We start from the raw sequence: 56,721 nt of genomic DNA, 5'->3' as shown, positions 1-56,721 counted from the left end.
TCGAGCGCGAGCTGGGCGGCGACGACGGCCTGGTACGACGGTGGGGCACCGACCCGGCCGGCTTCGTGCTCTGCTCGTTCTGGCTGGTCGAGTGCCTGCTCTTGGCGGGCGAGGAGGGCCGGGCCCGGCGGCTGTTCGAGCAGGTGCTCGGGCACGCCAACGACCTCGGGCTCTTCGCCGAGCAGGTCGACCTGCGGACCGGCGCGCAGCTCGGCAACACGCCGCAGGCGCTGTCGCACATCGGGCTGATCAACGCGGCCTGGCGGTTCGCTGATCTGAGCTCCGGCTGAGCGCCGCGACGAGATCCTGCAACACTCCTGCAATCGCCAGGCATTGTCAGCGGCGGGCGCCGGTCCACGTCCGGCGCCGGCCGCGTCCCGCGGCTCGGCCGCCCCGACCGGATCAGGCCGCCACCACGGGTACGCCGGAGACGTCCACCGTTTCCGGATACTTCAACCCCGCCCCGGTGTTCAGCACCACCACCCGCTCGCCGGCCCGGATCCAGCCGCCGGCGCGCAGGTGCCGGGCGGCGGTCAGGCAGGCCGCCCCCTCCGGGCAGAGCAGCAGCCCCTCCCGACGGGCGAAGTCCCGCAGGTCGGCCAGGATCTCCGCGTCGTCGACGGCGAGCGCGGTGCCGCTGCTCTCCCGCAGTGCGGCCAGGATCAGCTCGTCGCCCAGCGGGGCGGGGACGGTGATGCCGAAGGCGACGGTGTGCGCGTCCGCCCAGGGCTCCGCCCGGTCCTGCCCGGCGGCGAACGCCCGCACCACCGGGGCGCACCCGGTGGACTGCACCGCGACCAGCCGGGGCAGCTTGTCCTCCACCCAGCCCAGCTCGCGCAGCTCGTGCATGGCCTTGTGGATGCCGATCAACCCGACCCCGCCGCCGGTCGGATAGATGATCACGTCGGGCACCTGCCAGCCGAGCTGCTCGACGATCTCGTACCCCATGGTCTTCTTGCCCTCCAGCCGGTACGGCTCGCGCAGCGTGCCCGCGTCGAAGACCGTCCCGCCCGAGTCGGCGACCAGCTTCGCCACCCACCGGCCGGCGTCGCTGATCAGCCCGTCCACCAGGCGCAGGTCCGCGCCGGCGGCCAGGCACTCCCGCCGGCAGATGGTCGGCGCGTCGAGCGGCATGGCGATGGTCGCGCCCATGCCGGCCCGGGCCGCGTACGTGGCCCAGGCCGCCCCCGCGTTGCCGTTGGTCGGCATGGCGATCCGCTCGACGCCCAGCTCCCGGGCCCGGCTCACCCCCACCGCCGCGCCGCGCGCCTTGAACGACCCGGTCGGCATCAGCCCCTCGTCCTTGACGATCAGGTCCGGAATGCCGATCTCCGCCCCGTACGCCGGCGCGCGCAACAGCGGCGTCCAGCCCTCGCCCAACGTGGTGACGTGCCGCTCGTCGGCCACCGGCAGCACCTCGCGATAGCGCCACAGGTCGGCCGGACGCAGGCCGAACCGCTCCGGTGTCACCGCCTCGGCCACCGCCGCGAGGTCGTAGCGGGCCAGCAGCGGCGAACCGCACCCACACAGGTTGGCCGGTCGGTCGGCGTCGTGCTCCCGTCCGCAGCGCGGGCACTCCAGGTGGGTCAGGTACACGATGCTCCTCGCCGTCAGCCTGCCTCGATGCTCAGCCAGCGGCGGCTGCGTCGGCCCGGCTCGTAGACCGAGTCCAGCCGTTTGGCCACCACCCCGGGCAGCCCCTGCCCGCGGGCCGTGTCCAGCGCCTCGGCGCCGGTGCCGGGGAACCACGGCGGAGTCTGCCAGTGCGGCCCGGCCAGCGCCAGACCGTCGAGCAGCTCCCGGCGCTGCGCGTACGGCACATCGAGGCTGGCCACGCCCTCCAGCCAGAGCAGATCGAAGAGCAGGAACTGCGCATCGGGGCCGGCCCGACCCGTCCGCGCCGGACGGACCCGGCCGGCGGAATCGATCCGGACCAGGACGCCGTCCAGCACGGCCTCCGTCGGGGCCAGCGCCTCGGCCATGTCCCGCAACCAGGGGTACGTCCCGGTGACGTCCTCGTCGGTCTCCGACAGCAGCCGCAGCCGGCCGCCGGAGACGTACGCCATCGCCCGCACCCCGTCCCAGCGCAGCTCGTAACCCCACTCCGCGCTGTCGCCGGGCAACCGGCCCGACGGGGTGGGGTGCATCGGGCGGACCAGCTCCGGCATGCTCGTCCAGCCGGGCGGGGGCGGGTCGGTACGGCGGACCATCCAGTCCCGCCCGTCGCGGCCGCCGGTGGCGAAGAGGACGTACCGGCCGCTGGTGCGGGCGCCGTGCAGCACCACGATCACCTCGTCGTCGCGCCACTTCTCGCACTGGTAGGTGCCCCGGTCGTGCACGGTCATCGTCCCGCCGCCGTACTCGCCGGCCGGGATCTCCCCGTGGAAGTCGAGGTACTCCATCGGGTGGTCCTCGGTGTGCACGGCCAGGTGGTTGCGGCTGGTGTCCCGGGGCAGGCCGCGCGGCACCGCCCAGGAGGCGAGCACTCCGTCGTGCTCCAGCCGTAGGTCCCAGTGCAGCGCGCGGGCGTGGTGCTGCTGGATCACGAACCGGGCCTCGCCGGCCTTCCGCCGCCGGCGCGGCCGCTCCGGCGGCACCGGTTCCGGGGTACGCGCCGCGTCCCGCTTGCGCCGATACTCCTCCAGACGGTCCGCCACACCGGCATTCTCCGGCAAACCGCCCGGCTCCGCCGGTTGCCGGGTTCCGGGGCATGTCACCGGCGATCACGGGTAGAACGGTCGGTATGGACCAGCACCTCAACCAGCCCACCGCGCTGCTCCCCGGCGACGTTCGGATGCCACTGCTCGGTTTCGGCACCTGGCAGGCCAGCGGCCAGGCTGGTTACGACGCCGTGCTGGCGGCCCTCGACGCCGGCTACCGGCACATCGACACCGCCACGATGTACGGCAACGAGGAGGAGGTCGGCCGGGCGATCAAGGAGAGCGGGCTGCGCCGGGAGGACATCTTCGTCACCACCAAGCTGCCGCCGGACCGGGTGGGGCGGGAGCGGGAGACCATCGAGGCGAGCCTGCGCGCGCTCGACACCGATCACGTCGACCTCTGGCTGATCCACTGGCCGCCGTCCTCGCCGGCCGACAGCATCCCGGTGTGGCGGGAGCTGCTGGCGGCCCGGGACGAGAACCTGACCCGGGCGGTCGGGGTGAGCAACTACAGCACCGCGCAGATGGACGAGCTGATCCAGGCCACCGAGGAGAACCCGGCGGTCAACCAGATCCGCTGGAGCCCGTCGCTGTACGACCGGCAGCGCCACGTCGGGCACCGCGACCGGGGCGTCGTGCTGGAGGGCTACAGCCCCTTCAAGACCAGCGACCTCTCCGATCCGGTACTGACCCGCATCGCCGCCGCGCACGACGTGTCGCCTGCCCAGGTGGTGCTGCGCTGGCACATCGACCACGAGATCGTGGTCATCCCCAAGTCGGTCACCCCGGAGCGGATCAGGGCCAACGCCGATATCTTCGATTTCTCGCTGACCGCCGAGGAGATGCGCGACATCGACGCGCTCGGCGGCTGACCAGTGGACGCTTCAGCGGGTGGGAAGGGGCGTGACTGATTGGTCACGCCCCTTCGTTGTTGTCGTCAGACGCGCGAGCAGGCCACCCCGTTGAGCGAGAAACTCGTCGGCGACGAGTACGCCCCGCTCAACGTCCCCTGATACCCGAAGTTCGCGGTTCCTCCCGGCGCGATCGACCCGTTGAAACTGACATTGCGAGCGCTCACCGCCGACCCGCTCTGCGTGACGGTCGCGTTCCACGCGTTGGTCACCTGCTGCCCCGACGGCAGGTTGTAGGTCAGGTTCCATCCGTTGATCGTGTTGGACCCGCGGTTGGTGATCGTCACATCAGCGGTGAAGCCGTTGTTCCACGAGTTCGGCGTGTACTTCACCGCGCACCCACTGCCCGTCGGCGGAGGAGTGGTCGGCGGGGTGGTGGAGCCGCCCCCGTTGACGCTGGCCGAGAAGGAGGTCACCCCGAGCCCGGCGCCGCCCTGCCACGGCTCGAAGCCGGCCTGGATGCTGGTCAGGTACCAGCTGTTGGTGATCGCGCCGCGGTTCTTCACGTCGTTGATGAAGTCGAGGACGCTGAAGTTCATGCTCGTGATCGGCGACGGCGCGACGTACGAGATGACGTTGTTGGAGCCGTTGCTGCCCCGCCAGACCTCCCAGGTCCGGCCGACCAGGGTGGTCGTCCCGACCGGCGAGCCGATCGGTTGGATCGAGCCCTGGCGGTTGAGCCAGATCATGATTTCCATCTGGTTCACCCCGTCCTTCTTCGGCGTGGGGTCGAGCCAGATGTCGTACGAGGCGTTGTAGATCGCCCCGCTGACGTACTTGTAGGTGATGCTGCTGGTGGCGCTGCTGATCTGGCTGACCTGGATCGGCAGGTTGGTGCCGGGGGAGCAGTTGGTGTAGTGGCAGCCGAAGAAGACCGACGGGTACGCGGTGGGGGCGCCGTTGGTGGGGTTGCTGCCGTTCTGGGTGGTGATCTCGAAGCCGGTGCTGGTGACGTTGATGCACTGCTGGGCGGTGGTGCCCCAGCGGTTGTTCTGCACGACGTACCGGTTCTGGATCACGGTGGAGCCGAACTGCTCGCAGATCTGGGTGTCGGCTGAGGCCGTGCCGCCGAGCGCGACGGCGACCAGCGATCCGGCGGCCAGCAGGCCGGCGGCGGCGATGGCGCGGAGTGGACGTTTCATCATGCTCCTCGGGGGTGCCGGCGTGGGGGCGCCGGACGGGACGGGGTGCGGGAGCGCTCCCAAAGTTATTCGACACATTTACATGTCTGCAACAGGAGTGCAACCGGACCGGCTTTCCGGACCCGACCCGGACGGCGGAGGGCGATGCGGTGGAACGTCCACACCGCTTCCGCGGTCGCACCGGCGGAAGCGGGGCGAAGCGGCAGCTCAGCCAGGGAGTCGAAGGCGTCGGCGTACCGGGGGATGGCGGATCGGCCAGGCGGGGACATGAATCCCTTACACGAATGGGAGCGTGGGTCCGAGGAGCGGGACCGCCAGGGCCGATCAGGCCTACCGTGTGTCAATCGCGGGGAGTAGTGTCTTGCCTCCAACGCGTGCCGATCCCCCTCCGGAGGCGTACACCACCATGGGTGGCTCCCCCCTGCGCATCCTTGTCGTCGGCGCGGGCATCGCCGGTCTGGCCGTCGCCCGGGCGCTGCGGATGGCGGGTTTCCGGCCGGACGTCACCGAGAAGCTGCCCCCGAACGAGCTGGTCGAGACCGGCCTCTACCTCCCCGGCAACGCCGACCGTGCGCTGCGCCGGCTCGACCTGGACGGGCCGGTCCGCCGGCTCGGCCAGGTGATCCACCGCCAGCGCTTCCTGGACGCGGCGGGCGAGCCGCTCTGTGAGGTTGATCTCGATGCGCTCTGGTCCGGCGTCGGCGAGTGCCGGGCGCTGCTCCGGCGCGACCTCTACCAGGTGCTGCTCAGCGGCGCCGGCGGCGCGGTGCGGCACGGCGCCGAGGTCAGCGCCGTCGAGCTGCTGCCGGCCGGCGTCGGGGTCACCTTCACCGACGGCACCGGCGGCGAGTACGACCTGGTCATCGGCGCCGACGGGCCCCGGTCGGCGGTGCGCTCCCTGGCCGCGCTCGGCGGGCCGCCCCGCCCCGCCGGCCAGGTGGTCTACCGGGGCGTGGTGCGCGACGGTCCGGAGCTCACCGACTGGACGGCCCTGCTCGGGCAGCGCGCCGGCTTCCTGGTGGTGCCGATCGGCGCGGGCCGGCTGTACTGCTACGCCGACGAGGCCGGCACGGTCGCCCCGGCCGATCCGGGCGCGCGGCTGCGCGAGCTCTTCGGGGAGTACGGCGGACCAGTGCCCGCGGTGCTGGACGGGCTGCGCGACGTCCAGGTGGGGCTCACCGACGAGGTCGAGCTGGGCCGCTGGTACCGCGGGCGGGTGCTGCTCGTCGGCGACGCCGCTCACGCCACCGCGCCGACCCTGAGCCAGGGCGCGGCGATGGCGCTGGAGGACGCCGTGGTGCTCGCCGAGTCGCTGACCGCGGCCGGCAGCGTCGAGGCGGCGCTGGTGGCGTACGAGAGTCGCCGCCGCCCGCGTACCCGATGGGTGCGGGACCGGACCCGGGACCGCAACCGGACCCGCGACGTGCCGCCGGCGCTGCGCGACCCGCTGCTGCGCGGGCGCGGCGGTCGAATCTTCCGCGAGCACTACCGGCTGCTCGTCGACCCGCTGTAGAACGGCCGTCCATCCTGCCGCACCACCCCGAGCGGCACACCCACCTGCCGGGGACTATCCTCCTTGCGGATGACGGCTCGCAGATGACATGCGCGTGCCGAGCGGGACAACCGAGAACCGGAGGCCATTCGTGACCACCGTCGCACCCAAGCCGGTCGTGACCCGGCCATGGCCGGTCCGAGAGCCGGTCAAGGGGTCGGCCATCGCGCGGCTGCTGCGCACCACGGACGCGAAGCAGATCGGGATCATGTACATGGTCACCGCGTTCGTGTTCTTCATGATCGGCGGCCTGATGGCCCTGATCATGCGTGCCGAGCTGGCGCGGCCGGGCCTGCAGTTCCTGTCGCCCGAGCAGTACAACCAGCTGTTCACGATGCACGGCACGATCATGCTGCTGTTCTTCGCGACGCCGATCGTGTTCGCCTTCGCGAACTACGTCGTGCCGCTGCAGATCGGCGCCCCTGACGTCGCCTTCCCCCGGCTCAACTCCTTCGCCTACTGGCTCTACCTCTTCGGTGGCACCATGGCGACGGCCGGCTTCATCAGCCCGGGTGGCGCCGCCGACTTCGGCTGGACCGCCTACACCCCGCTGAGCACCGTCGAGCACTCGCCGGGCGTCGGCGCCAACATGTGGGTCGTCGGCCTGGCCATCTCCGGTCTGGGCACGATCCTCGGCGCGGTCAACATGATCACCACGATCCTGACCCTGCGGGCCCCGGGCATGACCATGTTCCGGATGCCGATCTTCACGTGGAACATGCTGGTCACCAGCCTGCTGGCGATCCTGGTCTTCCCGCTGCTGGCCGCCGCGCTCTTCGCGCTCGCCGCCGACCGGCTGATGGGCGCCCACGTGTACGACCCGGCCACCGGCGGGCCGATGCTCTGGCAGCACCTGTTCTGGTTCTTCGGCCACCCCGAGGTGTACATCATCGCGCTGCCGTTCTTCGGCATCGTCAGCGAGGTCATCCCGGTCTTCTCCCGTAAGCCGATCTTCGGCTACAAGGGTCTGGTCGCCGCGACCATCGCCATCGCCGCGCTGTCGATGAGCGTCTGGGCCCACCACATGTTCGCCACCGGCCAGGTCCTGCTGCCGTTCTTCAGCTTCCTGAGCTACCTGATCGCCGTGCCCACCGGTATGAAGTTCTTCAACTGGATCGGCACCATGTGGCGGGGCCAGATCACCTTCGAGACGCCGATGCTCTTCTCGATCGGCTTCCTGGTGACCTTCCTCTTCGGTGGTCTCACCGGTGTGCTGCTGGCCAGCCCGCCGCTCGACTTCCACCTGCACGACTCGTACTTCGTGGTGGCGCACTTCCACTACGTGCTCTTCGGCACGATCGTGTTCGCGGTCTTCGCCGGCATTTACTTCTGGTTCCCGAAGATGTTCGGCCGGATGCTCGACGAGCGGCTCGGCAAGATCCACTTCTGGCTGACGATGATCGGCTTCCACACCACGTTCCTGGTGCAGCACTGGCTGGGCAACGAGGGCATGCCGCGTCGGTACGCCGACTACCTGCCCAGCGACGGCTTCACCACGCTGAACACGATCTCCACGATCGGCGCGTTCATCACCGGTATCTCGACCCTGCCGTTCATCTGGAACTGCTGGAAGTCGTACAAGAGCGGCCCGGTGGTCGAGGTCGAGGACCCGTGGGGCCACGGCAACTCGCTGGAGTGGGCGACCACCTCCCCGCCGCCCCTGCGCAACTTCGACCGGATGCCGCGGATCCGCTCCGAGCGGCCGGCCTTCGACCACAAGTTCCCGGAGCTGGCCGCCGGCCACAGCCTGGCCGGTCCGCCGGAGGGCGGCTCCAAGCCGCTCACCAGCGAGTCCGACGGTGGCGCCAGCTACCGCGAGGACACCGCGAGCAACGTCGACCGCTGACGCGCCGCACGCGACACCGACGACGGGCGCCGCACCCCACCAGGGGTACGGCGCCCGTCGCCGTTCCGGCTCGCACCGGCGTCGGTCGTCGCGCTCCGGTCTGGGCGGCGCGCGGTTGCGGTTCCGGGTCGGACCGGCGTCGGTCGTGGCGTTCCGGCCTGGCCGGCGCGCGGTTGCAGTTCCGGGGTCGGACCGGCGTCGGTCGTGGCGTTCCGGTCTGGGCGGCGGGTCGGACCGGCGTCGTCGTGGCTTTCCGGCCTGGCCGGCGCTCGGTTGGCCGGTCCGACCTGGGCGCAGGCGTCCGCCCCGGGTCCGAGCCGGGCTTTCGTGGCGCCGGCCCCCGCATCGCTGACAGTCCGTCCGCTCGACCCCGGCTCGCCGGCGACGGCGATATCTGGGTGGGTCACGGACCGTCACGCCCGCCGGGAGGCGGATGCGCTTGTGAGCGATATACCTGAGAGGCATAAATATGCCTCTCAGGTATATCGCTCATCGGGTATGTGTCCCACCGTTGCGACACGCCGACCCGGGCCACCGCGACACGCCCCACCCCCGACCCCGACGCCCGACCGCCGGGCTGCGAAGCTGCCAGGCTGCGGGGCCGCCATGGCCGGGCTGCGGGGGCTGCCGGCCTGCCCGACCGCCGGACTGCGGCGCTGCCGGCCTGGCCGATCGCCCGGCTGCGGGCCTGCCCGACGCCGGGCCGCCGGCCTGCCCGACCGCCGAGCCGCCGGGCAGGGTGCGAGACCGGAGCTGGTCCCCCGACAGACGGCGGGGTCAGGTGGTGGCGGGGGCCAGGTCGGCAGCGTCGGAGACGGCGGCGGCGTTGGACAGGGCGGCGGTCTCGCGTCGGTGGCGCAGCTCGACGGGGAGCACGGCCAGCGTCACCGCCAGCCCGATCGCGCCGGTGACCGCGAAGCCCCACAGCGGCAGCGAGGCGTCGATCACCGCGCCGGCGAGCGGGGCGCCGAGCGCGATGCCGACGGTGACGGCGGAGCCGTGCAGGCCCATCGCCTCGCCGCGTACGCCCGCCGGGGCGAGCCGGCTGACCGCGTCGGAGGTCGCCGCGATGCTCGGGGCGCAGAGCGCGCCGGCCGGGATGAGGGCCAGGCAGAGCAGCCACCAGTGGCCGCCGCCGAGCCCGACCGGGATGGTGCAGAGGCTCAGCGCGGCGGTGAGCGCCAGCGGCGAGAACGAGCGGCGGACCGCCCCGTACGCGAAGCCACCGACCAGCGAGGCGACCGCCCACATCGTGAGCACGGCGCCGGTCCAGCCGACCTCGCCGCTGGCCCGCAGCACGGCGACCACCGCGACGTCGGTGCCGCCGAGCACCAGGGTCGCCGCGCCGCTGACCGCGAGCACGGCGAGCATCCGGGGGGTGAGCCATTCCCGGCGGGGCGTGCGGGGCTGCGGACCGGCCGGCTCGTCCGCGCTCCGAGTGGGCGGGTTGAGCAGCCAGAACGCGACGCCCGAGCCGACCACGCCGGCGCCGACCGCCCAGAGCGTGGTGCGCGCCGAGACGGTGGTGGCCAGCGCCACGGCGAGCGCGGGCCCGACCATGAACGACAGCTCGACGGACATCGAGTCCAGCGCGTACGCGGGGCGTCGCCGGTTCTCCGGGGCGAGCGCGGCGATGGACTGCCGGATCACCGAGAAGATCGGCAGGGCGAGCAGGCCGGCGAGGAACGCGGCCGGCAGCAGCACCGGCAGCGAGAGCGTCGGCGCGCTCGCCCAGAACACCGCCTCGGCGGCGGTGGTCAGGGCGACCACCGGGCGCAGGCCGCGCCGGTCGACCAGGCGGCCGAGCAGCGGCGAGCCGAGCGCCGCCCCGACGGTCATCGCGGCCCCGACCAGGCCGGCGGCGCCGTAGCCGCGGCCGAGGTCGAGCACCACGAAGAAGGTGAGCGTCACCCCGGTCGCGGTGAGCGGGATGCGGGCCAGCACGGACACCAGCAGCAACGACCGGAGCCCGGGCAGGGCGAGCGCTTGCCGGTAAGGCGTCAAGTTCATGATGGTCCGTACCTCCGGCGGCCATCCTCGACCGGAGATACGACATCGGCAAGCGATTACCGGCTCAAGCGTCCCTGATCACAGGCTCGCCCCGCAGGGTGACGCCGGCGCCGTCCATCGACCGCAGCGCCACGTCGAGGGTGTTCCGCGCGACGGCGGCGGTCAGGTCGAGCAGCACGGTGGTGGCGAAGCCCTCCCGGGCGGCGTCCAGCGCGGTGGCCCGGACGCAGTGGTCGGTGGCGATCCCCACCAGGTCGACCCGGTCCACGTCGTGCCGGCGCAGCCAGTCGGCGAGGCACTCGCCGTCGTCGGCGTGCCCCTCGAAGCCGGAGTACGCCGCGGCGTGCTCGCCCTTGTGGAAGATCATCTCGACCCGGTCGGTCTCCAGGTCGGGGTGGAACTCCGAACCGGCGGTGCCGACCACGCAGTGCCGGGGCCACGAGTCGACGTAGTCCGGCGGATCGCCGAAGTGCGGGCCCGGGTCGACGTGGTAGTCCTTGGTGGCGACCACGTGGTCCCAGCGGTCCGGCTCGGCGGCGAGCAGCCGGGAGACGCCGGCCGCGACCCCCGCGCCACCGGCGACGGCGAGAGACCCGCCCTCGCAGAAGTCGTTCTGCACGTCCACGATGATCAAGGCGTTGGCCATCGGAGTGACTCCTTCGTCAGCTTGCCGGGACGACGGTGACCGGCACCGCCGGGTCACCGCCGGAGAGCTTGAGCCCTTCCCACGGGATGGAGATCAGGCACTGCCGCAGGTGCTCCCGCGACTCGTCGAGCGAGGGCAGCGCGACCGGCTCCCCGTCGACGATGAAGGAGCGCTGCAGCAGCCGGTCGTTGGGCTGCCGGTCCGGCACGCCCTGCGGCACGATGATCTCCTCGGTGGCGGTGCCGGTGGGCTTGTGCCGGCGTACCGCGACCTTCCGGCCGCCGATGGTGGCCTTGTGCTCCGAGCGCTTGACCACCGGCCGCCCGTCCACCTCGACCAGCTTGTAGACCAGCCCGACGGTGGGCGCGCCGGAGCCGGTGACGACGGCGGTGCCGGCGCCGTACATGTCCACCGGCTCGGCGGCGAGGGCGGCGATGGCGTACTCGTCGAGGTCACCGGAGACGATGATCTTCGTTTCGGTGGCGCCGAGCGAGTCGAGCAGTTCGCGGGACTGCTGGGCGATCACCGCCAGGTCGCCCGAGTCGATCCGGATCGCCCGCAGCTCCGGCCCGGCCACCTCGATCGCGTTGCGGATGCCCTGGCTGATGTCGTACGTGTCGACCAGCAGCGTGGTGTCCTTGCCCAGCGTGGCGACCTGCGAGGCGAACGCGGTCTTCTCGTCGTCGTGCAGCAGGGTGAACGCGTGCGCGGCGGTGCCGGCGGTGGGAACGCCGTAGCGCCGGCCGGCGGCGAGGTTGGAGGTGAAGTGGAATCCGGCCAGGTACGCCGCCCGCGCCGCGGCCACCGCCGCCTCCTCGTGGGCCCGCCGGGAGCCCATCTCGATCAGGGTCCGGCCACGGGCGGCGGTGACCATCCGGGCGGCGGCGGCGGCCACCGCGCTGTCGTGGTTGAGCACCGACAGCACCAGCGTCTCCAGCACCACGCACTCGGCGAAGCCGCCGGAGACGGTGAGGATCGGTGAGCCCGGGAAGAAGAGCTCGCCCTCGGCGTACCCGTCGACGTCGCCGGTGAAGCGGTAGCCGGTCAGCCACTCGGCGGCCCGGTCGTCCACCACCCCGGTACGGCGCAGGAAGTCCACCTCGTCGGCGTCGAAGCGGAAGTCGCGGATCAGGTCGACCAGCCGGCCCGTCCCGGCGACCACCCCGTAGCGCCGCCCGGCGGGCAGCCGCCGGCTGAACACCTCGAAGGCGCAGCGGCGTTTGGCGGTGCCGTCCCGGAGGGCGGCGCTGACCATGGTCAGCTCGTAGTGGTCGGTCAGCAGCGCGGGGCGAAGGGAACTCACCGCCCCAGCCTAGAGTTCACGCCGGCTCCGTGCCGTCGTGGCCTGTGATCGACCGCAGCGCCGCCGGCAGCTCTGCCCGCCCGGTGATGCCCAGCTTGCTGTAGACCCGCTGGAGGTGGTTCTCCACCGTGCGGGTGGAAAGGAACAGTCGCTCGGCGATGGCCCGGCTGGTCACCCCGGCGGCGGCCAGCCCGGCGATCTGCCGTTCCCGATCGGACAGTGACGGTTGTAGCGCCTCCAGCGCCGGCGTGCGGATCTGGTCGCAGCCGCCGAGCAGGCCCGCGAGCCGCTGGTGGGCGGCGCCGGCCGAGGCGGCGCGCTCCCGGCGCAGCTCGCGCAGCGCGGTGGCGGTCGCCTCGGCGGCCCAGACCGGCAGGTCGAGCGCGGCGAAGCCGTCGGCCACCGCCAGCAGCTCGACGTCGTCACCGGCGACGGTGGCCCGGGCGTACCGGGCCAGCAGCGGCGGCAGCACCCCGTCGACCTGCTCGGAGAGCTCGCCCAGCCGTTGCGCCACGGTACGCCGGCTGCCGTCGGTGCAGGTCGGTCCGACCGGGGCCGCCGCCTGCCCGAGCCGGACCAGGTCGTGCAGCACCAGCACCTCGTGCCCGGCGAAGCCGTCGGCGCGGAGCCGGTCGGCCAGGTCGCCCAGGTGCTTGGTGGCCCCCGGCAGGTCGCCACCGGCCGCCAGCACCGCCCCGCGGGCCTGCTCCAGCCAGGGATAGAGCACCACCATGCCCGGCGCGTGCGTCCGGTCGGCCTCGGCCATCGCCTCCGCGGCGTGCTCGGCCTCGCCGCGCAGCGCCGCCGCCTGGGCCCGTTCGGCCTGCGCCAGTCCGGCGTAGACCCGGCTGGTGGCCAGCACCGCGCACGCGCCGAGGCTGACCTTGAGCGCCTCGCCGCTGCGGCCGCGCAGCCGGGCCGCGTACGCCTGGAGGATCGCCAGGTAACCGGTGCCGAGCCGGAAGTCGCCGGCCCCGGCCAGGTCGGCGAACTCGTCGGCGACGATCGCGTCGATGCCGGCCAGGTCGCCGGCGAGGGCCAGCCGGGTGCCCCGGGCCAGCTCCATCGCGAGCTGGAGGTAGGGCATGTCGCTGCGCCAGTGCGGCGCCTCCGCCGCCACCCGGGCGATCGCGGTCGCGCTGCTGCGGAACTGCCCCCGCGCCGCGTCCAGGTGGGCGATGGTGCAGCGGGCCAGCTCGCGCGCCGCCACGCTGGCCGCCGGGCGGTCCAGCACCGACCGGGCGAGCCGGAGCGCCGCTGTGCTGTCCAGCCCGTGCAGTCGCATGATCGCCTCGAAGGCGCGGACCCGCGCCTGGTCGCCCGGGTCGGTCAGGGTCGCGCCCGCCTGGGCGATGTCCTCCACGGTGGACTCCCGGCTGAGCCCCCAGTAGCTGACCATGCCGCGCACGGTCAGCCACCGGCTGCGCCGCCGGTCGCAGTCGATCTCGCCGGCCACCGCGTCGAGCACCCGGATCGCCTCGTCGGGCCGGTCGGCGAACATCAGGATGGTGGCGAGCAGCTCCGCGGCGTCGAAGCCGCCGCCGGCGTCGAGCGCCGCGCGGGCCAGCCGGGTCGCCAGGGGTACGTCGTAGCGGGCGAACGCCTGGGCGGCCGCGCCGAGCAGCAGCGTGGCGTCCTGGGCGGTGCCGGAGTCCAGCCGCCACACCGCGACCCGGAGCAGGTCGCCCCGGCGCCGCGCGCCGACCAGCTCCAGCAGCTCCGCCAGGCGGGCCTGCAACCGCCGGGTACGGGTGACCGGGCAGCGGCGGCGCATCATCTCGCCGTAGAGCGGGTGGGCCAGCCGGACGTCGAGCCGCCGGTCGTCCTCGACCATGGTGATCAGACCGCGCTCCTCGGCCAACTCCACGTCGGCCTGGTCGGCGGCCTGGTAGAGCAGGTGCAGGCCGAGGGGTTCGCCGAAGGCGACCAGCTCCACCACGGACCGGACGCCCGGATCGAGTCGCCCGATCCGGGTGTCGATCAGGTCGGTGAGGCTGGGGGCCAGCTCCAGCCGGCCGGTCCACCGCCAGACGCCGTACCGGCGGTCCAGCTCGCCGCCGCCGGCGGCGGCCAGCACCAGCTCGCGCAGGTGCAGCGGGTTGCCGGCGGAGAGCCGGAACAGCCGGTCGGCCGAGCCGGCGTCGACCGGACCGTCCAGGATGGCCGCGAGCAGGTTGGCGGTCTCGGCCGGGCCGAGCGGGGCCAGCTCAAGGTGCTCGACCAGGTCGTCGGTCCACAGTGCCCGGATCGGCAGCGGGACCTGCTCGCCGTTGCGCAGCGTCCCCAGGATGGTGGTGTTCTCCTGGCGGGCGAGCAGGTGGACCAGCGCGGCCGACGGCGGGTCGAGCAGGTGGGCGTCGTCGATGGCGAGCACGATCCGCCGCCCGGCGGCCTGCTCCTGCAACACCTCGACGCCCCAGCGCAGCACGCCGGCGGGGGAGAGGCCCTGCGGCTGCTCGGCGGGAAGCACCTGGGCCAGCCCGCCGAACGGCAGGGCGGCGGTGGCGGTGCTGGCCGCCACGTACCAGATCGCGTAGCGGTCGGCGGGCAGCGCGCTCACCCCCTCGCGCAGCAGTCGGCTCTTGCCGATGCCGGCGCGACCGCTGAGGAAGAGCCCGCGCCCCTCGTCGCCCTCCACGGCCGACTGAAGACGGTCAAGTTCATCCGTTCGGCCGACGAAGCTCCACCGACTCATCGGTGCAGCATATCGACGGAAATCCGTCCGCGCGCACACCGTCACGCTGCGAAGTTGAGTAATCTCGTGGTTACCGGTGAGTATCCGCGGTTTTCGGTGCTGGGGGGTGTCGGAACGTACCCTTCCGGCATCCGGATGCCACCGCACCCGGATGTCCACGCGGGCTGCTCACGGCCGCCCGCCCGCCAGCCACGGGAGCCGCCGATGAAGCCCGGTCCACTCCCCGGGGTCGACGTGCCCGGCGGTTCCGGCGGGCCGGCCGAGCTGCCCCGCTGCGGTCCGCTCCCCGGCCGCCTGGGGGTCACCGAGCCCGGCGCCGACGAGCCGCTCGCGGTGGTCGCCGCCGGTCCGGCCGCCGCGGCCCGCCGCGAGGTGCTCGCCGCCCTGCTCGGCGTCGCCTCCGGCATGCTCGACGTGCCGGCGGGCAGTTGCCTGCTGGTCCGGCACGCCCGGGTCGCCACCCGCGCGGCGTACGTGCCGGGCTACCGGCAGCCCCACTCCTACGGTGCCGACCAGGCGGCCGCCGGCCCGGCGCTGGCCCGCCCGCCGCGCCGGGTCGAGCTGAGCCTGCCCGAGCCGCTGCTGCGCCACTTCGCGGTGCTCGACACGCCGGACACCGACACCCTCGGGGTAGCCGGCGGCCGGGTGCTCCTCGACGCGGTGGGCCGCGGCGGCGCGCTGCTCTACGTCATCGGCGCCGACCAGGCCTTCACCGGCGCGGAGCTGCACCTGCTGGCCGAGGTGGCCCGGGCCCCGGTCGAGGTCTTCTTCGTGGTCACCCCCGGCGCGGGCGGCTGGGCCCCGGCCGAGGCGGCGGGCGGGACGGACGACACGGAGGCGCCCGTCCCGTCGCCCCGCGACGCGTCGTCCGAGGCGCCGGCCCTGCTGGACCCGGCGGAGGTCAGCGTCGAGGCGCACCGGGCGGCCCTGCTCGCCGCCGTGCCCGCCCTCGCCGCCGCCCGCTGGTTTCCGGTGCACCGGGCCGAGCATCCCGGCCTGCGTCGGGCCCTGGTCGGCTGGGCCGCCGACGAGGGGCTGCGCCGGGCCAGCCTCCAACCGCCCGAGCTCCCCGGCGCCCACGGCCGGGTGGCCGTCGTGCCCGAGGCCGACGCGGGGGACTGGTCGGAGCGGCTGGAGCGGCAGACCCGCACCTGCGCCCGCAGCATCCGCCAGCACCTCGCGCTGGAACTGGCCAACATCCACCTGCGCGCGGTCCAGGAGATCGTCTTCGGGGTGGGCTGCGCGGGCCTGCCGCAACTGCTCGACCGGGAGATGGAGGCGCTGTCCCTGCTCGCCACCGCCCAGTGCGACCAGGCCGTGCGCGGGGTCATCGACGACGCCGCCGCGCGGGTCCTCGGCGCGCCGCTGGCCGAGGGGGTCCGGCAGCGGATCGCCGCGGCCGTGCGGTGGGGCCTGGCCGACCACCCGCAGGGCCGGGACCTGGAGCGGGTGTTCCTGGTCACCAGCACCGCCGGGGTGGGCGACCTGGTCGGCACGGGCGCGATCGACGCGCTGGCCGGCCATCCGGGTGCGGACCGCTCCGAGGTGCTGCCGCCGGTCGCGGTGGCGCTCTCCGGCGGGTGCTGGCAGCACTGGCGCACCCCGGGCAACAACGACCCGATGGCCGCCCGATCCTGGGCCCAGCGCGCCCTGCGCGAGGTGGAGCTGGAGCTGTCCCGCGAGGTGTCCCGGCGCTTCGAGGCGGTCCGTCTCTCCCTCGGCGCGGTGCTCTCCGATGCCCTCGACCACGGCATCCTGCTCGCCTGAGCGCGGCCTCGTCGGGTCGCCGCCCCGCCCGGTCCGCGCCGCCCGGGAGGGTGATCCGGGCCGCCCCGGCGTTCCGGTTCATCGGTTCGCCGAATCCGGTGGCACGATGGGGGGCATGGCGGCTCCACAGGTTGCACCGGTCGAGACGCCGGACACCGACGAGGTGCCGGTCTCGGACCGGCCTTGGGTGACGATCGTCTGGGACGACCCGGTCAACCTCATGACGTACGTGACCTGGGTCTTCCAGAAGCTGTTCGGGTACAGCCGGGAGAAGGCCGAGAAGTTGATGCTGGACGTGCACCACAAGGGTCGGGCCGTGGTGTCCAGCGGCGCCCGGGAGCGGATGGAGCACGACGCGTCGCAGCTGCACGCGTACGGGCTGTGGGCGACGGTGGACCGCTCGTGAGCATGTTCCGCCGCCAGGGCGGCCGCTACGTCGCCAGCTTCGCCGTCGACGAGGTGCGGGTGCTGCGCAAGGTCGCCTCCGAGGTGGTCGGGCTGCTCACCGACGGGTTCGACCACTCCGACCCGGTGGTCGGGCGGCTCTTCCCCGACGCGTACCCGGACGACCCGGCGAACACGGCGGAGTTCCGCCGGTACACCGAGGGCGACCTCAAGACCGCCAAGATCGACCAGGCCGGCGCGATCCTGGCCGCGCTGCCGGACGAGGCGGGCGGCGAGGTGCGGCTGGACGCCGAGGCGGCCGAGGCGTGGCTGCGGGCGCTCAACGACGCCCGGCTGGCGATGGGCGTCCGGCTGGAGATCAAGGACGGCACCGACCTGGGCGAGGAGCTCGACGACGCGGTCGCCGAGGACCCGACCTCCTCGCGGGTGTTCCAACTGTCGGTCTACGCCTACCTGGGATATCTCCAGGAGTCCCTGCTCAACGCCCTGATCGATTGAGTGTGACGGTCACCGCCTCGCAGTCGGCGGCCGGTGGGCGCTAGGCTGGGCGGCGTGCTGAGCATCGACCGGTCGATCGTCGAGGCGATCGTGGCGCACGCGCGCCGGGACCACCCGGACGAGGCGTGCGGCGTGGTCGCCGGTCCCGCCGGCGGCGACACCCCCGCCCGGCACATCCCGATGGACAACGCCGCGCGCTCGATGACGTTCTACGAGTTCGACTCGATGGAGCAGTTGCGGGTGTGGCGGGAGATGGACGACCGCGACGAGGAACCGGTCGTCATCTACCACTCGCACACCGCGACGGAGGCGTACCCGTCCCGGACGGACATCTCCTTCGCCGGCGAGCCCGGGGCCCACTACCTGCTGGTCTCCACCCGGGAGCCGGACAGCGAGGAGATCCGCTCCTTCCGGATCGTCGACGGCGTGGTGACCGAGGAGCCGGTGCGGATCGTGGACGCCGCGGTGGACCCGCACGCCGTCCAGTCCTACATGTTCGGGCAGAGCCCGGCGACGGTCGACTACGAGTGTTCCGGCCGCTGACCTTCAGCGCCGTTCACTTCTCGTCCGTCACCGAGGCACACCCGATCAAGGAGCACGACATCATGGCCATCGAGGTTCGCATCCCCACCATCCTGCGCAGCTACACCGGCGGCGCGAAGGTCGTCGAGGGCGCCGGGGACACCCTGGGCGACCTGCTCACCGACCTGGACTCCCGGCACGCCGGCCTGCGGGGCCGGCTGGTCACCGACGCCGGCGCGCTGCACCGCTTCGTCAACGTCTACGTCAACGACGAGGACGTCCGTTTCCTCGGCGCGCTGGACGCCAAGCTCACCGACGGCGACAGCGTGACCATCCTGCCGGCCGTGGCCGGTGGCGCGTTCGGCTTCGCGGCGGCAGCCGCCATCGCGTCGCACGCCGTATCCCGGCGCGCGCCCGTCGCTCGCTGACCGGCGGGCGTCATGGCGCGGTACGACAGCCTGCTCGACGCCTGCGGCGGCACCCCCCTGGTGGGGTTGCCCCGGCTCTCGCCGACGGTGCCCGAGGGGGCACCGCCGGTCCGGCTCTGGGCCAAGCTGGAGGACCGGAACCCGACCGGCAGCATCAAGGACCGGGCTGCCCTGTTCATGGTCCGCGCGGCCGAGGAGTCCGGCCGGCTCCGGCCGGGTGACACCATCCTCGAGCCGACCAGCGGCAACACCGGCATCTCGCTGGCCATGGTGGCCAAGCTCCGCGGCTACCGGCTGGTCTGCGTGATGCCGGAGAACGTCTCCACCGAGCGGGTCCAGCTGCTCCGGATGTACGGCGCGGAGATCATCTGCTCGCCGGCCGCCGGCGGCTCGAACCAGGCCGTCGCCACCGCCAAGCAGATCTCGGCGGAGCACCCCGACTGGGTGATGCTCTACCAGTACGGCAACGAGGCCAACGCCCGGGCGCACTACGAGACGACCGGCCCGGAGCTGCTGCACGACCTGCCCACCGTCACCCACTTCGTGGCGGGCCTGGGCACCACCGGCACCCTGATGGGCACCGGCCGCTACCTGCGGGAGAAGGTCGACGGCATCCAGGTCGTCGCGGCGGAGCCGCGCTACGGCGAGCTGGTCTACGGCCTGCGCAACATCGACGAGGGGTACGTCCCGGAGCTCTACGACGCCACCGTGCTGTCCCGGCGCTTCTCCGTGGGCACCCGGGACGCGGTGCTGCGGACCCGGCAGCTGGTGGAGGTCGAGGGGATCTTCGCCGGCTTCTCCACCGGCGCGATCCTGCACGCCGCCCTCGCGGTCGCCCACGAGGCGGTGCGGGACGGTCGCCGCGCCGACGTCGCCTTCGTGGTCTGTGACGGCGGCTGGAAGTACCTCTCCACCGGCGCCTACGGTGGCACGCTCGCCGACGCCGAGGACGCCCTGGAGGGGCAGCTCTGGGCGTGACGCCCGACCCCGGGCCGGCCGGTCCACGCCGGCCGGCCCGGGGGTGTCACGTTGATGACAACTTCCATTAGATGATTCTTGCCCCGCCGTCGCTGCGCGTAGGCTGCGCAGCGTGGCGTACGCGTCGGTAGAGATCATCGGCGAAGCTCGCACCGGCGTGTCGACTACGGTGGGTAGCGACAGGGCGACCGGATGAGACTGACCGTTCTCGGCTGTGCGGGCAGCTTTCCCGGCCCCGAGTCCCCCTGCTCCGCCTACCTCGTCGAGGCGGACGGCTTCCGGCTCCTGATCGACTTCGGCTCCGGGTCGCTGTCCACCCTCCAGCGCTACGCGGGGCTGCACGCCCCGGACGCCATCCTCCTGACCCACCTGCACTGCGACCACATCCTCGACGCCGCCTCGTACGTGGTGGTCCGCCGGTACGCCCCCGACGGGCCGTACCCGCCCCTGCCGGTGTACGCCCCGTCCGGCGCGCCGGACCGGCTGGCCGCGGTCTACGACCAGGAGGACAGCACGGTCGAGGACGTCTACCAGTTCTACGGCCTGCAGCCCGGCACCTTCCCGATCGGCCCGTTCACGGTCACCGTCGACCGGATGAACCACCCGGTGGAGACGTACGGGGTGCGCCTGGAGCACGGCGGGCGGGTGCTCTGCTACTCCTCGGACACCGCGCCCTGCGACGCGCTGCTGCGGCTGGCCCAGGACGCCGACGTCTTCCTCTGCGAGGCGAGCTACCTCGACGGCATGGAGAACCCGCCGGACCTGCACCTGACCGGCCGGGAGGCCGGCGAGGCGGCGACCAAGGCGGGGGTCGGGCGGCTGCTGTTGACCCATCTCGTGGTGGCCTGGGGCAGCGAGTCGCACACCGTCGAGTCCGCCGCCGGCGCCTACGCCGGGCCGCTGGAAGTGGTCCGGGCCGGCGCCGCGTACGACATCTGAGCGAGTGGCCGTCGGCCCCTGACCGGGGCGGCGCCCACGGCGCCCGCGCACCTATGATCACCGCCGTGACGGACCCCTCCTTCGGCGTGGACGGGCCCGGCCGGCCGCCGGCCCCTGGTCCTGCGTGGCCCCCGGCCACCCCGCCGCCCACCCACAGCCCGGTCCGCAGCCGCCGTGGTCGCCGCCGGTCCACCCGGCCGCCGCCGCGCCGCAGGCACCCGTGCCGCCGTCGGCCGGGTGGCCGCCTGCGGTGCCCGGCGCCGTCCCGCCCGGGTCCGTGCCGCCTGCGCAGGCGCCCGGCGGACCGTACCCGCCGGTCGGGTACCCGGCGCCGGGCACCCTCCCGGCGGCCGGAACCGGCCCGGCGCCGGCGCGCCGGTCCACCGGGCTGCGGGTGTTCCTCGTCGTGCTGGCCGGGTTGCTCGCCGTCGGGCTCTGCGTCGGCGGCGGCCTCGCCGGGTACGTCGGCTGGTTCGTGCCCCTGCAGGAGATGGCCCAGCGGAAGACGACCGCCGACACGTCGTGGACCGGGGCGGGGGCACCCCGCAGTGGCCCGGCCATCGGACCACATAAGGTGCAGGGATGGCGCGACCTGACGGGCGGATGCCCGACCAACTCCGACCGGTGACCCTGACCCGCGGCTGGAGCACCCATCCGGAGGGCTCCGTACTCGTCGAGTTCGGTGGCACGCGGGTGCTCTGCACCGCCAGCGTCACCGAGGGGGTGCCCCGCTGGCGCAAGGGTTCCGGGCTCGGCTGGGTGACCGCCGAGTACGCGATGCTGCCCCGGGCCACCAACACCCGCTCGGACCGGGAGAGCGTCAAGGGCCGGGTCGGTGGCCGTACCCACGAGATCTCCCGGCTGATCGGCCGGAGCCTGCGGGCGGCCATCGACCTCAAGGCGCTGGGCGAGAACTCGATCGTGCTCGACTGCGACGTGCTCCAGGCCGACGGCGGCACCCGGACGGCGGCGATCACCGGCGCGTACGTGGCGCTGCACGACGCGGTGACCTGGCTGGCCGGGCGCAAGGCGCTGGCCGGCAAGCCGGAGAAGGTGATGCACCGGTCGGTGGCGGCGGTCAGCGTCGGCATCATCGCCGGCGAGCCCCGGCTGGACCTCGACTACTCCGAGGACGTCGCCGCCGAGGTCGACATGAACGTGGTCTGCACCGGCGAGGGCGACTTCGTCGAGGTGCAGGGGACCGGCGAGGCCGGCGTCTTCTCCCGCACGCAGCTCGACTCGCTGCTCGACCTGGGGCTGTTGGGCTGCGTGGAACTGGCCGACGCACAGCGGAAGGCACTCGCATCATGAACAAGGTCCTGCTCGCCACCCGTAACCGCAAGAAGCTGATCGAGCTCCAGCGGATCCTCGACGGCGCGCTCGGCGCGCACCGGATCGCCCTGATCGGGCTGGACGACGTCGAGGAATATCCGGAGCTGCCGGAGACCGGCCTGACCTTCGGCGAGAACGCGCTGATCAAGGCCCGGGAGGGCTGCCGGCGCACCGGCCTGCCCACCATCGCCGACGACTCGGGGCTCGCGGTCGACGCCCTCAACGGCATGCCGGGCGTGTTCAGCGCCCGCTGGGCCGGCCGGCACGGCGACGACCGGACCAACCTCCAGCTGGTGCTGGACCAGATCGCCGACCTGCCCGACGAGCACCGCGCCGCCTCGTTCGTCTGCACCGTCGCGATGGTGCTGCCCGGCGGCAAGGAGCACCTGGTCGACGGCCGCCAGGCCGGCCGGCTGCTGCGCGCGCCGCGCGGCGACGGTGGTTTCGGGTACGACCCGATCTTCCTCGGCGACGGCCAGGACCGCACCAACGCCGAACTGACGCCGGACGAAAAGGACGCGATCAGCCACCGCGGCAAGGCCCTGCGCGAACTCGCGAACCTCGCCGCCAAGGTCCTCCCCCCCACCCCCTGACCCCCCACCCCACGAGGGCGTACTTTCACGGAAAGAGTGGCTATTCCACGCGGGATAGCCACTCTTTCCGTGAAAGTACGGGAGGGGAGGGGGAGGGGCGGGTGGTCAGGCGAGGGGGCCGACCTCGCGTTCGATGGCGGCGCGGAGGTCGGGGCCGGCCAGGACGGCGCGGGCGGCCTCCATGACCGGGGCGAGGAAGACGTCCGGGCCGGGCTCGCCGGCGACCGGGGCCAGCGCCTCGACGGCGGCCCGGCCGGCCGGCGACGGGGTGAGCGGCGCGCGCAGCTGGAGCCCGCGTACGGCGGCCAGCAGCTCCACCGCGAGCAGGCTGGTCAGGTTGTCCAGCACCGTGCGCAGCTTCTTGGCCGCCGCCCAGCCCATCGAGACGTGGTCCTCCTGCATCCCGCTGGTGGGCAGCGAGTCCACCGAGGCGGGGGCGGCGAGCCGGCGGTTCTCCGCCACGATCCCGGCGGCCGTGTACTGGGCGATCATCAGGCCGGAGTTGACCCCGGCGTCGGGGGAGAGGAACGCCGGCAGCTCCCGGTTGCGGGCCACGTCGAGCAGCCGGTCGACCCGGCGCTCGGCGATCGCGCCCACCTCGGCGGCGGCGATGGCCAGGTAGTCGGCGGCGAAGCCGAGCGGCGCGCCGTGGAAGTTGCCGGTGGACTCCACCCGGCCGTCGGGCAGCACCACCGGGTTGTCCACCACCGAGAGCAGCTCGCGCGCGGCCACCGTGGTGGCGAAGTCCAGGGTGTCCCGCGCGGCGCCGGCCACCTGCGGGGCGCAGCGCATCGAGTACGCGTCCTGCACCGCGTGCGCCAGGTCGTCGCGGTGCGAGTCCATCACCCGCGAGTCCTGGAGCAGCCGGTGGATGTTCGCCGCCGACGCCGCCTGGCCGGGGTGCGGGCGGATGGCGTGCAGCTCGGGCAGGAACGGCCGCTCCGAGCCGAGCATCGCCTCGATGGCCAGGGCGGCGGTCACGTCGGCCATGGTGAACAGGTGCCGGGCGTCGTGGATCGCCAGCAGCAGCATGCCCAGCATGCCGTCGGTGCCGTTGATCAGCGCCAGCCCCTCCTTGGCGGCCAGCGCGATCGGCTTCAGCCCGGCCCGGCGCAGCGCGTCGACGGCGTCCATCCGCTCGCCGGCCGGGCCCAGCACCCAGCCCTCACCGAGCAGCACCAGCGCGCAGTGCGCCAGCGGCGCCAGGTCGCCGGAGGCGCCGAGCGAGCCGTGCTCCGGCACCCACGGGGTGATCTCGTGGTTGAGCAGGTCGACCAGGGCCTCGGCGACCAGCGGGCGGACCCCGGAGTGGCCCAGCGCCAGCGAGCGGACCCGCAGCAGCATCATCGCCCGGACCACCTCCCGGGGCATGGGCGCGCCGACCCCGGCGGCGTGCGAGCGGATCAGCGCGTGCTGCAGCTCGGCCCGCCGCTCGGGCGCGACGAAGGTGTTCGCCAGCGCGCCGAAGCCGGTGGAGACGCCGTAGACGGGTCGGCCGGCGGCCTCGATGCCGTCCACGATGGACCGGCTGGTGCTCATCGCCTCCACGGTGGCCGGGTCGAGGACGACCTTGGCGGTGCCGCGGGCCACCGCGAGCACGTCGGCGGGGGCGATCCCGGTGGGCAGGATGGTCACGGTCATTGCGGGACTCCGTTGTGCAGAACCTGGCGGATCAGTGGTACACCCGGCCGGTAGGCCAGGTGCAGGTGGGACGGGGCGTCGAGGATCACGAGGTCGGCCCGGGCGCCCGGGGTGAGCGCCCCGACGTCGTCGCGGCGCAGCGCCCGCGCACCCCCGGCGGTCGCGGCCCAGACGGCCTCCGCCGGGGTCATCCGCATCTCGCGTACGGCGAGCGCGACGCAGAACGGCATCGACGAGGTGTACGACGAGCCGGGGTTGCAGTCGGTGGCGAGCGCGACGGTCACGCCCGCGTCGAGCAGCCGGCGGGCGTCCGGGTACGGCGAGCGGGTGGAGAACTCCGCGCCGGGCAGCAGGGTGGCGACGGTCGGCGAGCCGGCCAGCGCGTCGACGTCGGCGTCGCTCAGGTGGGTGCAGTGGTCGACGCTGGCCGCGCCCAGCTCCACCCCGAGCCGGACCCCCGGCCCGGGGCCGAGCTGGTTGGCGTGCACCCGCACGCCCAACCCGGCCGCCTGCCCGCAGGTGAGGATCGCCCGGGTGTGGTCGGCGTCGAAGGCGCCCCGCTCGCAGAAGACGTCCACCCAGCGCGCGTACGGGGCGGCGGCGGCGAGCATCGGCCCGCAGACCAGCCCGACGTAGTCGTCGGGGCGGTCGGCGTACTCGGCGGGGACGACGTGCGCGCCGAGGAAGGTGGTCTCCGTGCTGACCTCGGCGGCGATCCGCAGCGAGCGGGCCTCGTCGGCGACGGTGAGGCCGTACCCGCTCTTGATCTCCATGGTGGTGCTGCCCTGCCGCATGGCCTCCGCGCGCAGCCGGCGCACGGTGGCCCGCAGCTCCTCGTCGGAGGCGGCCCGGGTCGCGCCGACCGTGGTGCGGATGCCGCCGCCGGTGTACGGCTGCCCGGCCATCCGGGCCGCGAACTCGGCGGACCGGTCCCCGGCGAAGACCAGGTGGGCGTGGCTGTCCACGAAGCCCGGCAGCACCGCGGCGCCGCCGGCGTCGATCCGCCGGTCGGCGGCCGGGGCGTCCCGGGACGGGCCGATCCAGGCCACCCGGCCCTCCTCGACCAGCAGCGCCACCCGGCGGCGGATGCCGAGCGGGCCGCCGTCGCCCGCGTCGGCGACGTTGGTGACCAGTTCGCCGATGTCGTCGATCAGCAGGCTGCTCACGGCGTCCCTCCGCGCTCCGGCCCGGTGCCCCGGAACCCGTCGGCCGCCGGCCGGCCCGCGCGGTCACCCACGGGACACCGCCGCGATCGCGTCGCGCAGCTCCGTCGGCACGTCCACGGTCAGGTGCACGCCGTCGCGCACCACCTGCCGGCCGTCGACGACCACCGAGCTGACGTCGGCGGCGGTCGCCGCGAAGAACGCCCCCACCGGCGGCACCCCGGCCGTGCGGGCGGTGTCGAGCCGTACCGTGACCAGGTCGGCGCGGTCACCGACGGCGAGCCGGCCGGCGTCGGCCCAGCCCAGCGCGGTGTGCCCGCCGGTGGTCGCGGCGGCCAGCAGGTCGACCGCGCTGAAGTGCCCCCGCCGGCGGGTGCGCAGCCGCTCGTCCAGCTCGACCGCGCGGGCCTCCTCGAACAGGTCGATCACGGCGTGGCTGTCACTGCCCAGGCTGAGCGGGCTGCCGGCCTCGACCATCCGCCGGGCCGGCCCGATCCCGTCGGCCAGGTCCCGCTCGGTGGTGGGGCAGAGGCAGACCCCGGTGCGGCTCTCCCCGAGCAGCGCCACGTCCGCGCCGGTCGGGTGGGTGGCGTGCACGGCGGTGACGGCCGGCCCGAGCACCCCGTGGTCGGCGAGCAGCCGGGTGGGGGTGCGGCCGTGTACCGCCCGGCAGGCGTCGTTCTCGGCGGGCTGCTCCGACAGGTGCACGTGCAGCGGCGCGCCGCGCCGGTCCGCCCAGCCGGCGACGGTGGCGAGCTGTTCCGCCGGCACCGCGCGGACCGAGTGGATGGCCGCGCCGACCCGGGCGTGACCGGCGTCGGGGGTGAACCCGCTGACCCGGTCCGCCCAGCGCAGCGCGTCGCCGTCGCCGAAGCGCCGCTGCGGCCCGGCCAGCGGGGCGCCGTCCACGGTCGCGGTCAGGTAGCAGGTGTCCAGCAGGGTGATCCGGATGCCGGCCTGCGCGGCCGCCTCGACCAGCGCCGCCGACATCGCGTTCGGGTCGTCGTACGGGGTGCCGTCCGGGCCGTGGTGCAGGTAGTGGAACTCGCCGACGCAGGTCACCCCGGCCAGCGCCATCTCCGCGTACGCGGCCCGGGCCAGGGCCAGGTACGAGACCGGGTCGAGCCGCTGCGCGACCGCGTACATCCCGTCCCGCCAGGTCCAGAAGTTGCCCCGCCCGGCGTGGGTGCGCCCGCGCAACGCGCGGTGGAAGGCGTGCGAGTGGGCGTTGGCCAGGCCGGGCAGCGTCAGCCCGGGCAGCCGGACGGCGTCACCGAGCACCTCCACCCCGGCGGTGGGCCGGCCGGCGGTCAGCGGGGCGACCGTGGTGATCCGCCCGTCGACCGCCTCGATCAGCACGTCCGGGGTGGGCTCGGCGTGGTCGGGCAGCCAGGCGTACTCGGCGAGCCAGCGGGTGGCTGTCATGGTGTCGACTCCCTGTGGAGCTGAATCGTCTGCGACATCACCCGATCATGGCCGCGCCGAATCGTCTGCGACATCAGCCCGACAGCGCCCGACGGGGCCGGTGCCTCCCGGCCCCGGCCCGCCGTCGTCGGCCCGTTCGGCCGGGCCGGGCTCAGCGACATGCCAGCTCCTCAAGCACCCGGGCCAGGGCGGTCACCCCGGCGGCGCAGTCCGCGTCGGTGGCCGACTCGGCGGGGGAGTGCGACACCCCCGTCGGGTTGCGCACGAAGAGCATCGCGGTGGGCAGGTGCGTGGCCAGCACCCCCGCGTCGTGGCCCGCCCCGGTGGGCAGCACCGGCGCGTCGAGCAGCTCGGCCAGCCGGTCGGACAGCCCGCCGTCGAAGGCGACCAGCGGGGTGGCCGACTCCTCCGTGCAGGTCAGCTCCGTGCCGTCCCGCTTCGCCCGCTCGGCCGCCTTGGCATGCACCGCCCCGACCAGCCCGCGCAGCGTCTCCGGTTCGGCCGCCCGGGCGTCCAGCCAGCCGGTCACCCGCGACGGGATCGCGTTGGTGGCGTTCGGCTCCACCGACACCCGACCCACGGTGGCGTGCGCGTCGCGCAGCCGGGCCTCCTTGTTCGCCGCCAGCACCGTGAACGCGTACGTCAGCATCGGGTCGCGGCGGTCGGCCATCCGGGTCGTACCCGCGTGGTTGCCCTCGCCGTGGAAGTCGAAGCGCCAGCGGCCGTGCGGCCAGATCGCGCTGGCGACCGCGACCGGCGCGTCGGCCTCGACCAGCGCGCGGCCCTGCTCGACGTGCAGCTCCACGAAGGCGGCGAAACGGCCGAGCAGCGCCGGGTCGGCGCCCGCGGGCCGGTCGCCGAGCGCCTCGGCGAAGCTCACCCCGGCCGCGTCGCGCAGGCCGGCCGCGCGCTCCACCGCGATCTCCCCGGTGAGCAGCCGCGACCCCAGGCACGGTACGCCGAACCGCGCCCCCTCCTCCTCCACGAACGCCGCCACCGCGATCGGCCGGCCCGGCACCACGCCCGTGCCGCGCAACTCGTCGACGGCGAGGAACGCGCTGACGATGCCGAGCGGCCCGTCGTACGCCCCGCCGTGCGGCACCGAGTCGAAGTGGCTGCCGGTGAGCACCGCGTCGCCGGCCTGCGGGTCACCCCACCAGGCGAAGACGTTGCCGTTGCCGTCGGCGGTGACCGGCATGCCCCGGTGCTCGGCCTGCTCGCGGAACCACTCCCGCAGCCGCAGCTCCGGCTCGGTCAGCGCGTAGCGCAGGTAGCCGCCGCTGCCGGCGTCCCGCCCGACCGGCGCGATCTCGTCCCACAGCGCCCGGAACCGGCCGGCGAGATCCGTCCCGGCATCCCTGTTGTTCGCGACTGCGGGGCTCCGCTGCGCTGCACTCCTCGCGCTCACGCGGAACCCTCGGCCATGGGCACCCGCACCCCGGTCCGCTCGGCGACCTCGCGGGCGGCCTCGTACCCGGCGTCCACGTGCCGGATCACGCCCATCGCCGGGTCGTTGGTGAGCACCCGCTCGATCTTCTGCCCGGCCAGCGCCGTGCCGTCGGCGACGCAGACCTGCCCGGCGTGGATGGACCGCCCGATGCCCACCCCGCCGCCGTGGTGGATGGAGACCCAGGACGCCCCGCTGGCGGTGTTGACCAGCGCGTTGAGCAGCGGCCAGTCGGCGATCGCGTCGGAGCCGTCGGCCATCGCCTCGGTCTCCCGGTAGGGGCTGGCCACGCTGCCGCAGTCCAGGTGGTCCCGGCCGATCACCACCGGCGCGGACAGCTCACCGGAGGCGACCATCTCGTTGAACCGCACCCCGGCCTTGTCCCGCTCGCCGTAGCCGAGCCAGCAGATCCGCGCCGGCAGGCCCTGGAAGGCGACCCGCTCGCCGGCCATCCGCATCCACCGGGCCAGCGACTCGTTCTCCGGGAACAGCTCCAGGATGGCCCGGTCGGTGGCCGCGATGTCCTTCGGGTCGCCGGAGAGCGCCGCCCAGCGGAACGGGCCCTTGCCCTCGCAGAACAGCGGCCGGATGTACGCCGGCACGAAGCCGGGGAAGTCGAACGCCCGCTCGTAGCCGTCGAGCTGGGCCTCACCGCGGATCGAGTTGCCGTAGTCGAAGACCTCCGCGCCCGCGTCGAGGAAGCCCACCATCGCCTCGACGTGCTTCGCCATCGAGGCCCGGGCCCGGTCGGTGAACTCGGCCGGCTTCGCCGCGGCGTAGTCCCGGGCGTCGGCCAGCTCCACCCCCACCGGCAGGTACGACAGCGGGTCGTGCGCGCTGGTCTGGTCGGTCACCACGTCGATCTCGACGCCGCGCACCAGCAGCTCGGGGAAGACGGTGGCGGCGTTGCCGACCACGCCGACGCTCAGCGCCCGGCGGTCCCGCTTCGCGGCGAGCACCCGCTGCACCGCGTCGTCCAGGGAGTCGGCGATCTCGTCGAGGTAGCGGTCGTGCACCCGCCGCTCCAGCCGGCTGCGGTCCACGTCCACGATCAGGCACGCGCCGCCGTTCATGGTCACCGCGAGGGGCTGGGCCCCGCCCATCCCGCCGCAGCCGGCGGTCAGCGTCAAGGTCCCGGCCAGCGTGCCGCCGAAGCGCTTCGCCGCCACCGCCGCGAACGTCTCGTAGGTGCCCTGGAGGATGCCCTGGGTGCCGATGTAGATCCACGAGCCGGCGGTCATCTGCCCGTACATGGTCAGGCCGAGCTGCTCCAGGCGGCGGAACTCCGGCCAGGTGGCCCAGTCGCCGACCAGGTTCGAGTTGGCCAGCAGCACCCGGGGCGCCCACTCGTGGGTGCGCATGACCCCCACCGGGCGGCCGGACTGCACCAGCATCGTCTCGTCGTCGCGCAGCTCGGTCAGCGTACGCACCAACGCGTGGTACGACGGCCAGTCCCGGGCGGCCTTGCCGGTGCCGCCGTAGACGACCAGGTCGTCCGGGCGCTCGGCCACCTCCGGGTCGAGGTTGTTCATCAGCATCCGCAGGGCGGCCTCCTGCGGCCACCCCTGGGCGGTGCGTGCGGTGCCGCGAGCGGCGCGGACGGGCTGGTGCATCTCGGAACTCCTCTCAGCCGAGGAACAACTGGCGACGGGCGGCGGACGACTCGAACGCCTCCAGGCGGGACTGCGTGTCCGCCGGGGAGGCGTCGCAGATCGCCTGGAGAACCACCATGGCCAGGGTCATCGGGGCGGTGTGCAGGTCGAAGACGAGGTCGGTGCCGACCGTGGCGGGCAGCACCAGCTCGGCGTACTCGGTCGCCGGGCTGACCGGCGAGTCGGTGATCGCGACCACGGTCAGCCCGGCGTCGCGGGCCTCCCGCAGCGCCTCGAAGGTCTCTCGGGGGTAGCGGGGCAGGACGAAGGCGAGCAGGGCGCTCGCCCCGGACGCCGCCGCCTGCTCCAGCCGGTCGGTGAGCAGGCTGCCGCCGTCGTCGAGCACCCGGACGTCCGGGTGCACCTTCGCGGCGAAGTAGGCGAAGTACGCGGCCAGCGGCGCCGCCGCCCGCAGCCCGAGCACCGGCAGCGGACGGCTGGCCGCCAGCAGCTGCCCGGCGGCGGCGATCCGGTCCCGGTCGGCGAGCTCGCGGGCGAGCCGCTCCAGGTTCGCCATCTCGGCGCGGACCGCCCGCTGGAGTTCGTTGCCGTCGCCGGCGCCGCCGGTGGCGCCGCCGGAGGTCAGCTCGCGCAGCCGCCGGCGCAGCGCCGGGTAGCCGTCGTGGCCGAGCGCGACGGCGAACCGGGTCACCGACGGCTGGCTGACCCCGGCCAGCTCGGCCAGCTCGGCCGCCGACAGGTACGACGCGGCGGCGGCGTGCTGCACCAGGCAGTGCGCGATGCGGCGCTGGGTCGGCGTGAGGCGGACGCCGTGGAACAGGTCGAGCACCCGGTCGGGGGGTGCGGCGACGGCTCCGTCATTCATGGCGCGACTGTATGCATGAAAACTTTCAGATGCAACCGCCGTCCGTTCGGTCACACCCGCCTGACCGTCGGTGGTCCACACCGGAGGAGCCCCTGGTGGGGCGGGTCCGGCCGGAACTGCCGGCGGCCGCCGCGCTCGCGGCGTTTCTGTACTATCCGCACGGCGGGTGAGCAGAGGAGTGGGGCATGCAGCCGGACGGTCCGTACAGGTTCACCGAGGTGATGGGCGTCTGCCAGGTCGGCAGAGCCTGGTGGGCCGTCGACGGGCAGGACCGGCTGGTGACCGTCGCGGTGCTCGAACCCGTGGTGGCCGAGGATCCGGCCTGGCGTCGGGCCTTCTCCGGCATGGCCGACGCGCTGGCCGCCCCGGGCGGTGGCGGCCGGCCGTACCTGGCCGCCGACTTCACCGCGGCCGCGCCCTGGGTGGCGTACGCGGCCGACGGCGGCCCGGGTGCCGACTACCTGTTCCTCGCGCTCGGCCACGAGATCCGCAGTGAGCGCCCCGACGACGACGGCACCGTGGCCATGCTCCAGGTGCCGCCGGCCGACCAGTCCCAGCCGGCTCCGTGGGCCATCCAGGGCGACCCGACCCAGGCCCGGTCGGTGTCCGCGCCGCCGCAGCAGGTCTCCTCGCCACCGGATCAGGCCTTCGCCCCGCCCCAGCCGGTCTCCGTGCCCCCGCACCAGACCAACTCGCCCCCGCACCAGGTCTCCGTGCCCCCGCACCAGGTCTCCGTGCCGCCCTACCAGGTCTCGTCGCCGCCCGAGCAGGTGTCGACGCCGCCGGCGTTCCCGCACCCCGACCAGCCGGTCAGTGTGCCGCCGCAGGATCCCTTCGCCGCGCCGGCCCGCCGGATCCAGCCCTCCGCGCCGCCCCGGCGCCAGCCGGGGCTCTGGGCCGCCCTGGCGGCGCTGCTACTGGTGGCCGTGGTAGGTGGCGGGGTCGGCCTCTGGGCGATCTCGGCGGACCACTCCGCCGAGCCGGAGGCCACGCCCACCGTCCCCTCCACCGCGTTTCCCAGCGCCACCCCGGTGAATCCCGGACTCAAGCCGTGGGCGCAGGCGGCGCTGCGCAGCCCGGAGGAGCGGGCGCTGGCGACCGTGGGGCCGTCGATGGTCTTCGTGGAGGTCATCTTCACCGGGTACGTCCGGAACAAGCAGGACAATGCCCTGTTGCGCAAGACGCCGATCACCTTCAACCGGCGGTGCACCGGTTTCGTGGTCAATCATGACGGCCACGTCCTCACCAACAGCCAGTGCGTGCGTCCGACCCAGGACATCGTGCTCAACAACGCCCTCGGTGCGCTGGGCAACGCCCTCGTCGCCGAGGGCGGACTCAACGCCAAGGACGTTCCCGCCTTCATCAGAGCCAGAATGAGGACGGCCGTCTTCACCGGTATCGAGCCCGGTGCACAGCCGGACGCCAAGCTCTACGGCCAGCTCAACGTGGCCAAGGGGGACGTCACGGACAGCCCGGCCATCCCCGGTGCCGTGGTCCAGTCGCTCGCCCTCGAGGCGGGAAACATCGCCCTGGTCAAGCTCGCCCAGGAGAACCTCCCCGCCGCCGAGCTGAACACCGCGCCCGCCGTCGCCCAGGACACCTCGCTGCTCATCCTGGGGTACACCACCACCGACACCAGCTACCGCACGGCCAGCTACAACGTGCTCTCCAAGTCGGTGACGGTCACCGGCGTGGACACCCAGTCGCCGGTGAACCCCTACCGGATCAACGAGGACCTCGGTATCTACTCCCGCGGCGGGATCGCCATCGACCCCGCCGGCCGCGTCGTCGGGATGCTGGACAACGACCTCCTGCGACCGGACAAGGCCAATCGGGTAGTCGTCCCGGTGTCCACGATGACCGGACTGCTGGCCGGGGCCGGAATCCAGAACAGTCTCGGCGAGCCGGACAAGCTGTACCGCAGCGGTCTCGACGCGTACTTCGCCGGCCAGAACGCGACCGCGGTCGACCGCTTCGACGCGGTCGTGGAGGGCTCGCCCACCAATCTGTTGGCGCGCTCCTACCGGCAGGCGGCCGTCGACAGCGGCGGCGGCGAGGACAGCTCCGGCCGGCCCGGCTGGGCGGTGCCGCTGCTGGCCGGCTCCGGCGGAGCGCTCGCCGTCGGGCTCGTCGTCCTGCTGGTGATGCTGGCCAGGCGCCGCGACCGCACGGCCTGAGGACGGCGCCGGCCCGCCGTCACGGCCGGGCCGCAGCCGTGCCGAGCAGGTAGGGGCTGGCTGCCGTGCGGAGCGCGACCAGCGCGAACGCCCAGGGGAGCACGAGGGCGGCGGCCAGGTCGAGGAAGCCGCCGTCCGGCGGGGTGTGCAGCACCCAGAGCACGCCGGCGTGGCTCAGCACGACCGCGATGCCGCACGCGGAGAGCCGGCCGATCGTCCGGGCCGACCCGGGGCCGACCCGGGAGTCGAGCTCCTCGGCGAGGCACACCAGCCCACCGCTGATCAGCACGGCGGTCAGCACCCCGAGCCCGGGAACGCCGAAGTCGCCCGCCTTCACGTCCAGCGGGGTGCTCAGGCCGGTGACCACCAGCAGCACCCCCACCGCGAGCATCGCGGCGGCGGCCGCGGTGGGGAGCTGCGGTCGCAGCTGGCGCAGCAGCCGGCCCGAGAGCACGAAGACCAGGCAGGCCGGGACGAGGAACAGACCCAGCGGAGCAGCGGTGACGAAGCCGGGCGCCAGATACGCGACGACCAGCCCGACCAGGGCGACCGCCCAGGTGACCACCGCCGGGAACCGCTCCAGCCCCCGGTAGGCGACAGCGATCAGGAAGAGCACCGAGACGAACCAGAAAGCCGAGAACGGCCGGACGGCGGCGCTGCCGCCGTACAGGGCGTCACGGAACGCGCCGTCGGCCACCTGGCCGGTGGCCGCCTCGGCCGCCGCGAGCGTCGCGAACAGCAGCACGAACCAGGTCACGTACGGCAGGCCGAGCGACCGCCAGCGCTTGCGTAGCTCGCCCCCGAGGGGCCGGCCGGGCGTCCAGAAGTAGCCGGTCAGGAGGAAGAAGAGTGGCACGTGCCAGGTGTACACGGCGGCCCTGGTGACGCTGTCGCTCCAGACGTGACCGACGACCACCGCGGCGATGCCGACGACGCGAAGGATGTCGATGCCGGCGGACCGCGTGCTCACCGGCGCCGTTGTGCTCGTTGCGGCCATGGCGGGCATCATCGCAGACCGCGATGACCGGCAGGTGCCCACCCGACCATGGCGCAGGCGCCCGTACCCGTCCGGTCTGTCCCGGCCGGCCACCGGCGAACGCCGCGCATCGCATAGCCTTGCCGCGACGACGTGGCCGACCCGTGTGGAGGTTCGAGGGTGTCCCGTGCTCCCTCCTGGCTGGAGCGCCTCCGGTCCCTGCCGCGCAGGGCGTGGCTCGTCCTGGGCGTGGTGGGACTGACGCTCTGCTCGGTCGCCCTCGTCGGCTGGCCGTCGCCGAAGCCCGGAACGCCCGACGCCGCCTGGTCCGCCCCCGAGTCCCGGCGGTCCCAACCGCCCGCCATCCCGGTGGACGGCACCAGCTGCGCGGCCAACGTGGGGGCGATGGCCGACTTCACCCCGGTCGCCGCCGTGGACCTGCCGACGCGGGCGAACTGGCGGAACAGGACGCCGCAGTACGCCTTCGACCGCACCGGGGCCGTGGCCGGCGGCTTCGACCGGGTCGGCTACTGCCTGGAGCTGAACGGCCCGGCCGGCCCGCAGTGGGTGTGGACCGCGATGACGGCGTTCACCACCGACGCCCACCAGCTCGGCCCACCCACCCGGCCGGGCCAGATCGTGCGGCAGCGGGTCAACGACCTCGAGGTCGCGTCCAACGTCGAGGGTCTGACCAGCGGTACGGGACTCGCCGGCTACCTGGAGATGTGGCCCAACAACTACGGCACGGGAAGCTCCGGCCAGATCTCCGGCGCCTACGCCGACCGGTACGACGCGGACGATGACGTGTCGCCCGCCCTCGGGTACGGCTCGTTCCAGGTGCATCTCGTCGGCGCCACCCGTCCCTCCACCACCCCGCCCGTCACGGTCCTGGCGGTCAACGGCTTCACCTCCGCGAACGCGCCGCTCTCAATCGGCATCGGCTCCGCGCCGGCCGGTCACCCGGACTGGACGTTCGCCGGCAACGCCGGCAGCTACACCCAACGCCGCCTGACGGTGTACGCCCGCCCGTCCGTGCTCACCGTGCAACGGCACCCCGCGGACCGTCAGTTGTATCCCCGGGACGGCAACAACGGCGCCACGGTCGCCGTTTCGGGCACGGTGACCGATGCGCGGGTCAGTGCCGTGCAGCTCAAGGTGACCAGCGGCGCCGACGGCTGGGAGTACAGCGCGCCGGCCGCCGCCGGGAAGGACTTCTCCTTCCGACACCGCATCAACGCCGCGCTGCGGGAGTACCGGTTCGAGTTGCGCGTGCTCGGCGACGGGGTCGACCGGCGCGTCCGGCTGTGGGAGGGCGTGGTGGCCGGCGACGTCTACGTCGTCCAGGGCCAGTCGAACGCCGTCGCCGCCATGCATCGGGGCTCGTCGGCGGCCGAGGAGTCGCCCTACATCCGCAGCTACGGCTCGTCGACGGCCGACCGGACGCTGGCGGCCACCGCGCGCGGCTGGAACTACGCCGTCGGTGACGCGGGGCGACAGGCCGGGTCGGTCGGCCAGTGGGGCATCCGGATGGCCCACCGGATCATGGATACCTACCAGGTGCCGGTGGCCGTTCTCAATGGTGCGGAGAACGGCAGGCCGATCGGGTTCTTCCAGCGCGTCGCCACCCGGCCCGACGACCTCGGCACCAACTACGGCCGGCTGCGGCAACGCCTGGTGGGTGCCGGAGTGATCCGCGACGTACGCGGCGTCTTCTGGTATCAGGGCGAGTCCGACAACGACGACGCCGCAGCCCACGTCGCCGGTTTCACCGCGCTGCTGCGGAACTGGCGGGCGGAGATCGGCGACTCGGACACCCGTTACTACGTCTTCCAGGTCCGTACCTCGCCCTGCGGTGTCAGCACCACCGCACGACTGCGGGAGGCGCAGCGGCGGATGGCCGACACGCTCGGCGTGACGCTGCTGTCGACCAACGGCCTGTCCGGTCACCAGGGTTGCCACTACGCCTGGGAGCAGGGCTACCGCGAGCTGGGTGACCGGGTCTTCGCCGTGGTCGCCCGGGACCTGTACGGCGGTCCAGGGGAAGGGGTCGCGCCACCCAACCCGCGTTCAGCGTCCTACTCGCCGGCCGGCCGGACCGAAATCGTCATCCAGTTGCGTGCCGACGACCCGCTCACCGTCGAGCCGGGGGTGGCCGCCGACTTCCGGATCGAGGGCAGCAAGGTCACCGTGGTGGGCGTCGCATACCGCGACGGCGGCCAACTCGTGCTGACGCTCTCCGGTCCTGCGGACGGAGCGTCCGGGGTGAGCTACCTGAGCCACGCCGGTGCCGGCCCGTGGATCGTCAACGCGGTCGGCACGGGTCTGCTGACCTTCCAGGCCCTGCCGATCGGCCCGGACCGGCCCACCGGTCCCTGATCGGGCCGTGGGCGGCGCCGGTCGACTCCCGAGCTGCCGTCCGCACCCCGCTCCGCGGGAGTCCGCGGCGCGGCCGGGTCCCACCGGACCACGGCCGCGCCTCGTCCAGGTCAGGCGCCGGCGGTGGTTCGGCGCCCGCCGTGCCGGGACGTCAACCGGCGCAGGGCGGCGAGCCCGCCTGGTCGATCGACAGCGTCCACGGGGCCGGGGGCGGGCAGCGCCCCGGCCGGGGCGGCGACCGACCGGGTCAGCATCAGCGCGATGGCGATCCAGGACAGTCCGTCCACCGACAACGGGTTCCAGACGACCTCGGTCACGGAGTAGACGAGCAGGAGCACGACCGGCGCCTTCCCGGTGAAGGCCCGCCCGTCGGAGACGGCGCCGCGCAGCAGGGCCGTCGCCCAGAGCCCCCAGATCGCGAGCGCCACGAAGCCGCCCGCGAAAATCGCGAGCACGTAGCCGGAGTGGAAGAAATGCGTCGGTGCCTCCCCGACGTCCCGCAGGTAGTACCACTTGGAGACGCCCACGCCGGTGGCCTTCATGTCGGCCAGGTACTCCCGGGCGTGGATCCAGATGTTGCCGCGGTTACTCAGGGTGGTCCGGTCGGCCGTCCACATCAGGTAGGTGGCAGCCGTGAGGAAGGTCAGCACCACGGTGAGGCAGAGGGCGAGGTGGATCCGGGTGAACCGCCGCCCGCGTTCGATCAGGTAGCTTCCCGCCAGCCACGCGCCGGCGGCGGCCAGGGCCAGATAGCTCGTGCGGGAACCCGTGGCGACGATGATCAGCAGACAGAACGCGGTCGTCGCCAGCAGTTCGGCACGGCGCAGCGCGCACAGGCCGGCGACGAGGGTGAACGTCGCGATCATGGCGATGTAGTTCTCGGACTCGAAGAAGCTCTTGAACAACGCACCCGCCACCGAGCACTTCTCCAGTTTCCCGGCGGTGCAGGTCCGCCACGCCTGGTCGAAGAAGACGGTCGGGATCGTCATCACCGACAGCACGGCCAGCCCGGTGTACGCCAGCGCCCGGACGCTCAGCGCGGTGCCGGCGGCGAGCAGCACCCCTGCCAGCAGCAGCAGCCCGGCGGCCGTGTACGCCACCAGCCGCGGGCCGTACAGGCCGGACCCGACCAGGGCGTCCACCGCGAGGCACCACAGCAGCAGCGCGGCGATCGACCACCAGGAGATCCGCAGCCACCGGTCGGGGCTACCCCGCAGGGACCGTCGGCCGGACCGGACCGCCCAGGCCAGCAGGGCCAGCACCAGCAAGCCGATCAGCGCGGAGCTGCGGTCTCCGGCGAGCACCGGTGCGGCGTTGGCCAGCACGGCGAAGGCCACGAACGCCAGCGCCGTCCGGCTGTCTCCGAATGCGGCCGCGACCTTGCGACGCGCGGCCACCAGCCATGCGGCCGTCGCGACACCGCCCGCAGTCAGCAGCAGACCGAAGAGGGTGACCAACTCATGTCCTTCCAATAGAGTCCGCCGGCTGCCGCCCCGGTGCGACGCCCCGGGGCGCATCACGCCGGACGGCCGCGGCGAGGCAGCTCCACAGCAGCACACCGAGGAGCGCGTCGCAGACCAGGCTGGAGGCGACCGCGCCCTGCCACCCGTACGCCGGGATCAGCCACACGTTCAACGCCGCGTTCACCACGCCCACCGCGATCTGGCACACCGTACGACGGCCCTGCATCCGGCTGCCAGACAGGGTGTCGGCCGCCAGGTAGTGGATCGACTTGAGGACGAGCAACGCGCTGAGGCCCTGCAACGCCGTGGTGGCCGCCGCATACTCCGGCCCGAAGACGATCGGCATCGTCCAAGCGAAGGCCACCAGCAGCAGGGACGCCGGGACGCTGAACATCAGGTACCGGGGCAGCAGCCGACGGGTCAGCCGAAGGGCTGCCCGGGGGCCCTCCCGTCCGGCCTCGAAGAAACGCGGATAGGCGACCGCGGCCATGGACCGCCCCGGCGTGTACGCGAAGTCGACCACCCGGTACGCCGCCGCGTAGATGGCGGCGCTCTCCGGGCTGCCCAACCTGGACAACATCACCTTGTCGAGGTCGTTGTAGACCGTCTGCGCGGACAAGCCGACGGCGAAGAGCATGCCCGTGCGGGCCTGGGCGAGCGAGCCGCGCACGTCCGGCCGCAGCCCGCCCGCGCCGCGTACGCCGTACCAGATCACGCCCACGCAGATCACGGCGGAGAGGAGCGCGGAGGTGAGCGCCCACGCGTGCAGCGTCAGCGGCTGGCGGCTCGACACCACCAGGGCCACCGCCGCGGCCAGCCGGCAGACATGCAGCACGGCGGGGACGACCGAGGCGACGAAGACCCGACCGCGCGCCTGCACGGAGGCCGCCACCACCTCGATGAGACGCCACGCCACCAGGTCCGCGACGGCGAGCGCGGCGATGTCGACGAGATTGACGTGGCCGCCCCAGATGGCCGTCCCAGCGGCCGTCACCAGCAGGGACGCACCCGCGCCGAACACCGCGGTGAGCACCAGCCCGCGAGCGAGGTGATGGTGCCAGTCCGCCGGTGAATCGGCGTGCCCCTGGAAGATCAGGCTGGGCGCGCCGGCGGACGCGAACGGCGACACCACGGCGACGAGCGCGCTGATGCCGACGAAGAGTCCGTACGTCCCGATCGGCATCTCCCGGGCGAGGAGGATGAAGAGCGCGCCCTGGGCGAGGGTGCGCAGCAGCGTTCCCGTCAGGAACGTGCCGGACTTGCGGAGGAAACCGTCACCGCGGCCGGCGGACGAGCGGCGCGGCGGGGTAGCGGAGTCCTGCCCGCCCACCCGGTCGGGGGTGTTGTTGTCGGTCAGGGTCACCGGGTCAACGCCTCCACCCACCGGCGGCTCACCTCGGCGGGGTCGAGGGCCGCGCACCTGGCTCGCCACGCCTTCTCGAAGTCCGCGCGGGTCGGACGCTCATCACCGGTCATCCGCAGGATCGCGTCGGCGAGCCCCTCCGGCGTCGGTTCGGTGGCCAGCGTGCCGGGCACCAGGTTCGGGATCAGTTCGTCCATCGCGGGCATCGGGAGGGTGGCGACGGGCAGGCCGGCCTCGGCCGCCTCGACCAGGCTGAACCCGAATGTCTCGGCGCGGGACGGGTGCACCAGCAGGTCCGCCTCCGCGAGGAGCCCCGCCACCCCCGGCACCCGTCCCAGGAACGTGGTCCGGTGCCCGAGCCCGAGTTCATGGGCCCGGTTCTCCAACATCTGCCGCTCCTCGCCGTCACCCGCGAGGGTCAGATGGTAGTTCTCCGGCAGAGCGGCGAGCGCCGACAGCGCACAGCCGTGGTTCTTGTACGGCCGGAAGGCGGCGGTGGTGAGCAGCCCGATACGTGTCCGCTCGGCGACCTCGCGGGGCGGAACGAACCCGGCGAGCGGGACCGGGTTGGTGATCGTGACGACCGGCTGGCCGGGCGTGAGCTGCCGTACCGTCCGTGCCACGCCCTCGGAGACCGCGATGACCAGCCGCGGGCGCAGCGCCCCGATCCGGGTCATCCGGGCGAGCGTGCGGACCCGCCGGTCGATGCGGAGCCGCTCCGGCAGCAGCGAATGTTCCCAGGCCAGGAAGCTACGGCCGGAGCCTGCCAGCGCGGCGCCGACCGGGACGGTGCCCCAGAGCCCGCTGGACACGACCTCCACGTCGGGAGGCAGGGCCCGGATCCGCCGGCGCAACGGCGCAACCGCCTCCACCAGGCGGGTGATCCGGGTACCCACGCCGAGATGGTCGATGTCGAGGTCGTCGAGGCCCGGCGGGATGGCCCGGGACAGGACGGTCGCGGAGACCGCCACGCCGTGCGCCCGCAGCCCGCGCATCAGCAGCACGGCGGCGCGCTCCATGCCGTAGAGCGGCTCCAGCTGGGGGAGTACGAAGTGCAGGCGCATCAGCGGACTCCGTCCGTGGGCCGAGGACCGGGGGAGTCGCCAACCGGCCGCGACCCTCGCATCGCGACGCGCTCCAGAGCGGCACGGGGCACGATACCGATCGCTGCCAGCGCGGCGTTGGGGGCCGAGGGAGGTGCGCTTCGCCGGATCGCCCGGGCCATCTCCCGGACGCCCTCCCAGTCCCGGGCCTGAAGGGCGTAGCGCAGGGTCTGTGCCGCGACGAAGTCCGAGAAGGTCTGCGGGGCCCAGACTCCCTCCCAGCGCCTTGCCCACTCCCAGGACGTCCGCCAGTCCGCCCGCGCCGAGATCGATCCCGGGCTGCCCACGGTGTAGATCGCGGTGGCCTGCTCGACCTGCGTGATCCTGGCGCCGGGGACCCGGGCGGCCCGGATCAACCAGTCCCAGTCCTGGTGGCGGGGGAGCGTTTCGTCCCACCGGCAGGTGGTGGCGAGTTCCCGGGTCGTCAGCAGGGTCGACGTGGGCAGTGACTGCCGACCCACGCCGAGGCGACGCCGCCGGAAGAGGTAGTCCTCCGGGAGGGTGCCGTCGGCGATCAGGGTGGCCGGCGCGGCGGTGGGCAGGGGTAGGCCGCCGTCCCTGCGTTGCAGGATCCGGGACGACACCACGGGCAACCAGCCCTGCGTGGCCAGCCGTTCCAGGACGGGCACCTGAACCGCGAGCTTGTCGGGAAGCCAGGCGTCGTCGTCGTCCAGGAAGGCCACGTGGCTGTCCGGGGCGGCGTGGGCGACTCCCAGGTTGCGGGCGTACGAACCTCGCCGGCCACCGCCGGTGCACACCACCTCGTCCACCTCCCCGCCCAGCTCCCGCACGGTGGCCGGCACCTCGGGCAGGTCGCAGACGACCACCACGTGCACGGACACCCCGCGCTGCGCGCGAGCCGACCGCACTGCCTCGGCGACGCTGGGCCTACCCGTGGTCGGGATGACGACCGAGACGTCCGGCATGGGATCTCCAAGGGTTCGGGGTGCGGTTCGGCGCTGGGCGTGGCTGCTGCCAGTCCCGTCCGACGGCGTCGGGTGCTCGGCGGTCCCGGCTCAGCGGCCGCCGCCGCGGAACACCTCGGCCACCGTGCGCAGCAGCACCTTGGCGTCCAGCCACAGGGACCAGTTCTCGATGTAGTAGTTGTCGAACCGGGCGCGGTCGGAGATCGGCGTGTCCCCGCGCAGGCCGCTGACCTGCGCCAGCCCGGTGAGCCCCACCGGAACCCGGTGGCGCATCGCGTAGTTCGGGTATTCGGCGGAGAACTTCTCCACGAAGTACGGGCGCTCCGGCCTGGGCCCCACCACGCTCATGTCGCCGCGCAGGATGTTCCACAGCTGCGGCAGCTCGTCGAGGGACGTACGACGCAGGAACCGTCCGATCGGCCGGAGCCGTTGGTCGTGTGCGATGGACCAGTTCGTCTGCGACTCGTGCTCGTTCACCGGTCGCATCGACCGGAACTTCACCATGTTGAAGGGCTCGCCGTGCCGGCCGATCCGCTCCTGGCGGAAGAAGATTCCGCGCCCGCCGTCGACGAACACGGCGATCGCGCAGAGCAGCAGCACCGGGCTGAGCACCACGAGCGCGACCACGGCGAAGGCCACGTCCGAGGCCCGCTTGAGCGCCCACCGCGGCCCGGAGAGGGTGGTGTCGCCGACCTTGACGATCGGAATGGCGCCGATGTGGTCGCCGTGCGAACGGGAGCCCCAGAGCCGGGGCACCGCCCACAGGTCGCAGTTCGCGTTCGCCGGCCGGCGGAGGACCTCCATCAGCAGCGGCTCCGGACAGTCCGGATCGGCGACGATGAGCACGTCGCACTCGACCATGGTGACCAGTTGTTCGAGTTCGTGCAGGCCGCCGATCAGCGGGTGCGCCGGCGGAGCCTGCCGGGACGGGCTGTCCACGCAGCCGACGAAACGCAGGCCGTACTGGGGGTAGCGGCGCAGCAGGCGGGCGAGTTCCACCGAGGTCTGCCCGCTTCCGATGATGATCGCGTTGTGCTCCACCCACCGGCGCTTGCGGGCGACGGCGGCGATCTCCCGGGTGATCGCCCGCCCGACGACGACCAGCCCGGCGGACATGCCGACCCCGCGGGTGAAGCCGAGTACGTATTCCGCCGACTCGTGGCGCACGGCCGCGATCATGGCGACGACCGCGGCGGAGGCCAGCAGCCGGCCGCAGAGGCTCGGCAGTTCGTCGAGGATGCTCACGTGCCGCCGCGCGTGGTAGAGCCCGCCTGCGGCGAAGAAGGCAACGGTGAGGCCGGCCATGACCAGTGTGCCGCGCCAGTACTGGTGGGTGACCAGCAGCGGCGCGAGCAGCGCGGCGATGTCCACGGGGGCCGTCATCATCCAGGCGCGCAGGCCCCGGGTGCGCCGGGAGGCGCGGGAGCCGGCGTACGGCAGCACCGTGGTCGCATCCAGCCCCAGCCGGCGGGTGCCGTCGCCGTGGCTTCCCGGGGCCGCGGCGGATGGGATCGTGGGCATGCCAACGCGGCTGTGCCCGTCACCTTCCGCCGCGACGCGATGCGGCACGTCCTCGTCGTGCGTCGCGGCCGTACTGTGCTGAACCGTTGGCGGTTGCCTTGGCATGGTCGTCCTTCCCCCGTGACTGCCCGGACCGCGCATACGGCGCTACCAGGGCGCACGCAGGATATGAAGCGGTTTGTTGCGCCACCAGGGCCGACCAGGCAGTCCGAGGTCCTACTTTCCGGCGGCCACGATCTCCGGCACCGCGTCCCGGCGGACGGCATTGTAGAAGGACCGCACCTTGTCGGTGTCGGCGAAGACCACGCTCTCGGTGCCCACCTGGCCCGTGCCCCTGGTCGGGCTGGTGAAGAAGGCGAGGTTGCCGCCGCGCAGCCCGCGCAGGTCGGTCGCCATGTCCAACAACGACATTCCCTCGTCGACCGAGACGGCTGCCGAGGAAGCCTTGACGAAGTCGTTCAGCTTGCCGGGGCTCGTGAGGATGCCGCCGGAGGCCGCCTTGTCCAGGATTGCCTTGATCACCTGCTGCTGGTGGCGGATCCGGGCGAAGTCCCCGTCCGCGAACTGCTTGCGCTGCCGCGAGTAGTCCAGTGCCGTCTCGCCGTCCATCTTCTGCATGCCTTGCTGGAAGGTGCGGAACGGGGGGTGGATCGAGGTGAACGTCTTGTCCGAGTAGATGTCCACGCCCCCCAGGGCGTCGATGATGTCCTTGAACCCGGCGAAGTCGATCACCGCCACGTGGTCGACGCGGACCTTGGTGAACTCCTCGACGGTCTGCACCATCAGCGGAATCCCGCCCCAGGCGTAGGCGGCGTTGATCTTGGCTTCCCGGCCGCCGTGCTGACCGTCCTTGGAGCGCGGCACCCGCACCCAGGTGTCCCGCGGAATCGAGATGAGCTGAGCGGTCTTCCGGTCCTTCGGCAGGTGGGCCAGGATGATGGTGTCGGTCCGCGAACCGGTGGTCTTCTCCGGATCACGCGAGTCGCTGCCCAGGATCATGATGTTCATCGCGTCCTTGGCCACCACCGGTGGACGGTTCTCCTGCGGCACCTCGGTGAAGGCGTCCACCCGGTCGATGTCCTTCTCGACGGAGCGCAGATAGAACGCGCCCGCACCGACGCCACCGGCACCCAGCAGCGCCAGCACCAGCAGCACGATCAGGGCGATACGCCGGCCGCGACGGCGACGCGGAGCCGGAGCGGACGGCTGGCCCGTACCGTCGACATCCTCTTCGGACGCGGGGAGGCGTGGTTCGGAGTCGGCGAGCTGCTGGCGATCTGACATGGCCGCGATGCTACTGATTCAGGATTGCCGCCGGGGACCCTCGTCCGGACGGTCAGCCCCGGCCACCCGGTCGGTGAATCCAAAACTTTCTTCGCCACTCTTCACCTTCACCTGGTACAACCCACTGCGTGGACGCAACGACGCTTCGCCGGGCCATCGCCCGTACCCGCCTCGCGCCGGTCGCCGCCTTCCCGAAGCGGCTCGGCCGCGTCGCCCGGCACGACGCCAGGGTCATCCGCACCTCCGCTCGCTGGCTGTTCACCTCCCGCGAACACCACAACTACACCTACGAGCTGACCAAGCTGAGCCGCCAGCACCTGACCTGGTTCGTCAGCGTCGTCTGCGACACCCCCGTCAAGCAGGTCCGCGCGTACGTCGAGGAGATCGAGTCCGACGACACGCTGCGCGGCCACATCGAGCGGGCCACCGCCGGCGCCGCCCGCCGCGGCCTGGCCGACAAGCAGGTCCGGTACGCCCGGCGCGTCGGCTGGTACGCCATCGTCCGCGCCACCCGGCCCACCCACGTCGTCGAGACCGGTGTCGACAAGGGGCTGGGCAGCTGCGTGCTCGCCGCCGCCCTGCTGCGCAACGCCGCCGACGGGCACCCCGGGCGGCTCACCTCGCTGGACATCAACCCCGAGGCCGGCTACCTCGCCCGCACCGCACCCTGGTCCGACGTGGTCGACCTGGTCATCGGCGACTCCATCGCCTCCATCGCCGCGCTGGACCGGCCCGTCAACCTGTTCCTGCACGACAGCGACCACAGCCGGGCCCACGAGAAGCGCGAGTTCGAGGCGGTCGAGCCGAAGCTCGCCCCCGGCGCGATGCTGCTCACCGACAACGTCACCCACACCGACGTGCTCGCCGCGCACGCCGAACGCACCGGCCGGCGTTTCCTCGCCTACCGGGAGACCCCGCGCGACCACTGGTACCCCGGCGACGGCATCGGCGTGGCCTGGTGACTCCCACCGTCGGGTCTTAGCTTTCGCTTAGCCCGCTTGGCGCCCGGCGTGCCGGTCCGGCAACATCGACCGGCGTGACCGACGGCAGCGCTCCCGGCGACCCCGCCCCCCGTCCCACGGCGGGCCGCCGCCGGGCCCCCCGCTCCGCCCGTACCCGCTGGCTGGCCGCCGGCGGCGTCGCGGCGCTCGCCACCGTGCTGGGGCTCAGCCTCGCCCTGCGCTCCGGCGCCGCGCCCGCCTGCGCCGCGCCCCGGGCCCTCGCCGTGCCACCCGTCGCCGGCGCCGTCCACAAGGGAAAGGCCACCCTTCTACGACTCGAAGGGCGCGGGCGGCAACTGCTCCTACCCGTCCGCGCCGGCCAACCGACGCTACGTCGCCCTCGGCCCGGCCGAGTACGCGGCCGGTGCCGCCTGCGGCGGCTTCCTCGACGTCACCGGCCCGCGCGGGACCGTCCGGGTGCTGGTCATGGACCAGTGCCCGGAGTGCGAACCCGGGCACCTCGACCTGTCCCGGGAGGCGTTCGCCGAGATCGCCGACCCGGTGCAGGCGTCGTCGGGATCAGCTACCGCGTGGTGGTCGACCCGCCGCTGCCCGGCCCGCTGACCTTCCGGATCAAGGAGGGCGCGCCTCGCAGTGGTGGTTCGCCGTGCTCGTCGGCCAGCACGGCAACCCGCTGCGCTCGGTCGAGGTGCGGCAGGGCAGCTCCGGCGCCTGGCGCGGCGCCGCCCGGCAGGACTACAACTACTGGCTGATCGAATCCGGCGCCGGTCCCGGGCCGTACGCCATCCGGGTCACCGACGTGTACGGCCATCGCGTCACCGCCACCGGCATCCGGATGGCGCCGGGCCGGGTGCAGCGCAGCACGGTCAGGATGTACGGGGGCGCCGCTCCCGCCAGGGCCACCACGCCGGCGCGGTCGCCGTCGGCGCGCCCCAGCCGGTCGGCATCCCCCTCGGTGTCCGCGTCGCCCGTCCTCCCGGCGGCAGCCTCCCCGCCGGCCGTGCTCGACGCGGCGGTGGCGCCGGTGGATTCCACCGGTGCGGCCGGTTGCGGCGGCTGACCGTCAGCCCGTCGGCTCGTCCAGGTCCCGCCACATGAGGATCTCGTCGCGGTCGTCGCCGGGTGCCACCCGCAGCGCGCCCGGCAGCCGCCCGATCTCCCGGTAGCCGAGCCGGGCGTAGAAGTGCTCCAGGCCGAGCCCGCCCCGCACCGTCACGTGCAGCGCCCGCCAGCCCAGCTCCGGGGCGCGGCGCGCCGCCTCCCGCATCAGGTCGAGGCCATAGCCTCGGCCCTGGGTGTCCGGGTGGACCATCACCCGCTTGAGGATGCCCCAGTGCGGCTTCAGGTGGAACCGGTTGTCCGCGAAGATCAGCACGGCGGCGAGGCGGTCGCCCTCGTACCCGACGAGCAGCCGGTCCGGCCCGTCGGTGATGTCGGCGAGGGTCCGCTCGGCGACCGGACGGACCTCGGCGGGGCTGACCGGGGCGACGAAGCCGACCGCGCCGCCGGCGTTGGTGACGTCGACCCAGAGGTCGACGATCCGCTCGCGGAGGTCAGGGGTGAGATCGGGGTCGAGGACGAAGCGCAGACTCACGCCAGCCATCTTCGTGGAGCGGTGCTGGGCGAGCCCAAGATCGTGATGCGCCTGACAGTGATGCCTGGTGCGGGAGAGGGGATTTGAACCCCCACGTCCTTTCGGACAATAGGACCTAAACCTACCGCGTCTGCCGTTCCGCCACTCCCGCCGACGCGCTGATTGTAGAACCTCGCGCCCCGACAGCGACCAGCCCTGCCTCCTTCAGGATCAGCAGGACGGTGCGATGGCTGATCACCCGAACGCCGCCTGATGACTCCGCCAGTCCTCGCGCGATCCTGCGGGAACCCCAGTCCGGGTTGGCGGCGGCGAATCGGATGACGTCTTCCCGATGCTGTCGGCGCACCGGTCGATCACGAGCACGCGGCTCCGGCGTGATGCGTCCCGTCGTCGCCAGCCGCCGACGCAGCCTGCCCACGTGGTCTCGGGTGCAACCAAGGCGTTGAGCCGCCTCCGCAGTCGTCAGTCCACCTGAGCTCACTGCCTGGATCAACGGCTCGATTTCCTCCTCCCTGATCGACGCGGCGGAGGTGTTCAGCTGATTCCCGTCCGCTGCCGAGCCATCGGACGGCTCGTCGCTCTGGCCGGGCAGGTGGTGAGTCGACGTCGGTGCTGCCTGCCTCTTCCGCCCGGCGTAGGTGGCCGTCTGGCTGTGGCAGTTTGGGCAGAGGAGCCGCAGGTTCGGTGCACGGTTGTCGAGGAAGTCGCCGTTGATGTGGTCGACATGCAGGACGAGTGGCAGGCCCTGCCAGACCGGGCCGACGCCGCAAATCTCACACTGCTCCGGAAGGCCAATGAATGCGAGGGCTCTCTTGAGGCGGAATCCTGGCGTTCTCGGAGTGTCGGCTGGGAGCTTGACCAGAACTCCTAAAGGGTTCCGGCGGGGCGCCTGACGCCCCTTGTTGTGTGCGCTGCCCGTGAAGTGCGACGTGTCGATGCCGAACCGCTTCAACTGCCGGCTGATGTGCGCGCGCGACCCACCGCTGATGCGGACGCCGAGCAGCCGCATCACCCCGGCGATGGAGTGCGCGGCGGCGGCCGCCTCGGCGAGCGCCTCGGGCGTGTACTTGTATCGGACCACGCACGGACCGTAGCGGCCGGGTGTGACACCTCAGTCGAGGCCGAGGTCCCGCCGCAGCTTCGCCACGTGCCCGGTGGCCTTCACGTTGTAGAGCGCCCGCTCGATCTTCCCGTCCGGGTCGATGACGAACGTGGAGCGGATCACCCCGGTCACCGTCCGGCCGTACATCTGCTTCTCGCCGTACGCGCCGTACGCGGTGAGCACCGCCTTGTCGGCGTCGGCGACCAGCGGGAAGGTGATGGCGTCGCGCTCGCGGAACTTCGCCAGCTTCTCCGGCTTGTCCGGGGAGATGCCGACGACCTCGTACCCGGCGGCCTGGAGCGAGGCGAGCGAGTCGCGGAAGTCGCAGGCCTGCTTGGTGCAGCCGGGGGTCATCGCGGCCGGGTAGGCGTACAGGATGACCCGGCGGCCGCGCAGGTCGGCCAGGGAGAGCGTCTCGCCGGTGTCGGTCGGCAGGGTGAAGTCGGGGGCGGGGTCGCCGGGGTTGAGGCGGTCGGGCGCGGTCATGGCAGCGACCTTACCGCCGTCCGGGACGGCGTCGGGCGACGCGCGCCGACCGCGTGGTGATCAGGACCATGGCTTGTTGCCAAGTCTTGGCAACAACATGGTCTGCCAAATAGGCTGCGCGGTGTGGACACCCTGGCGATGCACATCTCGAACGGGATCATCAACGGTCCCGTGGCGGGGATCTTCGCGGCCGTCGCGCTCGCCGCGCTGACCTTCTGCGTGCTGCGCGGCCGGCGCGACCTGGACGACCGGCTGGCCCCGATGGCCGGCCTGGTCGCCGCCTTCATCTTCGCCGTGCAGATGCTCAACTTCCCGATCTTCACCGCCGGGGTGAGCGGCCACCTGCTCGGTGGCGCCCTGGCCGCGCTGCTGGTCGGCCCCTGGGTGGGCGCGCTCTGCGTGGCGGTGGTGCTGGTCGTGCAGGCGCTGGTCTTCGGCGACGGCGGCGTCGCGATGGTCGGCCTGAACATCACCAACATGGCGATCCTCGGCACCGCCGCGGCGTACCTGCTGATCGCCGGGCTGCTGCGGGTGCTGCCCCGCACGCCGGCCGGGCTCGGGGTGACCGCGTTCGTCTCCGCGCTGGTCAGCGTGGTGGTGGCGGCCCAGGGCTTCGTCTTCGAGTACTGGCTGGGCGGCACCACCGACCTGGGCGGCAACATCACCGGCCTGGCCGGCACGATGGCCGGGGTCCACCTGCTGATCGGCATCGGCGAGGGCCTGATCACCGCGACCACCGTGGTCACCGTCGCCAAGGTCCGGCCCGATCTGGTCTACGCGCTGCGCGCCCTGAAGCCGGCGGCGCCGGCGTCCGTCCCGGCCGTCGGAGGTGTCCGGTGAGGAAGCGTTCCTGGGGTTTCGTGGCCGTCGGCCTGTTGGTGGCGGTGCTGCTCGCCGGCGTGGTGAGCAACTACGCCTCGGCGCACCCGGACGGGCTGGACTCGTCCCTGCTCAAGGGCTGCACGGTCGACGCCGACGGCGAGATCACCGGTGGCTCCTGCCCGGCCCAGCGGGCGAAGGACCACGAGCTGGCCGACAGCCCGCTGGCCGACTACGGCATCCGGGGGGTGGACAACGGCTTCCTCTCCACCGGCCTGTCCGGGGTGCTCGGCGTGCTGCTCACCTTCGCCGTCGGCGGTGGCGTCTTCTGGCTGCTGCGCCGGCGTGGCCCGGCCCGCGCCGACGACGCCGGCGACGGCCCGCGCGAGGACCGGCAGCCGGCCGGCACCGCCGGCTGAGCAGGGGTACGCGAATGGGCGCGGGACACGCGCACGTGCTCTACCGGGACGCGGCCTCACCGGTGCACCGGCTGGCGCCCGAGGTCAAGATCGCGGCGATGGTGCTCTTCACGCTGGCCGTGGTGGCCACCCCGCGCGAGGCGTTCTGGGCCTTCGGCGGGTACGCCCTGCTGGTCACCGGGGTCGCCGTGCTGGCCCGGGTCGGGCTGCGCTGGCTGCTGCTGCGCGCCACGATCGAGTTGCCGTTCGTGCTGTTCGCGTTCGCGCTGCCGTTCCTGGGCGCGGGGGAGCGGGTGCAGCTCGTCGGGCTCAACCTCTCCGTCGACGGCCTCTACGGCGGCTGGAACATCCTCGCCAAGGGCACCCTGGGCGTACTCGCGTCGCTCCTGCTGGCCGGGACCACCACGACCCGTGACCTGATCCTCGGCCTGGACCGGCTGCGCTGCCCGCAGGTCCTCACCCAGATCGCCACGTTCATGTTGCGCTACCTGGACGTGCTGGTCGGCGAGGCCCGCCGGATGCGGGTGGCCCGGGTGTCCCGGGGTGACGACCCGCGCTTCCTGTGGCAGCTGCGCGGCTTCGCCGCCGGCGTGGGGGCGCTGTTCCTGCGCGCCTTCGAGCGCGGGGAGCGGGTCTACCTGGCGATGCTGTCGCGCGGCTACTCCGGGCGGATGCCGCCGGTCTGGCAGGGCGCGGGCGCGGCCACCGCCGGGCAGTGGCTGGTCGCGGCGACCGTGCCGCTGGCGGCCGTCTTCATCGCCGCCACCGCCGTGGTCCTGACATGATCAGGTACGTGCAGACCGCTGTCTCCCTGGACGTCCGTGGCGTCCGGTACGCGTACCCGGACGGTCACCTCGCCCTGGCCGGGGTGGACCTGACGGTGCCGCGCGGCGAGCGGGTGGCGCTGCTCGGCCCGAACGGCGCCGGCAAGACCACCCTGGTGCTGCACCTCAACGGCATCCTCACTCCGACCCAGGGGACGGTCAGCGTCGGCGGCCTGACGGTCAGCCGGGACCGGGCCGAGCTGGCCGAGGTCCGGCGTCGGGTGGGCATCGTCTTCCAGGATCCGGACGACCAGCTCTTCCTGCCCACCGTCGCCGAGGACGTGGCGTTCGGCCCGGCCAACCTGGGGCTGCGCGGTGCCGAGCTGGCCGAGCGGGTGGACGAGGCGCTGGCCGCGGTGAAGATGAGCGAGCACCGCGACCGGGCCCCGCACCACCTCTCGTTCGGCCAGCGGCGTCGGGTGGCGGTGGCCACCGTGCTCGCCATGCGCCCGGAGATCCTGGTGCTCGACGAGCCCTCGTCCAACCTCGACCCGGCCGCCCGGCGGGAGCTGGCGGAGATCCTGCGCGGCCTGCCGGTGACCCTGCTGATGGTGACCCACGACCTGCCGTACGCGGCGGAGCTCTGCGAGCGCGCGGTCATCCTGGATGCCGGCCGCATCGTCGCCGACGCCCCCACCCGGCAGATCCTCGGCGACGCCGACCTCCTGGCCCGGCACCGCCTCGAACTGCCCTACGGCTTCACCCCGCACTCCCTGCCCCGCCCCTGACGCCCGCGTCCCGATTCGGACCGGCGGACCGAACCAGGCCGGGCGAGGGCAGGGACCGGTAGGACGCGGGCGGTTCAGGCGGGGACTTCGGTGTGGGTCGTCGCCGCCGGGGCGGTGCGGGAGGCGGCGTGCAGGCGGAGGATCCCCGCGCCGACCGCGCCGGCCCCGCCGATCAGGACCGCCAGGAGCAGCAGCCGGGCGTACTGGCCCGGCCAGGGGACGGGGGCGACCGCGCGGGACAGGACGCCGAGGTTGGTGACGCCGGCGAAGAGCGCCAGGCAGGCGCCGGAGAGCGCCAGCGCGAAGTCGGCCGCGGCCGGCCGGCGGGCCAGCGCGTAGCCGCCCGCGGCGAGCGCCCCGAGCCCGGTGAGCAGTGGCCAGATCTGTCCGCTGAGCAGCCCGCTCAGCACCCCGCCGACGCCCTCCGCGCCGGCGTCCAGCTCCCGCCCGACCACCAGGACCACCGCCGCCGCGCCACCGAGCGCCAGCAGCGCCCCGACCGCGCGCAGCGCGCGGTCCCCGGCGACCGAGCCGGCCGGCACCAGCCCTGCCCCCGCGACGGCCAGGAAGCCGAGCGTGGCGGCCACCCACCAGGGGTACGGGTCCGGCGGCGGCACCCAGTCCAGGGTGCCCCGGATCTCCACCTGCTCCGCGCCGTCGCGGACCGGCACGGCCCAGTCGCGTACCCGGTGCGTCCGGGTCGGGTCGGCGACGGCCTGGGCCGGCGGCCCGGACTCCCGCCACTGGGTCCGCTGGTCGTGCCAGCGCACCCGGGGCTCGTCGGCGATCCGCCGCCACTGCGGCGGCGCGGCCGGGTCCGCCTCGGGCGGCAGCGTGGTGTCGCCGGCCAGCGTCCGGTTCAGGTACGTCGCCGGGGAGCGGCTGTTCTCGTACGCGCCTGCCGGCCCCACCCGCAGGTACGGCTCACCCGAGTAGCCGATCACCTCGACGTCCCGGCCGGTGCGGTTGACCAGCTCCAGCCGGGCGCCCGCCTCGACGGCCCGTACCGTCAGCCCGGGCCGGGCCGGGGTGAGGCCGGTCGCCTCGGTGCGGTAGTCGGTGCCGTCGGGGGCGTCGGCGCCGTGCGCGGCGGCCGGCGTGGCGAGGGCGAGCAGGGCGAGCAGCGCGGCCGTGGCGACCAGGCCGGCCCGCCGGAGCAGGGCGAGGATCACTTGCCGGCCGCCTCCACGGCCGCGGTGACCCCGGCCGGGGTGCGGTCGGCGACCTGCCTGCCGTTGACCTTGATGGTCGGCGTGCCGGTGACGCCGGACCTGCTGGCGTCGTCGGTCACCTTCTCGGTCCACGACTTGAAGGTCCCGTCCTTCACGCAGGAGCCGAACTCGTCCCGGTTCAGGCCGACGCCCGCGCCGATGTCGATCAGCTCGTCGTTGCTGAGCCCGGCGCTGCCCTCCGCCGGCTGCCGCGCGAAGAGCGTGTCGGTGAACTCCTTGAACTTGCCGCCCTTCGCCGCGCAGCCGGAGGCGGCCGACGAGCGGGTGGAGTATTCCGTGGTGGAGAAGCGGTTCAGGTAGGCCACCGGGTGGAAGACCACCCGGGCCTTGCCGTCCTTGACGAGCTGGTCGATGGTGGCGCCGCTGACCTGCTGGAACTGCTTGCAGGCCGGGCAGAGGTAGTCCTCGTAGAGGTCGATGGTGACCGGGGCGTCGCCGATCACGATGCCGGTGCCGGCGTCGTTGGCGCCGGGCGGCACGGTGACCTCGTCGGCGCGCTGGCTGGACCAGACACTCCAGCCGATCAGGCCGGCGATCACCAGTACGACGACCGCGGCGACGGACGCCCAGAGCGTGCGCCTGCGCCGGCTCTCCCGGGCCAGTTGCTCGCGGACCACCCGGGCGGCGTCCCGCTGCCCCTTGCGACTACTCATCGTCGTCCTCCACGGCGGGTTCGCCCGTCAGCCAGCCGTCCACCGAGACGGGGGTGCGGGGCCAGATCAGCAGGAACCCGGCCAGCGCCAGGAATCCCAGGTCCCGGAGGATCTCCGGGAGGTAACTCGGGGCCTGCCCGGCGGCGAGCTGACCGCCGCTGCCGAAGCAGCCGCAGTCGATGGCCAGGCCGCGGCTCCAGGCCGAGGCGATGCCGGCGACGAAGACCACCAGCAGCGCGGCGGAGACGCCGGCGGCGAGCCGGGTGGCCAGGCCGACCAGCAGGATCGCACCGAGCGCCAGCTCCACGAAGGGCAGCGCCGCGCCGACCACCGTGGCCACGTCGTACGGCAGCAGCTGGTAGGCGTTCACCGCGCGCCCGGAGGCGGCGAGGTCACCGACCTTGGCGGCGCCGGCGACGAGCCAGACGGTGGCCAGGCCGAGCCGGGCGGCCAGCCCGGCCCAGGGGCGGACGGCGGGCCAGCGGGTGGCCCGGTTGCGGGGTGCGGTCACGATCATTGGTCGTCGCGTCCGGCCGATTGGTTCCACCGGTCAGCCGGCCAGCGCGTCGCCGACCGCGTCGACCAGGTCGTGCCGGGCGCGGGCCACCCGGGAGCGGATGGTGCCGACGGGCACCCCGGCCACGGCGGCCGCCTCGGCGTACGAGAGGCCGAGCAACTGGGTCAGCACGAACGCCTCGCGGCGCTCGGCCGGCAGCCGGCGGACCAGGTCGGCGGCGCCGAGGTGCCCGGCCGGGTCCGGGTGCGGGCGACCGGTGTGGGCGTCGGCGGCGAGCCGCTCGTCGAGCCGGCGCCGCCGGACCACGGTGCGCAGGTGGTCCGCGCAGGCCCGCCGGGCGATGCCGAGCAGCCAGGTACGCGCGCTGGCCCGCCCCTCGAAGCCGGCCAGCGCCCGGAACGCCCGCAGGTAGGTCTCCTGGGTGAGGTCGTCGGCGGTGTCCGGGTCGAGCAGCGCGGCGGTGAACCGCCACACCTCGGCCTGGGTGGCCCGGACGAAGGCGGCCTGGGCGAGTGGATCACCGTCGCGGGCGCGCAACGCCCAGTGCGTCGCCGTGTCGCGCGCAGCGCCGGGTGCCGCGTCGGGGCGGCCGGCGGTGGTGTCGCGCGGGGCGGGGATCACGTCACCCGAGGTTACGCGGCGTATCCGGGGCGAGCAGGGCCGTTCGGCCCTTTCTATGGCCCGGCCCACGTCGGGAACTTTCCCGCCCTGCCACCCGACTACCTCCTCATGAAGTGCGACGACGTACGCGTGGCGCTGTCGGCGCGGCTGGACGGCGAGGACCCGCAGGCACCGGCCGCGGCGCTGGACGCGCACACCGCGTCCTGCCCCGACTGCCGGTCCTGGCTGGCCAGGGCCGAGCAGGTGACCCGGCTCACCCGGGTCCGCTCCGTGCAGGTGCCGGACCTGACCGCCCGGGTGCTGGCGGCGGTCGCCGCCGACCCGGTGCTGGCCGCGCGTTCGCCGGCGGCCGTGCGGGCCGCCCGTCGTCAGGTGCTGCGGGTCGCGGTGGCGGTGGCCGCGGTGGCCCAGCTCGCCATCGCGCTGCCGATCCTGCTGGCCGGGCTCGGGGTGGCCGCCGATCCGCACACCAGCCGGGAGATGGCCTCGTTCGACGTGGCCCTCGCGGTGGGTTTCGCGCTGGCCGCGTGGCGACCGGAGCGGGCCCGGGCGTTCCTGCCGGTGGCGCTGGTGCTGGCGCTCTGCCTGGCCGGCACCAGCGTGGTCGACATCGCCAACTCCACCACCGCCCTGGTGCACGAGGTCGGCCACCTGGCCGCCGTGGTGCAGGCCGGCCTGCTCTGGGCGCTCGGCCGGGTCAGCGGCGAGGCCGACCGGCCCTGGTCGCGCGCGGTCGTGGCGGGGCGCGGGTGAGGCCGACCGTCCCCGGGCCGCCCGCCGCCACCCGGCCGGGGTCGGACCGGTCCGGCGCCGGTACGGGGCCGGGTCGGCGCGGGGGCGTCGCGTCGGCGAGCATGGCCGGCATGAACGTCGTCGATCGTCGTTGGGTCGCGCGGCTGGGTACCGCCGCCGGCCTGCTGGTCACCCTCGTCGCGCTGCTGCTCGCCCCGGCCGCCCCGGCCAGCGCCCACGCCGTGCTGGCCAGCAGCAGCCCGGTCGCCTCGGCCGTGGTGCCGAGCGCCCCGGCCGAGGTGGTGCTGACCTTCAGCGAGTCGGTGCGCAAGGTCACCGGCAAGATCCGGGTGATCGCCCCGGACGGCTCCCGGGCCGACCGGGGCGAGCCCACCTTCGAGGGTGCGCTGGTGACCGTGCCGGTGGACCCGTCCGGGCCGCGCGGCACCTACCTGGTGAGCTACCGGGTGATCTCCGCCGACAGCCACCCGGTGTCCGGCGCCTTCACCTACTCGGTCGGCGCTCCCTCGACGCCCCCAACCGACTCGGGGGCGGAGAACCGGGCGAACCCGGTGGTGGAGAACGCGGTCAAGGTGGTGAAGTACCTGGGCTACGTGGCTCTGCTGCTGGTGGTGGGTCCGGCGCTGGTGCTCGCCGCCCTCTGGCCGCACCGGCTGTCCCGCCGCGGCCCGGCCCGGCTCGCCTGGGCGGGCGTCGGGCTGCTCGCGTTGGCCACCCTGGCCGAGCTGTGGTTGCAGGTGCCGTACACCGCCGGGGGTGGGCTGACCGACGTCACCGGGGCCGGCTTCAGCGAGATGGTCGGCAGCACGTACGGCACCGCGCATCTGGTCCGCCTGGGTCTGCTCGCGGCGGCGGCGTTCCTGCTGCGCCCGCTGACCCGGGGCCCGGTCGGTCGTACCGACGCGCTGATCCTGGCCGTGCTGGGCGGGGCGGGGCTGTTCACCTGGCCGCTGGCCGGGCACCCGGCGGCCTCCCCGGCGCCGGCCGTGTCGGTGGCCGTCGACGCGGTGCACCTGGGCAGCATGGCGGTCTGGCTGGGCGGGCTGGTGATGCTGGCGGTCTTCCTGCTGCGCCGCGCCGACGAGCGGGAGCTGGCGGCGATCCTGCCGATCTGGTCCCGCTGGGCGGCCCTGGCGGTGGCGGCGTTGCTGCTCGCCGGGATCGTGCAGGGGCTGATCGAGGTGGGCGGCGTGCGGCCCCTGGTCGACACCACGTACGGCCGGCTGCTGCTGGCGAAGGTGGCGCTGTTCGTGCTGGTGGTGGCGGTGGCCGCGTACTCCCGGCGGCTGGTGCGGCGGCGCAGCGCCGCGCAGCGCCCGGTGTCGGTGCGGCGGGCCATCTGGGTCGAGCTGGCGATCACCGCGGTGGTGCTCGGCGTGTCGGCCACCCTGGTGCAGACCACCCCGGCCCGGGTCGCCGCCGATGACGTGGCCGGCGCCCCCGCCGGCTACTTCTCGACCACACTGACCAGCCCGATCTACTCGCTGCAGGTGGAGCTGGATCCGGCCGAGCGGGGCAACAACTCGCTGCACCTGTACGCGTACACCAGAGACAACCGGCCGCAGCCGGTGGCCGAGTGGAAGGTGACCGCCGCGCTGCCGTCGGCGGGCATCGAGCCGATCGACATCCCGCTGCTGCCGCTGACCGACAACCACGTGACCGGGGAGATCAGCTTCCCGAGCGCCGGCGAGTGGCAGCTGCGCGTCACCGCCCGCACGTCCGACATCGACCAGGCCACGGTGACCGCCACCGTGCCGATCAGGTAACCAGAAAGGCTCTCCCACAGATGATCCGTCTCCGGCGTCCCGCAACCGCCGCCGCTCTCGCACTCGCCGCCGTCACCACGGCGGTGCTCGGCTTCGCCGGGCCCGCCTCGGCGCACGTCACCGTCAACCCGACGGAGGCGACGCAGGGTTCCTACGGCCGCTTCGCGTTCCGGGTGCCGAACGAGAGCGACAGCGCCTCCACCACCAAGGTCGAGGTGGTGCTGCCGGAGAACGCGCCGGTCGGCTCGGTCTCCACCATGCCGGTGCCCGGCTGGACGGTGGCGGTGGAGAAGCGGAAGGTGGACCCGCCGGTCGAGGTGCACGGCAGCCAGCTCACCGAGGCGGTGTCGAAGCTGACCTGGACGGCCACCGGCGACGCGGCGGTGAAGCCCGGCCAGTTCCAGGAGTTCCCGGTCTCGATGGGCCCGCTGCCGCAGGTCGACCGGATGGTCTTCAAGACGTTGCAGACGTACTCGGACGGCAACGTCGCGCGGTGGATCGAGGAGCCGACGCCGGGCGCCGAGGAGCCGGAGAACCCGGCGCCGGTGCTCACCCTGGCCCCGACCTCGGCGTCGGCCTCGGCCACGCCGGGGGCGTCGCCGGCCGGGCCGGCCGCGGCCGACGACGATGACGACGAGGACTCCGACGGGACGGCGACCGGGCTGGCCATCGCCG

Annotated in this window: 52 protein-coding genes, 1 tRNA gene and 1 pseudogene (2 of these 54 cut by a window edge); 26 read left to right on the top strand and 28 right to left on the bottom strand. The window is 73.6% G+C overall.

Features of this window, described 5'->3' with window-relative positions; all coding sequences use genetic code 11:
- On the top strand, positions 1–290 hold the final stretch of the coding sequence (locus GA0074696_RS27090; protein WP_088963696.1) for a glycoside hydrolase family 15 protein. Its footprint begins 1,495 nt before the window's first position; 290 of the gene's 1,785 nt are visible here — the last part of the coding sequence; its start codon lies beyond the left edge, outside the window; its stop codon occupies positions 288–290.
- Positions 291–402: 112 nt separating this feature from the next.
- Here GA0074696_RS27090 and GA0074696_RS27085 read toward each other — a convergent pair whose 3' ends face one another.
- Positions 403–1,596, bottom strand: a complete 1,194-nt coding sequence (locus tag GA0074696_RS27085; protein ID WP_088963695.1) for a threonine synthase — start codon at positions 1,594–1,596, stop codon at positions 403–405.
- A gap of 14 nt (positions 1,597–1,610) precedes the next feature.
- On the bottom strand, positions 1,611–2,657 hold the full coding sequence (locus GA0074696_RS27080; RefSeq protein ID WP_088963694.1) for a DNA polymerase ligase N-terminal domain-containing protein: 1,047 nt from the start codon (positions 2,655–2,657) through the stop codon (positions 1,611–1,613).
- Positions 2,658–2,743: 86 nt separating this feature from the next.
- Here GA0074696_RS27080 and GA0074696_RS27075 point away from each other — a divergent pair, with 86 nt between their 5' ends.
- Positions 2,744–3,532: an aldo/keto reductase gene (locus GA0074696_RS27075; protein WP_088963693.1), complete on the top strand. Its 789-nt coding sequence runs from the start codon at positions 2,744–2,746 to the stop codon at positions 3,530–3,532.
- Between the two features lie 65 nt (positions 3,533–3,597).
- Here GA0074696_RS27075 and GA0074696_RS27070 read toward each other — a convergent pair whose 3' ends face one another.
- Entirely contained in the window at positions 3,598–4,713 is a 1,116-nt protein-coding gene (locus GA0074696_RS27070) for a GH12 family glycosyl hydrolase domain-containing protein (RefSeq protein WP_088963692.1), read from the bottom strand.
- 406 nt (positions 4,714–5,119) lie between these two features.
- Between GA0074696_RS27070 and GA0074696_RS27065 the strand changes: the two genes are divergently transcribed.
- Both GA0074696_RS27065 and ctaD read left to right on the top strand, forming a co-directional pair.
- Complete coding sequence (locus tag GA0074696_RS27065) at positions 5,120–6,226, top strand: FAD-dependent monooxygenase (RefSeq protein WP_088963691.1); 1,107 nt, start codon at positions 5,120–5,122, stop codon at positions 6,224–6,226.
- A gap of 130 nt (positions 6,227–6,356) precedes the next feature.
- Positions 6,357–8,111 (top strand): aa3-type cytochrome oxidase subunit I, encoded by a 1,755-nt coding sequence (ctaD, locus tag GA0074696_RS27060; RefSeq protein WP_088963690.1) that lies wholly within the window; start codon positions 6,357–6,359, stop codon positions 8,109–8,111.
- Positions 8,112–8,917: 806 nt separating this feature from the next.
- Here ctaD and GA0074696_RS27055 read toward each other — a convergent pair.
- The 4 genes and pseudogenes from GA0074696_RS27055 to GA0074696_RS27040 form a co-directional block, all read right to left on the bottom strand.
- Positions 8,918–10,121 (bottom strand): annotated as a pseudogene (locus GA0074696_RS27055) (MFS transporter); the annotation flags it as partial.
- 64 nt (positions 10,122–10,185) lie between these two features.
- Positions 10,186–10,767, bottom strand: coding sequence for an isochorismatase family protein (locus GA0074696_RS27050; RefSeq protein ID WP_088963688.1), 582 nt, complete (start codon positions 10,765–10,767; stop codon positions 10,186–10,188).
- 16 nt (positions 10,768–10,783) lie between these two features.
- Positions 10,784–12,070, bottom strand: a complete 1,287-nt coding sequence (locus GA0074696_RS27045) for a nicotinate phosphoribosyltransferase (protein ID WP_088963687.1) — start codon at positions 12,068–12,070, stop codon at positions 10,784–10,786.
- A gap of 16 nt (positions 12,071–12,086) precedes the next feature.
- The gene (locus GA0074696_RS27040) at positions 12,087–14,765 is read right to left on the bottom strand and encodes a LuxR C-terminal-related transcriptional regulator (RefSeq protein WP_088963686.1); all 2,679 of its coding nucleotides are present in this window, start codon (positions 14,763–14,765) and stop codon (positions 12,087–12,089) included.
- Positions 14,766–14,969: 204 nt separating this feature from the next.
- Between GA0074696_RS27040 and GA0074696_RS27035 the strand changes: the two genes are divergently transcribed.
- The 10 genes from GA0074696_RS27035 to rdgB all read left to right on the top strand — a co-directional run bounded on the left by GA0074696_RS27035 (position 14,970) and on the right by rdgB (position 22,227).
- Positions 14,970–16,532: a hypothetical protein gene (locus GA0074696_RS27035; protein ID WP_088963685.1), complete on the top strand. Its 1,563-nt coding sequence runs from the start codon at positions 14,970–14,972 to the stop codon at positions 16,530–16,532.
- 115 nt (positions 16,533–16,647) lie between these two features.
- Positions 16,648–16,938 (top strand): ATP-dependent Clp protease adapter ClpS, encoded by a 291-nt coding sequence (clpS, locus tag GA0074696_RS27030; protein ID WP_088963684.1) that lies wholly within the window; start codon positions 16,648–16,650, stop codon positions 16,936–16,938.
- Positions 16,939–16,940: 2 nt separating this feature from the next.
- A complete protein-coding gene (locus GA0074696_RS27025; protein WP_172894756.1) occupies positions 16,941–17,435 on the top strand; it encodes a DUF2017 domain-containing protein in 495 nt (164 codons plus the stop codon).
- Positions 17,436–17,489: 54 nt separating this feature from the next.
- A complete protein-coding gene (locus GA0074696_RS27020; RefSeq protein ID WP_088963683.1) occupies positions 17,490–17,978 on the top strand; it encodes a Mov34/MPN/PAD-1 family protein in 489 nt (162 codons plus the stop codon).
- 62 nt (positions 17,979–18,040) lie between these two features.
- A complete protein-coding gene (locus GA0074696_RS27015) occupies positions 18,041–18,385 on the top strand; it encodes a MoaD/ThiS family protein (RefSeq protein ID WP_088964834.1) in 345 nt (114 codons plus the stop codon).
- 12 nt (positions 18,386–18,397) lie between these two features.
- Positions 18,398–19,363: a PLP-dependent cysteine synthase family protein gene (locus GA0074696_RS27010; RefSeq protein WP_088963682.1), complete on the top strand. Its 966-nt coding sequence runs from the start codon at positions 18,398–18,400 to the stop codon at positions 19,361–19,363.
- Positions 19,364–19,555: 192 nt separating this feature from the next.
- On the top strand, positions 19,556–20,302 hold the full coding sequence (locus GA0074696_RS27005) for an MBL fold metallo-hydrolase (RefSeq protein WP_088963681.1): 747 nt from the start codon (positions 19,556–19,558) through the stop codon (positions 20,300–20,302).
- A 394-nt stretch (positions 20,303–20,696) separates the two neighbouring features.
- Entirely contained in the window at positions 20,697–20,930 is a 234-nt protein-coding gene (locus GA0074696_RS31270) for a hypothetical protein (RefSeq protein ID WP_172894467.1), read from the top strand.
- Positions 20,885–21,613, top strand: coding sequence for a ribonuclease PH (gene rph, locus GA0074696_RS26995; protein ID WP_088963679.1), 729 nt, complete (start codon positions 20,885–20,887; stop codon positions 21,611–21,613). Before GA0074696_RS31270 ends, rph begins: the two co-directional genes overlap by 46 nt.
- On the top strand, positions 21,610–22,227 hold the full coding sequence (gene rdgB / locus GA0074696_RS26990) for an RdgB/HAM1 family non-canonical purine NTP pyrophosphatase (RefSeq protein WP_088963678.1): 618 nt from the start codon (positions 21,610–21,612) through the stop codon (positions 22,225–22,227). Before rph ends, rdgB begins: the two co-directional genes overlap by 4 nt.
- 105 nt (positions 22,228–22,332) lie before the next feature.
- Here the strand turns inward: rdgB and hutH are convergent, their stop codons facing one another.
- The 6 genes from hutH to GA0074696_RS26960 all read right to left on the bottom strand — a co-directional run bounded on the left by hutH (position 22,333) and on the right by GA0074696_RS26960 (position 30,381).
- Positions 22,333–23,868, bottom strand: a complete 1,536-nt coding sequence (hutH, locus tag GA0074696_RS26985; RefSeq protein ID WP_088963677.1) for a histidine ammonia-lyase — start codon at positions 23,866–23,868, stop codon at positions 22,333–22,335.
- The gene (gene hutI, locus GA0074696_RS26980; RefSeq protein WP_088963676.1) at positions 23,865–25,034 is read right to left on the bottom strand and encodes an imidazolonepropionase; all 1,170 of its coding nucleotides are present in this window, start codon (positions 25,032–25,034) and stop codon (positions 23,865–23,867) included. Before hutI ends, hutH begins: the two co-directional genes overlap by 4 nt.
- A gap of 63 nt (positions 25,035–25,097) precedes the next feature.
- Positions 25,098–26,456, bottom strand: coding sequence for a formimidoylglutamate deiminase (locus tag GA0074696_RS26975; protein WP_088963675.1), 1,359 nt, complete (start codon positions 26,454–26,456; stop codon positions 25,098–25,100).
- Positions 26,457–26,607: 151 nt separating this feature from the next.
- Positions 26,608–27,777: an allantoate amidohydrolase gene (locus GA0074696_RS26970; protein ID WP_231925495.1), complete on the bottom strand. Its 1,170-nt coding sequence runs from the start codon at positions 27,775–27,777 to the stop codon at positions 26,608–26,610.
- Between the two features lie 83 nt (positions 27,778–27,860).
- Positions 27,861–29,516 (bottom strand): urocanate hydratase, encoded by a 1,656-nt coding sequence (gene hutU / locus GA0074696_RS26965; protein WP_088963673.1) that lies wholly within the window; start codon positions 29,514–29,516, stop codon positions 27,861–27,863.
- A 13-nt stretch (positions 29,517–29,529) separates the two neighbouring features.
- Positions 29,530–30,381, bottom strand: coding sequence for a MurR/RpiR family transcriptional regulator (locus GA0074696_RS26960; RefSeq protein ID WP_088963672.1), 852 nt, complete (start codon positions 30,379–30,381; stop codon positions 29,530–29,532).
- 185 nt (positions 30,382–30,566) lie between these two features.
- Between GA0074696_RS26960 and GA0074696_RS26955 the strand changes: the two genes are divergently transcribed.
- On the top strand, positions 30,567–32,558 hold the full coding sequence (locus GA0074696_RS26955) for a trypsin-like peptidase domain-containing protein (protein ID WP_088963671.1): 1,992 nt from the start codon (positions 30,567–30,569) through the stop codon (positions 32,556–32,558).
- A 19-nt stretch (positions 32,559–32,577) separates the two neighbouring features.
- Here GA0074696_RS26955 and GA0074696_RS31265 read toward each other — a convergent pair whose 3' ends face one another.
- The gene (locus GA0074696_RS31265) at positions 32,578–33,528 is read right to left on the bottom strand and encodes an acyltransferase family protein (protein WP_172894465.1); all 951 of its coding nucleotides are present in this window, start codon (positions 33,526–33,528) and stop codon (positions 32,578–32,580) included.
- A 186-nt stretch (positions 33,529–33,714) separates the two neighbouring features.
- Here GA0074696_RS31265 and GA0074696_RS26945 point away from each other — a divergent pair, with 186 nt between their 5' ends.
- Positions 33,715–35,910 (top strand): sialate O-acetylesterase, encoded by a 2,196-nt coding sequence (locus tag GA0074696_RS26945; RefSeq protein ID WP_088963670.1) that lies wholly within the window; start codon positions 33,715–33,717, stop codon positions 35,908–35,910.
- 110 nt (positions 35,911–36,020) lie between these two features.
- Here the strand turns inward: GA0074696_RS26945 and GA0074696_RS26940 are convergent, their stop codons facing one another.
- The 6 genes from GA0074696_RS26940 to GA0074696_RS26915 all read right to left on the bottom strand — a co-directional run bounded on the left by GA0074696_RS26940 (position 36,021) and on the right by GA0074696_RS26915 (position 43,570).
- The gene (locus GA0074696_RS26940) at positions 36,021–37,367 is read right to left on the bottom strand and encodes an O-antigen ligase family protein (protein ID WP_157746122.1); all 1,347 of its coding nucleotides are present in this window, start codon (positions 37,365–37,367) and stop codon (positions 36,021–36,023) included.
- 1 nt (position 37,368) lies between these two features.
- Positions 37,369–38,757, bottom strand: coding sequence for a lipopolysaccharide biosynthesis protein (locus GA0074696_RS26935; protein WP_172894463.1), 1,389 nt, complete (start codon positions 38,755–38,757; stop codon positions 37,369–37,371).
- Positions 38,733–39,800: a glycosyltransferase gene (locus GA0074696_RS32105; RefSeq protein ID WP_088963667.1), complete on the bottom strand. Its 1,068-nt coding sequence runs from the start codon at positions 39,798–39,800 to the stop codon at positions 38,733–38,735. Before GA0074696_RS32105 ends, GA0074696_RS26935 begins: the two co-directional genes overlap by 25 nt.
- On the bottom strand, positions 39,800–40,765 hold the full coding sequence (locus GA0074696_RS26925) for a glycosyltransferase family 2 protein (protein ID WP_088963666.1): 966 nt from the start codon (positions 40,763–40,765) through the stop codon (positions 39,800–39,802). Before GA0074696_RS26925 ends, GA0074696_RS32105 begins: the two co-directional genes overlap by 1 nt.
- Before the next feature lie 90 nt (positions 40,766–40,855).
- Entirely contained in the window at positions 40,856–42,286 is a 1,431-nt protein-coding gene (locus GA0074696_RS26920; RefSeq protein ID WP_231925165.1) for a sugar transferase, read from the bottom strand.
- A 216-nt stretch (positions 42,287–42,502) separates the two neighbouring features.
- Positions 42,503–43,570 (bottom strand): LCP family protein, encoded by a 1,068-nt coding sequence (locus GA0074696_RS26915; RefSeq protein WP_088963665.1) that lies wholly within the window; start codon positions 43,568–43,570, stop codon positions 42,503–42,505.
- Positions 43,571–43,698: 128 nt separating this feature from the next.
- Between GA0074696_RS26915 and GA0074696_RS26910 the strand changes: the two genes are divergently transcribed.
- The 3 genes from GA0074696_RS26910 (at position 43,699) to GA0074696_RS32095 (ending at position 45,592) form a co-directional block, all read left to right on the top strand.
- Positions 43,699–44,532, top strand: coding sequence for a class I SAM-dependent methyltransferase (locus tag GA0074696_RS26910; RefSeq protein ID WP_088963664.1), 834 nt, complete (start codon positions 43,699–43,701; stop codon positions 44,530–44,532).
- Positions 44,533–44,997: 465 nt separating this feature from the next.
- Positions 44,998–45,135 (top strand): RlpA-like double-psi beta-barrel domain-containing protein, encoded by a 138-nt coding sequence (locus GA0074696_RS32100; RefSeq protein ID WP_231925164.1) that lies wholly within the window; start codon positions 44,998–45,000, stop codon positions 45,133–45,135.
- Positions 45,136–45,178: 43 nt separating this feature from the next.
- Complete coding sequence (locus tag GA0074696_RS32095; RefSeq protein WP_231925163.1) at positions 45,179–45,592, top strand: expansin C-terminal domain-related protein; 414 nt, start codon at positions 45,179–45,181, stop codon at positions 45,590–45,592.
- Between the two features lie 3 nt (positions 45,593–45,595).
- On the opposite strand, the gene GA0074696_RS26900 is transcribed toward GA0074696_RS32095, so the two are convergent.
- The 4 genes from GA0074696_RS26900 to bcp all read right to left on the bottom strand — a co-directional run bounded on the left by GA0074696_RS26900 (position 45,596) and on the right by bcp (position 47,714).
- Positions 45,596–46,126: a GNAT family N-acetyltransferase gene (locus GA0074696_RS26900; protein ID WP_088963663.1), complete on the bottom strand. Its 531-nt coding sequence runs from the start codon at positions 46,124–46,126 to the stop codon at positions 45,596–45,598.
- A 65-nt stretch (positions 46,127–46,191) separates the two neighbouring features.
- A tRNA-Leu gene (locus GA0074696_RS26895) sits at positions 46,192–46,277 on the bottom strand.
- A complete protein-coding gene (locus tag GA0074696_RS31530; RefSeq protein WP_197700785.1) occupies positions 46,248–47,207 on the bottom strand; it encodes a hypothetical protein in 960 nt (319 codons plus the stop codon). The genes GA0074696_RS26895 and GA0074696_RS31530 overlap by 30 nt, the downstream gene beginning before the upstream one ends.
- Positions 47,208–47,237: 30 nt before the next feature.
- Positions 47,238–47,714, bottom strand: coding sequence for a thioredoxin-dependent thiol peroxidase (bcp, locus tag GA0074696_RS26885; RefSeq protein WP_088963662.1), 477 nt, complete (start codon positions 47,712–47,714; stop codon positions 47,238–47,240).
- 123 nt (positions 47,715–47,837) lie between these two features.
- Between bcp and GA0074696_RS26880 the strand changes: the two genes are divergently transcribed.
- The 4 genes from GA0074696_RS26880 to GA0074696_RS26865 are packed head-to-tail and all read left to right on the top strand — an operon-like array spanning position 47,838 to position 50,504.
- Positions 47,838–48,554, top strand: coding sequence for an energy-coupling factor ABC transporter permease (locus tag GA0074696_RS26880; protein ID WP_088963661.1), 717 nt, complete (start codon positions 47,838–47,840; stop codon positions 48,552–48,554).
- The gene (locus GA0074696_RS26875) at positions 48,551–48,952 is read left to right on the top strand and encodes a PDGLE domain-containing protein (protein ID WP_088963660.1); all 402 of its coding nucleotides are present in this window, start codon (positions 48,551–48,553) and stop codon (positions 48,950–48,952) included. Before GA0074696_RS26880 ends, GA0074696_RS26875 begins: the two co-directional genes overlap by 4 nt.
- A 14-nt stretch (positions 48,953–48,966) precedes the next feature.
- Positions 48,967–49,737 carry a cobalt ECF transporter T component CbiQ gene (gene cbiQ, locus GA0074696_RS26870; RefSeq protein WP_088963659.1) on the top strand — a complete coding sequence of 257 codons (771 nt, stop codon included), beginning with the start codon at positions 48,967–48,969 and terminating at the stop codon, positions 49,735–49,737.
- A complete protein-coding gene (locus tag GA0074696_RS26865; RefSeq protein WP_088963658.1) occupies positions 49,734–50,504 on the top strand; it encodes an energy-coupling factor ABC transporter ATP-binding protein in 771 nt (256 codons plus the stop codon). Before cbiQ ends, GA0074696_RS26865 begins: the two co-directional genes overlap by 4 nt.
- Before the next feature lie 74 nt (positions 50,505–50,578).
- Here the strand turns inward: GA0074696_RS26865 and GA0074696_RS26860 are convergent, their stop codons facing one another.
- From GA0074696_RS26860 to GA0074696_RS26845, 4 genes are read right to left on the bottom strand one after another with little or no spacing between them, the layout of a single operon-like run.
- Positions 50,579–51,676 carry a hypothetical protein gene (locus GA0074696_RS26860; RefSeq protein ID WP_231925162.1) on the bottom strand — a complete coding sequence of 366 codons (1,098 nt, stop codon included), beginning with the start codon at positions 51,674–51,676 and terminating at the stop codon, positions 50,579–50,581.
- Positions 51,673–52,389, bottom strand: coding sequence for a DsbA family protein (locus GA0074696_RS26855; RefSeq protein ID WP_088963657.1), 717 nt, complete (start codon positions 52,387–52,389; stop codon positions 51,673–51,675). Before GA0074696_RS26855 ends, GA0074696_RS26860 begins: the two co-directional genes overlap by 4 nt.
- Entirely contained in the window at positions 52,382–52,906 is a 525-nt protein-coding gene (locus GA0074696_RS26850) for a MauE/DoxX family redox-associated membrane protein (protein WP_088963656.1), read from the bottom strand. Before GA0074696_RS26850 ends, GA0074696_RS26855 begins: the two co-directional genes overlap by 8 nt.
- A gap of 33 nt (positions 52,907–52,939) precedes the next feature.
- Positions 52,940–53,527, bottom strand: a complete 588-nt coding sequence (locus tag GA0074696_RS26845) for a sigma-70 family RNA polymerase sigma factor (protein ID WP_088963655.1) — start codon at positions 53,525–53,527, stop codon at positions 52,940–52,942.
- Positions 53,528–53,635: 108 nt separating this feature from the next.
- Here GA0074696_RS26845 and GA0074696_RS26840 point away from each other — a divergent pair, with 108 nt between their 5' ends.
- The 3 genes from GA0074696_RS26840 to GA0074696_RS26830 form a co-directional block, all read left to right on the top strand.
- Positions 53,636–54,280: a zf-HC2 domain-containing protein gene (locus tag GA0074696_RS26840; RefSeq protein WP_088963654.1), complete on the top strand. Its 645-nt coding sequence runs from the start codon at positions 53,636–53,638 to the stop codon at positions 54,278–54,280.
- Between the two features lie 101 nt (positions 54,281–54,381).
- Positions 54,382–56,046 (top strand): copper resistance CopC/CopD family protein, encoded by a 1,665-nt coding sequence (locus GA0074696_RS26835; RefSeq protein WP_088963653.1) that lies wholly within the window; start codon positions 54,382–54,384, stop codon positions 56,044–56,046.
- Positions 56,047–56,066: 20 nt separating this feature from the next.
- Positions 56,067–56,721 carry the 5' portion of a YcnI family copper-binding membrane protein gene (locus GA0074696_RS26830; protein WP_088963652.1) on the top strand. Its footprint extends 83 nt past the window's final position, so the window shows 655 of its 738 coding nt (coding positions 1–655); its start codon is at positions 56,067–56,069; the stop codon falls past the right edge of the window.

Origin of the sequence: Micromonospora purpureochromogenes (assembly GCF_900091515.1) — a bacterium.
GTDB classification, from domain to species: domain Bacteria; phylum Actinomycetota; class Actinomycetes; order Mycobacteriales; family Micromonosporaceae; genus Micromonospora; species Micromonospora purpureochromogenes.
The sequence above is the reverse complement of the archived record's forward strand: the minus strand, read 5'-3'. Positions and strand labels throughout refer to the sequence as shown.

Coding starts and splice junctions, on each gene's coding strand:
- GA0074696_RS27075 (WP_088963693.1), top strand. CDS start 2,744: ATGGACCAGCACCTCAACCAGCCCACCGCGCTGCTCCCCGGCGACGTT.
- GA0074696_RS27070 (WP_088963692.1), bottom strand. CDS start 4,713: ATGAAACGTCCACTCCGCGCCATCGCCGCCGCCGGCCTGCTGGCCGCC.
- GA0074696_RS27065 (WP_088963691.1), top strand. CDS start 5,120: ATGGGTGGCTCCCCCCTGCGCATCCTTGTCGTCGGCGCGGGCATCGCC.
- GA0074696_RS27050 (WP_088963688.1), bottom strand. CDS start 10,767: ATGGCCAACGCCTTGATCATCGTGGACGTGCAGAACGACTTCTGCGAG.
- GA0074696_RS27040 (WP_088963686.1), bottom strand. CDS start 14,765: ATGAGTCGGTGGAGCTTCGTCGGCCGAACGGATGAACTTGACCGTCTT.
- GA0074696_RS27035 (WP_088963685.1), top strand. CDS start 14,970: ATGAAGCCCGGTCCACTCCCCGGGGTCGACGTGCCCGGCGGTTCCGGC.
- clpS (WP_088963684.1), top strand. CDS start 16,648: ATGGCGGCTCCACAGGTTGCACCGGTCGAGACGCCGGACACCGACGAG.
- GA0074696_RS27025 (WP_172894756.1), top strand. CDS start 16,941: ATGTTCCGCCGCCAGGGCGGCCGCTACGTCGCCAGCTTCGCCGTCGAC.
- GA0074696_RS27015 (WP_088964834.1), top strand. CDS start 18,041: ATGGCCATCGAGGTTCGCATCCCCACCATCCTGCGCAGCTACACCGGC.
- GA0074696_RS27010 (WP_088963682.1), top strand. CDS start 18,398: ATGGCGCGGTACGACAGCCTGCTCGACGCCTGCGGCGGCACCCCCCTG.
- GA0074696_RS27005 (WP_088963681.1), top strand. CDS start 19,556: ATGAGACTGACCGTTCTCGGCTGTGCGGGCAGCTTTCCCGGCCCCGAG.
- rph (WP_088963679.1), top strand. CDS start 20,885: ATGGCGCGACCTGACGGGCGGATGCCCGACCAACTCCGACCGGTGACC.
- rdgB (WP_088963678.1), top strand. CDS start 21,610: ATGAACAAGGTCCTGCTCGCCACCCGTAACCGCAAGAAGCTGATCGAG.
- hutH (WP_088963677.1), bottom strand. CDS start 23,868: ATGACCGTGACCATCCTGCCCACCGGGATCGCCCCCGCCGACGTGCTC.
- GA0074696_RS26975 (WP_088963675.1), bottom strand. CDS start 26,456: ATGACAGCCACCCGCTGGCTCGCCGAGTACGCCTGGCTGCCCGACCAC.
- hutU (WP_088963673.1), bottom strand. CDS start 29,516: ATGCACCAGCCCGTCCGCGCCGCTCGCGGCACCGCACGCACCGCCCAG.
- GA0074696_RS26960 (WP_088963672.1), bottom strand. CDS start 30,381: ATGAATGACGGAGCCGTCGCCGCACCCCCCGACCGGGTGCTCGACCTG.
- GA0074696_RS26955 (WP_088963671.1), top strand. CDS start 30,567: ATGCAGCCGGACGGTCCGTACAGGTTCACCGAGGTGATGGGCGTCTGC.
- GA0074696_RS32105 (WP_088963667.1), bottom strand. CDS start 39,800: ATGCGCCTGCACTTCGTACTCCCCCAGCTGGAGCCGCTCTACGGCATG.
- GA0074696_RS26925 (WP_088963666.1), bottom strand. CDS start 40,765: ATGCCGGACGTCTCGGTCGTCATCCCGACCACGGGTAGGCCCAGCGTC.
- GA0074696_RS26920 (WP_231925165.1), bottom strand. CDS start 42,286: ATGCCCACGATCCCATCCGCCGCGGCCCCGGGAAGCCACGGCGACGGC.
- GA0074696_RS26915 (WP_088963665.1), bottom strand. CDS start 43,570: ATGTCAGATCGCCAGCAGCTCGCCGACTCCGAACCACGCCTCCCCGCG.
- GA0074696_RS32100 (WP_231925164.1), top strand. CDS start 44,998: ATGGACCAGTGCCCGGAGTGCGAACCCGGGCACCTCGACCTGTCCCGG.
- bcp (WP_088963662.1), bottom strand. CDS start 47,714: ATGACCGCGCCCGACCGCCTCAACCCCGGCGACCCCGCCCCCGACTTC.
- cbiQ (WP_088963659.1), top strand. CDS start 48,967: ATGGGCGCGGGACACGCGCACGTGCTCTACCGGGACGCGGCCTCACCG.
- GA0074696_RS26865 (WP_088963658.1), top strand. CDS start 49,734: ATGATCAGGTACGTGCAGACCGCTGTCTCCCTGGACGTCCGTGGCGTC.
- GA0074696_RS26855 (WP_088963657.1), bottom strand. CDS start 52,389: ATGAGTAGTCGCAAGGGGCAGCGGGACGCCGCCCGGGTGGTCCGCGAG.
- GA0074696_RS26850 (WP_088963656.1), bottom strand. CDS start 52,906: ATGATCGTGACCGCACCCCGCAACCGGGCCACCCGCTGGCCCGCCGTC.
- GA0074696_RS26840 (WP_088963654.1), top strand. CDS start 53,636: ATGAAGTGCGACGACGTACGCGTGGCGCTGTCGGCGCGGCTGGACGGC.
- GA0074696_RS26835 (WP_088963653.1), top strand. CDS start 54,382: ATGGCCGGCATGAACGTCGTCGATCGTCGTTGGGTCGCGCGGCTGGGT.